Raw genomic sequence first — 57,671 nt, 5'->3', positions numbered from 1 at the left:
TTGGCGCTGGGCCAGAACATGACCGTGGCGTTCATGCCATGGAATGGTCTGAACTTCGAAGATTCGATCCTGATCTCGGAAAACGTCGTCAAGGACGACCGCTACACCTCGATTCACATCGAAGAGTTGTCGGTGGTGGCGCGTGACACGAAACTGGGCGCGGAAGAAATTACGCGCGACATCTCGAACCTGGCTGAAAACCAGCTGGCTCGTCTGGATGAATCCGGTATCGTCTACATCGGCGCGGAAGTACAAGCGGGCGACACCCTGGTCGGTAAAGTGACGCCAAAAGGCGAAACCCAGCTGACTCCGGAAGAGAAGCTGCTGCGCGCGATCTTCGGCGAAAAAGCCTCGGACGTGAAAGACACGTCGCTGCGCGTGCCTTCGGGCATGATCGGTACCGTGATCGACGTGCAAGTCTTCACCCGTGAAGGCATCGTGCGCGACAAGCGTGCCCAGCAAATTATCGATGACGAACTGAAACGCTTCCGTCTGGACTTGAACGACCAGATGCGTATCGTCGAAGGCGATGCCTTCCAGCGTCTGGAAAAAATGCTAATCGGCAAAGTTGTCAACGGCGGCCCTAAAAAGCTGGCCAAAGGCGCCAAGATCACCAAGGAATACCTGGCCGATCTGGACAAATACCACTGGTTCGACATCCGCCCTGCGGACGACGATGCGGCGGTAGCGCTGGAAGCGATCAAGGAATCGATCAACGAGAAGCGTCACCAGTTCGATCTGGCCTTCGAAGAGAAGCGCAAGAAACTGACGCAAGGCGATGAGCTGCAACCAGGCGTGCAAAAAATGGTCAAGGTCTACCTGGCCGTGAAACGCCGCCTGCAGTCGGGCGACAAGATGGCAGGCCGCCACGGTAACAAGGGTGTGGTTTCCCGTATTGTTCCTGTGGAAGACATGCCATACATGGCCGACGGCACGCCAGCCGACGTTGTGCTGAACCCGTTGGGCGTTCCTTCGCGGATGAACGTTGGTCAGATTCTCGAGACGCACTTGGGCTGGGCTGCCAAGGGTCTGGGTATCCGCATCGGCGAAATGCTGAAGGCGCAAACCAAGGTCGAGCAAGTGCGCAAGTACCTGACGACGATCTACAACGACAACGGCCGTGCGGAAGAGCTGAACGACTTCGACGACGAAGAAATCATGAAGCTGGCGGAAAACCTGAAAAAAGGTGTTCCGTTCGCCACGCCAGTGTTCGATGGCGCGAATGAAGAAGAGATCCGCCGCATGCTGGACCTGGCGTATCCGGACGACATCGCCAAGAATCTGGGCATGACCGCGTCGAAGAACCAGGTGACCATGTATGACGGTCGCACCGGTGAAGCGTTCGAGCGCAAGGTCACTGTCGGCGTCATGCACATGCTGAAACTGCATCACTTGGTTGATGACAAGATGCATGCGCGTTCGACCGGTCCTTACTCGCTGGTGACGCAACAGCCTCTGGGCGGTAAAGCCCAGTTCGGTGGTCAGCGTTTCGGTGAGATGGAAGTCTGGGCACTGGAAGCGTATGGCGCGTCGTATGTCTTGCAAGAGATGTTGACCGTCAAGTCCGATGACGTGAATGGCCGTACCAAAGTGTACGAGAACCTCGTCAAGGGCGACCACGTGATCGACGCCGGCATGCCGGAATCGTTCAACGTGCTGGTCAAGGAAATCCGTTCGCTGGGTATCGATATCGACCTCGAACGCAACTAAACGACAGGCTTATTGACCCAATAAGCGTCATTTGGTTTGGGAAACACAAAGCCCGGCTGGGAAACCACGCCGGGCAATGTAGTCTCAGGAATATAGAAATTTAATCACCTCTGGAGTGATACATGAAAGCACTGCTCGATCTATTCAAGCAAGTACAGACCAACGAGACCTTCGATGCAATCAAGATCGGTCTCGCTTCGCCTGAGAAAATCCGTTCGTGGTCCTACGGCGAAGTCAAAAAGCCGGAAACCATCAACTACCGTACCTTCAAGCCTGAGCGCGATGGCCTGTTCTGCGCCAAGATCTTTGGCCCGATCAAGGATTACGAATGCCTGTGCGGCAAGTACAAGCGCCTGAAGCACCGCGGCGTGATCTGCGAAAAGTGCGGCGTCGAAGTCACCCTGGCCAAAGTGCGCCGCGAGCGCATGGGCCACATCGAGCTGGCCTCGCCGACCGCGCACATCTGGTTCCTGAAGTCGCTGCCGTCGCGTCTGGGCATGGTCCTGGACATGACGTTGCGGGACATCGAACGCGTGCTGTACTTTGAAGCATACGTGGTGACCGATCCAGGCATGACCCCGCTGAAAAAATGCCAGATCATGTCGGAAGACGACTACGCCGCCAAGTACGAAGAGTACGGCGACGACTTCACCGCCTTCATGGGCGCCGAAGGTATCCGTGAACTGCTGCGCTCGATCGACATCCACCGCGATGCCGAAACCCTGCGCGTGGAACTGAAGGAATCGAAATCCGAAGCCAAGATCAAGAAATACGCCAAACGTCTTAAAGTTTTAGAGGCGTTCCAGCGTTCGGGCATCAAGCCTGACTGGATGATCATGGAAGTGCTGCCAGTGCTGCCGCCGGAACTGCGTCCGCTGGTACCGCTGGACGGTGGCCGTTTCGCGACCTCGGATCTGAACGATCTGTATCGCCGCGTCATCAACCGTAACAACCGTCTGAAACGCCTGATGGAGCTGCGCGCTCCAGAGATCATCACGCGCAACGAAAAGCGCATGCTGCAAGAAGCGGTCGACTCGCTGCTGGACAACGGCCGTCGCGGCAAAGCGATGACCGGCGCCAACAAGCGTCCGCTGAAGTCGCTGGCAGAGATGATCAAGGGCAAGGGCGGCCGTTTCCGTCAAAACTTGCTGGGCAAACGCGTCGATTACTCCGGTCGTTCGGTCATCGTCGTGGGCCCGCAATTGAAACTGCATCAGTGCGGCCTGCCGAAACTGATGGCGCTGGAACTGTTCAAGCCATTCATTTTCAATAAACTGGAACTGATGGGTCTGGCGACCACGATCAAGGCCGCGAAAAAGCTGGTCGAGATTCAAGAGCCGGTCGTGTGGGACATCCTGGAAGACGTGATCCGCGAACATCCGATCATGCTGAACCGCGCACCGACCTTGCACCGTCTGGGTATCCAGGCGTTCGAGCCAGTGCTGATTGAAGGCAAGGCCATCCAGCTGCACCCGCTCGTCTGCGCCGCATTCAACGCCGACTTTGACGGTGACCAAATGGCGGTCCACGTTCCTCTGTCGATCGAAGCGCAGATGGAAGCACGCACCCTGATGCTGGCATCGAACAACATCCTGTTCCCATCGAACGGCGAACCGTCGATCGTGCCGTCGCAGGATATCGTGCTGGGTCTGTACTACGCGACCCGCGAAGCGATCAATGCGAAGAACGAAGGGATGATGTTCCCTGACGTGTCGGAAGTGATCCGCGCCTACGACAACAAGGAAGTCGAACTGACGACCCGCGTCACCGTGCGTATTACCGAGTACCCGAAAAACGCCGAAACGGGCGAATTCGAGAAAACGGTCACGCGTTACGAAACGACGATCGGCCGTGCCATCCTGTCGGAAATTCTGCCAAAAGGCCTGCCGTTCTCCGTCCTGAACCGCGCGCTGAAAAAGAAAGAAATTTCCAAGCTGATCAACACGTCGTTCCGCAAGTGCGGCCTGCGCGCCACCGTGGTGTTCGCAGACAAACTGATGCAATCGGGTTTCCGCCTGGCGACACGCGCCGGTATCTCGATCTGCGTCGACGACATGCTGGTACCGCCTCAAAAAGTCACCCTGATCGCGACGGCCGAATCGGAAGTCAAGCAGATCGAACAGCAATACGCCTCGGGTCTCGTGACCGCCGGCGAGCGTTACAACAAGGTCGTCGATATCTGGGGCAAGACCTCCGATGAAGTCGGCAAGGCCATGATGGACCAGCTCAAAGTCGAAGACGTGATCCGCCGCGACGGCACCCAGTCGACGCAAGAATCGTTCAACGCCATTTACATGATGGCCGACTCCGGCGCGCGCGGTTCCGCAGCCCAGATTCGCCAGTTGGCCGGTATGCGTGGTCTGATGGCCAAACCGGATGGTTCGATTATCGAAACGCCGATTACCGCGAACTTCCGCGAAGGCCTGAACGTGTTGCAGTACTTCATTTCGACCCACGGCGCTCGTAAAGGTCTGGCCGATACGGCGCTGAAAACGGCTAACTCCGGTTACCTGACGCGCCGTCTGGTCGACGTGACGCAGGATCTGGTGGTGATCGAGGACGATTGCGGCACCATGAACGGTACAGTCATGAAGGCCCTGGTTGAAGGCGGTGAAGTCATCGAACCGTTGCGTGACCGTATTCTCGGCCGCGTGGTGGTGCATGACGTCGTCAATCCTGAAACTCAGGAAACCCTGTATGACGCCGGCACCCTGATGGACGAAGACATGGTCGAAGAGATCGAGCGTCTGTCCATCGATGAAGTCAAGGTGCGTACGCCACTGACTTGCGACACGCGCTTCGGCCTGTGCGCCAAGTGCTATGGCCGCGACCTGGGCCGCGGCATGCTGGTCAACGCCGGCGAAGCCGTCGGTGTGGTGGCAGCGCAGTCGATTGGTGAACCTGGTACCCAGCTGACCATGCGTACCTTCCACATTGGTGGTGCGGCATCGCGTGCGGCAGTGGCATCGTCGGTGGAAGCCAAATCGAACGGTACCATCCGCTTCACGGCAACCATGCGTTACGTGACGAACGGCAAGGGCGCGCAAATCGTCATTTCCCGTTCCGGCGAAGTGCTGATCACCGACGACCATGGCCGTGAGCGTGAGCGTCATAAAGTACCGTACGGCGCGACCCTGATCGTCAAGGACGGCATGGTCATCAAGGCCGGTACGGCCCTGGCAACGTGGGATCCGCTGACCCGTCCGATCATTACCGAATACGCCGGTCAAGTGCGTTTCGAGAACGTCGAAGAAGGCGTCACCGTGGCCCGTCAGGTCGACGAAGTGACCGGTCTGTCCACCCTGGTGGCGATCGATGCAAAACGTCGCGGCTCGCTGACGAAAACGTTGCGTCCGCAAGTCAAGCTGATCAACGACGCGAACGAAGAAGTCAAGATCGCCGGCACCGAACACTCGGTGGCGATCGGCTTCCAGGTCGGCGCGCTGATCATGGTCAAGGACGGTCAACAGGTATCGGTGGGTGAAGTGCTGGCACGTATCCCGACCGAATCGCAAAAAACGCGCGATATTACCGGTGGTCTGCCACGCGTTGCGGAACTGTTCGAAGCGCGCTCGCCGAAAGATGCCGGTATGCTGGCGGAAGTCACGGGTACGGTTGCGTTCGGTAAAGAAACCAAGGGCAAGCAGCGTCTGGAAATCACGGACATGGACGGCAACAAGCACGAGTTCCTGATTACCAAGGACAAGCAAGTGCTGGTGCATGACGGCCAGGTCGTGAACAAGGGCGAGATGATCGTGGACGGCCCGGCCGATCCGCAAGACATCCTGCGCCTGCTGGGTATCGAAGCGCTGGCTCGCTACATCGTTGACGAAGTTCAGGACGTGTACCGTCTGCAAGGCGTGAAGATCAATGACAAGCACATCGAAGTGATCGTGCGTCAGATGTTGCGCCGCGTGCAGATCGTCAATGCCGGCGACACCAACTACATCGTTGGCGAGCAGGTGGAGCGTTCGGAACTGCTGGACGAGAACGATCGCGTAACGTCGGAGAACAAGATTCCTGCGACCTACGAGAACGTCTTGCTGGGTATTACCAAGGCATCGCTGTCGACCGATTCGTTCATCTCGGCCGCATCGTTCCAGGAAACCACCCGCGTGCTGACCGAAGCGGCGATCATGGGCAAACGCGATGGTCTGCGTGGCCTGAAAGAGAACGTCATCGTCGGCCGCCTGATTCCTGGCGGTACGGGCCTGGCCTTCCACCGCGCACGCAAAGAGAAAGAAGCGTGGGAAGTGGAAGAGCGTCAAGCGCTGCTGCTGGCCGAGAAAGCCTCGATGGCTGGCGAAGCTGCCGAAGCGTTGCAAGATATCGAGACCCAGCAACACCACGGCGACGAAGCGTAATCTGCGCTGCTAGCTGACAAGAACGGCACCTTCGGGTGCCGTTTTTTTATGCCTGTTGCGCGGCCTTCCGCTGCGCCCGAAAAGAAGCGTGGGAAGTGGAAGAGCGTCAAGCGCTGTTGCTGGCCGATAAAACCACGCTGTCCGGTGTAGCCACCGAAGATCTGCTGGAAAATCGAGACTCAGCAACACCACGGCGACGAAGCGTCATCTGCGCTGATAGCTGACAAGAACGGCATCTGCGGGTGCCGTTTTTTTATGCCATTTCCTCTCGTCTGCGAGGCAGGTAGCGAGGGAGGCGGAAGAACGGCAAGCGCTGCTGCTGGCCGATACAAGCACGCTGTCCGGTGTAGCCACCGAAGATCTGCCCGCTTATCGAAACCCGGCAACACCACGGCGACGAAGCGTCATCTGCGCTGATAGCTGACAAGAACGGCACCTTCGGATGCCGTTTTTTATTACCGGTCGCTTATTCAATACATGTTGACGCATAGTCCGGAATACGAAAAATCATGGTGCTGCTTTATATCCAATATTATCGGCACGCCAAAGCGCGATTTAACTGGCGCCTTGAAGTTTTGGATGTCTGCGTAAAGTGACGTGGGCCAGGTATTGAAGCTCCTGCTGAGCCATGCCCTTATTAATGGCTGAGATAAGGAATAAAGTCTCTGTATCTGATTCACCTGTTTGCTTGGCGTATCAATATCGCTGCGTGACTATCAAGCTTGGCATACTTGAATTGATGGGTTAAATATCGGCGGTGCGCCTGGCGCCAGGCTGGCCGATGCGGTGGTGCGGAGTCTCCGGCCGGCGTGTCGGCAAATCTGAAGTGAGCACTCACAAGAATGGCGGATTGCCGCCTGCGCGCCGTTGGGCCTCCCCGCTTTGCTGAGCATGGGCTCGCGCGACTGCTTCTGGCGGCGCATCACGCGTTGTTGCAGCGTCGCGTCCTATTGTTGTTGCCACGCCAGTTTTCAGTTCATTCATGCTAAGATTTGGCGCATGATTGCCCAAGCCCTGTTTACTCCCGCCCAGCAGAAATTGCTGGGATTGCTGTTTGTCCGCGTGAATGAAGGCTTTCACTTGAACGAGATCATGCGCTTGACGGGCATGGGGAGCGCGTCGGCGCAGCGCGAACTGCGCCGGCTGCATGAGGCCGGCCTGATCATATCGGAGCGGATCGGCAATGTGCGGCGCTTCTGGCCCAACAAGGAAAGCCTCGTGTATCCGGAGTTGAGCGGACTGGTGCAAAAAACCTTCGGCATCGTCGGCGTGCTCAGCATGACCCTGGCGCCCTTGCGTGCCCAGCTGCACCTGGCATTTGTGTCGGGCGCCACGGCGAAGGGACAGGACATGCCTGGCAGCGCCATCGATTTGCTGCTGGTGGGCGAAGAAGCCAATTATGGCGATCTGTTGACGCGATTGGCTCCGGCCGAGCGAACCTTAAGGCGTAAAATCAATCCCAACCTATATACGCTGTCTGATTATCGGCGCCGCTTGCGAGAGGGGCAGCCATTTCTGCTGCAAGTATTACAGCAGCCGAAGCTGTTTGTGATTGGCGATGAATCGGCTTTGCAGGCGCTGGAATTACCGGATCAGCCATGGCAGTCGAATGGCTTGCCATCTGTTTTTTAACGGTCGGAGTTGATAATCAATTTCTGATATAAGCTGAAGTTGTTTGCTGAAATAATATCTGAGGCGGATTGATCGTATGATGAACAAATTACAGGCTTTCGGTTTAATTGTTTCCCAAGCGGTGCGCGGGGAATTAACGTTCCCCACGAGTGTTAATTCAGCACTGCAATTACAATTGGCCCTGGCTGAACCGGACTGCCATATCGACCATGCGATCAAGCTGGTACTGGCCGAGCCCCTGCTGGCGGCGCGCACGGTCGCGCTGGCCAATTCGGCCGTCTATAGCCGCGGCGACGCGGCGCCCGTGACCAGCGTGCGCGCCGCCGTCATGCGCATGGGATACCGCAATTTGTATGCGCTGGTGGCGGCCATGGTGGTGCGCCAGTTCGGCAGCAAGATCATCGATCCCATCCTGCGCCAGAAGGCGACCCAGCTGTGGGAGCACACGGCGCACGTGGCGGCGTTGGCGCATGTGCTTGCCCGCCGCGTGACGCACGTCGATGCCGACACGGCGCTGTTCGCCGGCATCGTGCATGAGGTGGGCGGTTTTTACCTGTTGTCGCGTGCCGATGAATTTCCCGGCCTGCTCGACGACGATGCCGATCACTGGATGGAGTCCGCCGAAGAGATCATTTCGCGCGAAGTCATGAAAAAGCTGCTGATCCCGCTGGCCGTGAGCGAAGCCATCGAAGGCTTGCGCGATGGCTTGCTGTCCATTCCGCCTGACTCCCTGCTCGATACCCTGTTGTTGGCCAAACAACTATCGCCTGTGCCCTCGCCCTTGCAGGCGACCTATGTGGAAATGCTTACACCTTCCGATTCCGTCATCGATTTTATTATCGACAATGAAACCCTGCAAAGCATCCTGGCTGAATCGGCCGAGGAAGTGCGTTCGATGAGTGCGGCGCTGCTCGTCTGACCTGGTGGTGTCGCCTGCCGACGCCGCTCAATGGCCGGGATGCAGCACGACCTTGATGCATTGCTCCTGTTTCTTCTGGAAGATCTCGTAGCCGTGCGGCGCTTCGTCCAGGCTCAAGTGGTGGGAAATGATGGCGCCGGGATCGAGCTCGCCCCGTTGTATCCGTTCCAGCAGCGGCTGCATATAGCGCTGCACGTGCGTTTGCCCCGTCTTGATGGTCAATGAACGGTTCATGATGGAGCCAAACGGAATCTTGTCGCTGAAGCCGCCATAGACCCCCGGCACCGAGACGACGCCGCCGTTGCGGCATGCCATCAAGGCTTCGCGCAGGGCCGTGGGACGGTCCGATTCCAGTTTCATCGTCTGCTTGAGGCGGTCGTAGATATAGCTGATGCCGGAACCGTGCGCTTCCATGCCGACGGCATCGATGCACGCATCAGGGCCCCGTCCTCCCGTCATTTCCCGTAGCGCATCGGGGACGTCCACCGCATCGAAATGCAGGGTTTCGGCGCCGGACAGCTCGCGCGCCATGCGCAGGCGTTCCGGGTAATGGTCGATGGCGATGACGCGCTCGGCGCCGAGCAGGAAGGCGCTCTGGATGGCGAACTGCCCCACGGGGCCGCAACCCCACACGGCCACCACCTGGCCCGGCGCGATGGCGCACGCTTCGGCCGCCATGTAGCCGGTCGGCAGTATGTCAGAGAGAAACAGCACTTGTTCATCCTTGAGCTCGTCTGGTACCTGGATGGGGCCGACGTCGGCAAACGGCACGCGCACATATTCCGCCTGGCCGCCCGCGTAGCCGCCTGTCAGGTGGGAATAGCCAAAGATGCCCGCGCCCGAGTGGCCCCACATCTTTTCCGCCATGTAGGCGTTGGGATTGGAGTTTTCGCACACCGAGTACAGCTGTTGTTCGCAAAAGAAGCAGCGTCCGCAGGCGATGGGAAACGGCACGACCACCCGTTCTCCCACCTTGAGCTTGCGCACCGCGGCACCCACCTCCACCACTTCGCCCATGAATTCATGGCCGAGGATGTCGCCTTGTTCCATGCTGGGCACGACGCCATTGTAGAGGTGCAAATCGGAACCGCAGATGGCCGTGGAACTGACCTTGATGATGGCGTCTCCGGGATTGAGGATGGCGGGATCGGGTACTTGTTCGATCCGCACGTCGCGCTTGCCGTGCCAGCAATTGGCTTTCATGACACACCTCCGTTTGCTTGCGGTCGAGGGGCAGCGGCTGTGTTGTTAGCCTTGTGCAGCAAGCGCGTCTTGAAGCTGCGCTTGCCAGACGGCTGGCCCTCGGTGGTGCTGACCTCGCCCGTTTCCATCCACTGCTTGAAGCGGCGCAAGGTGGTTTCGATCTGGTAGGCGGGCGCCTGGCTGAACAGGCCCGCCACGGCCGCGCCCACCTTGCCGGCTGGCGGCTGCATGTGCAGTTGCATGGTGACCACGGTGCCGCGCCCATCGGGGGCGGGCGACAGTTCCAGCGCGCCCGTCTCGGCATGGTGCTCCGCCGCGCGCCAGCGCAAGCCCTGGCCCGGACGCTCTTGCGTCAGTTCGCCTATCCACTCGCCTTCGACGCTTTGCCAGCGCGAGCGGCGCGCATCGATCAGCTGCACCGACTGCAGGCCCGGCATGAAGCGGGGCAGGTTTTCCAGGTCGCGCCAGGCGCGGTAGCAATCGTCGGCGGAGCGGTTGACGATCACGCTCTTTTGCAGCGCCAGTCCCTGTTCGCCGGGCGCCGGCAATTCGCTCAGCTTGCGCGGCGCCAGTTGGGCGCCGGCGATATAGTCGATGGCCGTCACGCCTGCCACCACGGCCGCCGTCGCCGCCAGGCGCTTGCGCGCATGGCGCCGGCTGGCCATGGCCACGCCCAGCAGCGACAGGTCCATGGCGTCGCCGGCGATGCGCGACCAGCGCCATGCCGGAGCGGTTTCGCCGCGCAGCAAGGCCACGCCGCACGCCATTTCGCGCAGGCCGATGGCGCGTATCCAGAAAGACGAGACGCCGCGCAAGCCGCTGGCCCGCGCCAGACCGCGCGGTGCCACCAGCTGGGCCAGGCCCAGGCCGATGCTGAGCCAGCCAAGCGCCGTGAGCAAGGCATGGCTGGCGTGCGCGGTATCGTCGGGAATGTGGCGCTGCAGCCGCCTATTGGCCTGGCCGCGCGCACTCGTGTAGTGCAGAATGGCGTCATGCCCATGCCCTGGTATCTTCGCTGACGCTGGCCAGGCGGATGGGCTGGCCGTGGCAGCGTCGTTCCTGTCTTCGTTTTGCATGCTCATGCTGCCTCCCTTCCGTGTATGGGAATTAGGCAGCATTGCCTGATACGCGTTCCGGCAGGCGTGGGCGAGATGCGCTGGATCTGTGCCAGATCAAGCATCGGGGCGAAAAAAAACGGCAGCCCCGACGGGAGCTGCCGCTGTTGCGGGGGCTAGCTTACTTCTGCTGCGCGATCCACCGGTCGACCTTGGCTTCCAGCAGTTTCAGGGGCAGGGTGCCGTCACTGAGCACCACTTCGTGGAACTTTGGCAGGCTGAACTTGTCGCCCAACGCCTGCTGGGCGCGCTGGCGCAGTTCGACGATTTTCAGCGAACCGATCTTGTATCCCAGCGCCTGGCCAGGCCAGGCCATGTAGCGTTCCGTTTCGCTCCTCGCCACGGCGTCGTAGCCAAGGGTATCGCGCATGTACTTGATCGTCTGCTCGCGCGTCCAGCCCTTGGTGTGCAAGCCTGTGTCGACCACCAGGCGCACGGCGCGCAGCATCTCGTCGTTCAAATGGCCGAAGTACTGGGCCGGATCGTCGAACAGACCCATTTCCTTGCCCAGGGTTTCCGCGTACAGGGCCCAGCCTTCCGTGAAGGCATTATTGCCGCCGAAACGGCGGAAATTCGGCAAGTCCATCTCTTGCACCAGCGCCAGGTGGAAATGGTGGCCAGGTTTACCTTCGTGCAGGAACAGGGTGGTCATGCCCGTGTCGCCATACAGTTTCGGATCGGTGACGACGGACCAGAACACGCCCGGGCGCGAACCGTCGGCGGCCGGCGCCGTGTAATGATCGGCGGCCGTGTCGCGGCTCAGTTCAGGTTCCAGGCGCAAGTCCAGCGGCGCTTTCGGCACCAGGGTGAACAGGGCGGGTAATTTGCTGTCGAGCAGCACGTTCAGCTTGCGGTAGACGTCGAGCACTTCCTGCTCCGTCTTGAACGGGCGGTATTTCGCCTGTTCCGAGACCCACACGGGCAAGCCGGCGGCCGGGCCGTTGTAGCCCATCTTCGGGCCGACGATCGCATATTGTTCCTGGATGCGCGCCACTTCGCGCAAGCCGATGGCGTGGATTTGCTCCGGTTTCAAATCCGTCGTGGTGCTGCTGGCCACGCGCGCCTGGTACCAGGCGGCGCCATCGGGCAGGGCGCTCCAGCCGCTGCTCGTGCGGCCGGCCGGCAGGTAATCGCGTTCCATGAAGGTGGCCAGGCGCTGCAGCGCCGGCATCAGCTTGGCCTCGATGATGACGGTGTAGGTTTGCGTCAGGCGCGCCTTGTCGGCGGCGGAAAAGCTGGCCGGCAAGTTCTTGATGGGCGTGTAATAGACGCTGTCCTGCGGCGTGGCGCTGACGAGCTTCTTGAATTGCGGCAGGGCCGATTCCGTCAGCGCCTTCGGCAGCACGATGCCCTTTTGCATGCCGACTTTCATGTTGGCGATGGCCTGGTCTATCCAGCCTGGCAACTGGCCGATACGGCTCAGGTAAGCGTCATACTCCTTGACCGTGGTCAAAGGCTGCGATGCCTCGCCGCCCGCATAATTGGCCAGGGTGACGGGCATGCTGTCCATCTGGTTGAGCGGCAGCAGGTATTCGGGGAAGCGCTCGAAGCTCAGGGCCGTCGCCAGCTCATAGTCGAGGATATCGTAGTTGATCTGGTCCTGGTGCGACAGCTGCGCGCGGGCAATGCCGCGCAGGGTTTTCTGGTACTGGCGGTACAGGGCAAACTGTTTGGCGCGCACGGCGGGCACGATGGCTGAACCGATCTGGTCGTCAAAACGGTTGTCGCCGCTCTCGGTGGCATTGATCGGCTCGAAACGGGCCAGCGCATCATAGTACTGGTCGGCCAGCACTTGCAGCTGCTGCCTGGCTTTTGGCGCGCTGACGGCCGGCGCGACGGCTGCTTTGGCCGCGGGCTGGGCCGCTTGCGTCATGGGCGCGTAGGCGAGCAGCAGGGAGATGGCCAGGGTGCCGAGGGTGCCGGCGGCAAAACGATGCTTCATGCGCGATGTCCTTTGTAAGGAGGGGAATGAATGGAGGCGTTGCGGGTCGGGGTGGCCGGTCGCGTGGGAGCAGCCGGGGCGTAAGCATACGCCATTGCCCAGTGCGTTTGGATAAATTATGCGGAAGGAATGTTGCTATTTTGCCGTAGGCGGCAGGGCCGCTTTCATGGCTGGCCAATGGCTGCTGCTCAAGGGAAGGCAGGCAGGGCAGGGCGTGGCGGCGATCAGGCTTTTGATCTGCCGCGCGCGCGCCGCCGTTTGCGGATGCGAGGAAATCCAGCCCGGGACCTTGGCCTGGTCCTTCTCATCGAGCTTCTGGAAAAAGCGCAGTATGCCGTCGGGGCGGATGCGCGCGCGCTGCAAGGCCAGCAAGCCGAGCCGGTCCGCCTCTTCCTCCATGTCGCGGCTGAAATACAGGGTGCCGGCCTGGTGCGCCAGCATGGCGGCCACGGCGCTGATGTCGCCGATGGTCAGCCCCACCAGGGCGCCCCAGCCGAGGCTGCTGATCATTTGCCGCAGCGAATGGCGCTGTTCCACATGCTGCACTTCATGCGCGAGCACGCCGGCCAGCTCGCCCGGGTCCCCCGCCTGGCGCAGCAAGCCCGTATGCACGACGACGATGCCGCCGGGCATGGCAAGCGCGTTGACCGTATCGTCCTGCTTGACCAGCCAGCGGTACTCGTAGCGCGACCCGGCCGTCAGCTTGCGGCCGATGTCCTGCACCGTCTGCTGCGCCACGCCGCTGTCAACGATGCCGCCCTGCGCACGCACTTGCGCCAGGGCCAGTTCGCCCAGCTGCTTTTCCGTCGACAAGGGGATCCATCCCGACAGCGCGCCGACGGCATGGCCGCCTTGCCACCACAGCAGGGCAGCAGCGACGACGGCCGCGCCCGTCAAACCGGCCAGCCAGCCCGACACTTGCCGCCGGTTGCGCTGGCGCTCGCCCCACAGCCGCTGCAATTGCGGCTGCAGCGCGGCCGGCGCTTCGCGCAAGACGATGGCGATGTCGTCCGCTGTCAGCGGCTTGAGCGACGCTTGCCGGCCTTGTGCATCGAGCCAGTTCAGGAACAGTTCAGGGTGCTCCATGCCGCCCACGCTGACGACCAGCTGCGCGATATCGACAGGGGAGCCGGGCGCATCGATGGCCAGCTGCGCGCCGAAGAAGTGCGCGCTGACGGGCGTGCCGGCGGCACCGCCATCGGGACCGGTCAGCCGTGCCTGGAATGGCGTCATGCCACAGCCTCGGCAAAGCGGCTTTCATATAACGCCGCCATCAGGTCGGACTGGCTGATGATGCCGGCCAGGCGTTCTTCGTCATCCACGATGGGAATATGGTGGTAGCCGGCGTCGGCCATCAAGGGCACGAGGTCGATGATGGGCGTGCCCAGGCGGGCCGTGTGCGGCGACGGCGTCATCAGCTGGCCCACCGCTTCCGGCTTGTCGCTGTGGGACAGGCCGCTGCGCTGCAGCAGGCCGCGCAGCCGCTGGCGCATGCCCTGATAATCGTCGAGCCCGCCATGGCGCAGGAAATCCGTCTGCGTGATGATGCCGATGACGCGGCGCGCCCGGTTCACGACGGGGAGCGCACCCACATCGTGCTCGCGCATGGTGCGCCAGGCAACATCGAGAGGCGTGCCGAATTCCACGCTGAGCACGTCTTTCGACATGATGTCGGCGCAGGTGACGACGCCGAAGCGGCGCTGGTAGGCGCGCATTTCCGTTTGCAGGAAAATCGCTTGCAGATCGTCGCGGCTGATGTCGAGCACCTCGCTGTGCTGGCGCAAGACGGCGTCGAGATCATCCGGTGAAAAGCCCAGGCGGTTGCTGGGCACCTCATCCTTGGTGGCGTGCGGATGCGGCGCCACCAGTTGCTGGATGTGCGGGTAGCGGCGCCCCGTCAGGTTGTTGTACAGCACGGCGCAGGCGACCAGCACGGCGGAATTGAACAGCACGGTGATGAAGACGAATTCAAAGCCGGCCGCATGCACGCTGGCGCCGCCGACGACGGTGGTGAGCGCCACGGCGCCGCCCGGCGGATGCAAACAGCGCAGCGCAAACATGGCGCCGATGGCCAGGCAGGCGGCCAGCGCCGCCACGCCCACGCTCGATCCCAGCCATTTGACGCAGGCCATGCCGACCAGGCCGGAGACGACGTTGCCGCCCACCACGGACCATGGTTGCGCCAGCGGGCTGGCCGGCAGGCAGAACAGCAGCACGGCCGAGGCGCCCATGGGCGCGATCAGGTAGACGCTGGCGCTGTCCGGGGCCAGCAGGAAATGGCAGATCAGGCCCGTCAGCAGCAGGCCGCAGATGGCGCCCGCGCAGGCGCGCAATTGTTCGCGGCGGCTGCCGTTGTTCGGTTGCGGCAGCCAGCGTGCCAGGAAAGAAGTCGTCATGGGGAGGGCGCGTTCGGGCCGCGTTGCTCAGTGTCAGTGTGAGCCCGATATTATCCCATGCGTTGCATTTCGCTGCCTGTGGGCATTAATCCTCGGCGCAGACGGCTTGCAAGCCGTGCCGCGTCAGCAGCGTCCTGGTGGCTGCGATGGCGGGCGCCGCCGGCTTGCTGCTGACGCAGGCATAGATGTCATTGAGGACGATTGCCGCATCTTTGCCCGTGACGGCGGCCATCAGTTCGGCCAGGTTGCGGTCGGAAAAGTGTTCGTACAGCAGGGCCAGCACGGCGAAATACGCTGTATCGGGCATGCCGCCGGGATAGGCGCTACGCAACATGCGCGCGGCGCCGGACAGCGTAGGGGGTAAGGCATTTGGCATGTTCAAGCGGCTACTCCTTGCTGGTGCGGATACGCGCTTATACGTTTTCCGCATAAGCACAGTGCAATTAAATGGTGGATATTTCCCACAAGCAGGCATATTCTAGACAATCACGCCCGCTGGCGCCTGTCCAGCCGGCTTCACGATTTTCTTTCAGGAGCCCCCGCATGCGCTTTTCCATCTTGCTCGCCAGTCTGCTGCTTGCCGGCACCGCCGTTGCCGCCGCCCCCACACCGGCCAACCCGGTCGCCACGCCGCATCTGCCGTACAACGCGGCGGCCGATGCCAAGGCCGACGTGGCCCGCGCGCTGGCCGAGGCCAAGGCGGCGCACGTGCCCGTGCTGCTGATCTTTGGCGCCAACTGGTGCGAGGATTGCCGCGCACTCGACAAGGCCTTGAAGGAAGGCAAGAACGCAGAGTTGATGCAACAGCAGTTCAAGGTCGTCAAGGTCGACGTGGGTAACTTCGACCATAACCTGGACGTGGCGCAAGCCTATGGCAATCCGCTCAAGAAAGGCATCCCGGCTGCCGTCCTCGTATCGAGCGACAACAAGCAGGTGCTGTACGCCACCAAGGGCGGCGAACTGGCGAATGCCCGCCGCATGAGCGAGAGCGGCATTTACGATTTCTTCAAGCAAGCCGCCAGCGTGAAAGCGCCAGCGATTTAAGCGTTTTCCAACATTCCTTAAAACTCTTCCCACGCATCGCTGGCCGGCGCTTTCGGGCGCGATGGCGTGGGCAGCATGGGCTTGTGCGCCGGCTGCCGAGGCTGCTGCTGCGCCGCATGCCCCGTTTCTTCCAGCTTGAAGACGCTGACCACCTGCGCCAAGCGTCCCGCCTGGTCCTGCAAGGATTGGGCTGCCGCCGCTGCTTCTTCCACCAGCGCCGCATTTTGCTGGGTCGCGTCATCCATCTGCGTGACCGTGGCATTGACTTGCGCGATGCCCTGGCTTTGTTCCTGGCTGGCCGAAGCGATCTCGCCCATCAGGTCGGCCACCCTCTGCACGGAGACGACGATGTCCTGCATGGTGGCGCCGGCCGAGTCGACCAGCTTGCTGCCCGCTTCGACCTTGCTGCCGGAGTCGACGATCAAGTCCTTGATTTCCCTGGCTGCAGCCGCTGAGCGTTGCGCCAGGTTGCGCACCTCGGTTGCCACGACGGCAAAGCCGCGGCCCTGTTCGCCCGCGCGGGCCGCCTCGACGGCCGCGTTCAGGGCGAGGATATTGGTTTGAAAGGCAATGCCGTCGATCACGCCGATAATGTCCGCGATCTTGCGCGAACTTTCCGTAATCGCACCCATCGTCTGCACCACCTGGTCGACCACTTCGCCGCCCTTGACGGCGTGGCCCGAGGCCGACACCACCAGCTGGTTCGCCTGGCGCGCGTTGTCCGCATTCTGTTTCACGGTCGACGTCAGCTCTTCCATGGCCGCGGCCGTTTCTTCCAGGCTCGATGCCTGGGCTTCCGTGCGGGCCGACAGATCCAGGTTGCCCGACGCGATCTGGCTCGATGCGCTGGCAATGGCCCCGGTACTGTCGCGAACTTCGCGTATCGTCACGTTCAGCGACGCGACGAAGCGGTTGAAGGCAGCGGCCAGCGCGCCGACCTCGTCTTCCGATTCCACGGGCATGCGGCGGCTCAGGTCGCCATTCCCACTGGCGATTTCGCTGAGCATGTCCGCTGCCCGCGCGACGGGCGCGGCGATGGCGCGGCTGATGACATAAATGATGCACAGGGCGATACCGCCACCGACCAGGCCGGCGATCAGGGCGGCGATCAGGGCCGAGCGCGTGACGTTGCCCAGCACTTCCGCTTCCGGCACTTCGGCCATCACATATAGATTGAGTTCCGGCACGAAGGAAGCGGCGACGAACTGGCGTCCCGCAGGCGCGTCGTAGACGGCGTACGCGTATTTGTTGCCGGTCAGCAGGCTCTTGCTCAGGCTATCGCTAAAGCCGGGCAGATCCTTGAGTGCATGCTTGCCGTCGGACAGGGCCGTGTCGCGATGCACCAGCAGCACGCCATTGGCGCGCGCTAGGTAGACATGGCCCGTCTGGCCGATCTTGTAGCTGCGGATGGTGTCGGCCAGCGCATTGATGGACAAGCCCAGGCCGGCCGCGATCTGCTTGCCGCCGGCCGTCTGGCCGCGCGCATTCAGGTACAGCATCAGGTCGCTGGAGTTTTCCGCCTTGTCGATATCGAGCGTGTAGGCCTTGTCTCCGGCCAGCAAGCCATAAAACCACTGGTCTGCCGCCTGGTTCTTGTCCAGGGTGCGCAGCAAGCCTTCGGTGGTGAAATATTTGCCCGTGCTGGCCGAGGCCCAGTTGATTGAGGCGGCCTTGTTCTTTTCCTTGACCACGGCAGCGTAGCGCTGGAAGGTGGCGATGCCGCTGTCGGGCAAGCCGGCGTCTTCCCAGTCTTGCAGATAAACATCGTTGGCCATGGTTTGCACCACGGACAGGGGTTGGCTGATCTGGCGCAGCACGTCGTTGCGGATCTCGCCCACTTGCGCCGGCAATTCCTGGCTGACGACGCGCTCGCGCACGTAATCGCTGCTCATGCGCACGCTGAGGAAAGACGAGATCGCCATGAAGAGCAGCAGGCACAAGCCCATGCTGAACAGGAGTTTTTTCTGGATGGAGAGGCGGCGGAGCAGAGACATGGAAGACCTTGGAAGATGGCCTGCACTACGGGCAGACAGGCCAACAGTATACCGGCCGCACTGTACGTTCCATCGCACCATTGCTGCTTTTCATTTACTTATGTTGCATTGCAGCAACGTCTTCTCGCCTCAGGCAGGCAAGCCGTGGGCGATCAATTCCAGCGGCAATTCCGTGCTGCACTTGATTTGTTCCATGGAAAAGGCGGATGACACCCCCGTCAGCTGCGCGGTCTTGATCAGCTTTTTGTAGAAGGTGTCGTAGCCCTTGATGTCGGTGGTGACGACTTTCAGCAGGTAGTCGATGTCGCCGCTCATGCGGTGAAATTCCTGTACTTCGGGCAAGACGATGACGGCGGCGGCGAAGCGGCGCAGCCATTTTTCATCGTGCTGGCCCGTGCGCACGCTGACGAACACGGTCACGGGCAAGCCCACTTTTTGCCGGTTCACGATGGCCACGCGGCTCTCGATATAGCCGTCTTCCTCCAGGCGCTTGACCCGCTTCCAGCATGGCGTGCTGGATAGGCCGATCTTCTCGCTGAGGGCGGCAATCGACAGAGTGCCGTCCTGCTGCAGGGCTGCCAAGATGGCGCAGTCGAATTTGTCGAGCGGGGTGTTTGGTGAATTCATTTTAGTATTCCGGTTTTTATAGCATGAACATGCTGCATAGTACCGTAGTTGCAGTGTCTTTTGGCATATCTTCACGGAGGCGTGCCGCTAGACTGTTCATATGTTCCAGCCGCCTGCGCTGTGCCTTTTTATAGAATACTCAGACTGCCATCATGAAAGAAATCTACCTCGACAGCAATGCCACCACTTGCGTGCTGCCCGCCGCCGTTGCCGCCGCCAAGCAGGCAATGGAGCAGGGCTATGGCAATCCCAGCAGCACCCACGCCACGGGCTTGCAGGCCAAGGCCATGCTGGATGGCGTGCGCCAGCGCGCCAGCGGCTTGCTGGGCGTGGGCGACGGCCGATTGATGTTCAACAGCGGCGCCACCGAAGGCATCCAGACGGCCGTGCTGTCGGCCCTGTGTGCGCTGCGCGAACGGCGCGACGCGGGCAAGCGCATCGGCAGCCTGCTGCTATATGGCGCGACCGAGCACAAGGCCGTGCCGGAAAGCCTGGCGCACTGGAACCGTTTACTGGGCCTGAACCTCGAAGTACGCAAGCTGCCCGTCGATGCGCAAGGGCGCCACGATCTGCAGGCGCTCGATGCGCTGATCGGCGAGGCGGCCATGCTGTGCACGATGGCGGCGAATAATGAAACCGGTGTCGTCAGCGATTTGTCCGCCATCGCCCAACTGCTGCAGGAACGCGGTGCCGACGCCTACTGGATGGTCGATTGCGTACAGGCGCTGGGCAAGCTGAAACTGAGCCTGGCCGCCACGCGCATCGATTACGCGCCGTTTTCCGGCCACAAGCTGTATGCGCCCAAGGGCATCGGCATGCTGTATGTGCGCGCCGGCGCTCCCTTTACGCCCTTGATGATGGGCGGCGGCCAAGAGGCGGGCCTGCGCTCGGGCACGGAAAACATGGCCGGTATCGCCGCGCTGGGCGCCGTGCTCGCCGCGCTGGACGATGGCAAGACCTTCCGCAGCCACGCCGACCTGGCCGCGTTCCGCGAGCAGCTGGTGGCCAGCCTGGAACGCGCTTTCCCCGGCATCGTGTTCAATATGCCGAGCGATTTGTCCTTGCCGACGACGCTTAATTTTTCCGTGCCTGGCCTGTCCTCGAAAGAGCTGCTGGACCTGTTCGACGCGGCGCGCGTGCGCGTCAGCTCGGGTAGCGCTTGTTCCGCCGCCAAGGCGCTGCCCAGCTATGTATTGGAAGCGATGCACGTGCCGCAATGGCGCGCCAGTTCCGCCATCCGTTTGTCGTTCGGTCCCCTGATCGACGCGGCGACGGTCGCTGCCGCCTGCGCGCGCATCGAGCGCTGCGGTGAAGCGCTGCGCAGCAGCTGTCTGCTGCCGTCGGCGCTGGCGCCATCGCCGCAGGACGGCGCGCAGGACGGCGTAGTCCAGCTGAGCGTGGACGGCCAGTGCACCTGGCTGCTCAGCGACGCCGCCAGCGCCAGTTGCGTCGTCATCGATCCCGCCGCCGCGCTCGTGCCGCGCCTGGCCGCCTTCATCCGCTGCCAGCACCTGGCCTTGCGCGCCATCGTGCACACGACGGCGCCCGCCGACCATGGCGCCGCGCGTCTCGCGCTGCTGCAGGAACTGGAGATCGAACAGGTCGGCCGCGTCGATATCGACGGCGAGCTGGCGCTGGGCCGGCAGCGGCTGCGCCGCATCGAGTGCGGCGAAACCCATGTGTATCTGCTGGAGCAGCGCTTCGCCTTCATCGGCTCCCTGGCGCCCGAAGCGCTGACCCCCTTGCTGGATGCGGCGCTGCTGACGCAAGACACGGTGCTGTGCGCGTCCGGCGACGACGGCAGCATCTGCGGCACCGTGCGCACGGTGCAGAACGGTAGCGTGCCGGCCGCCGAACTGCAGCTCGACGCGGCCGCCTTGCCCGCCTTCCTGCGGCAGCATCCCGACGCCATCCTGATCGACGTGCGCGAAGCGTATGAACACGCGGCGTGCGCCGGCACGGTATTCGAAGGCTGCGAGGTGCGCAGCGTACCGCTGAGCCGTCTGGCGGGGCAGGTGGCCGCCTGGCTGCAAGAACCTCGGCGCTCGCTGGTGTTTTTCTGCCGCAGCGGCAACCGCAGCGCACGCGCTAGCGCCTGCCTGCGCCGCCTAGGTCATGGCGCGGCATGGCAACTCAACGGCGGCATGGCGATGGCGGAGGCGAAGCGCCATCCGCTGGCGATTGCGGCCTGAGTTGCTTGAACTTTCTTCCATGAAATATTGCACCGTGTCATCATCGGCACGGTGCATGTCGCGCCTTTTCTCCCGTTCATTTCCCACCGGCATTTTTCTGCCGTTCAACACGCTGATTTCTTTGTTGAAACGTCCCTAAAACACTGAGTATGTACGCTAGCGCACGGTCTTGCCTGCGCCGCCCTCCTACGATGAAGTTCAGAAAATCTCCCTATACCCTGAGATTCGTCGCAACGCTCCGGCGCTTCGCTTTCCGTCTTCGCCAGTGTCCGATCGTGTTCTTTCAGACTGGGCCCGCATGACGGTGGCCGCTGGCTGCCTGCGTGCACCTAGCGAGGCCCAAGTTGAAAGAGTACACAGCAGTAGTCGCAGAACAGATCAAGGAACAGATTTCCAAAGTCAAAGAAATCTTCCGCGACCATTCCCTTGCAGCGGACACTTTCGACGCCGCGCGCGACGATGCCTTGCCCCTGCGTTCGGAGTTATTCAGCGCCATGCAGATGGCCGCCCACGGCAAGCACGTGGCCGCCGGCCATGCGGTGGGCAAGCATCATGGCCGCGACCGCCTGTTGGCGCGCCTGGCCGACAATGCGGCCCTGATCACGGCCACCGTCAATGAACTGACGGCGACTGTCAAAAGCGGGCGCCAGGTCACGCCCGCTTCGGAGTGGCTGCTCGATAATTTTTACCTGATCGAAGAGCAGATCCGCACCACGCGGCGCCACTTGCCGAAGAATTACAGCAAGGAGTTGCCACGGCTGAGTTCCGGCGTGGATGCGGGTTGCCCGCGCGTGTATAAAATCGCGCTGGAAATCATCTCGCACGGCGATGGCAGGGTCGACCTGGAAAACCTGTGTCACTTCGTCGAGGCTTACCAGGACGTGGCCACCTTGACCTTGGGCGAACTGTGGGCCGTGCCCATCATGCTGCGCCTGGCGCTGATCGAAAACCTGCGCCGCGTTGCCGCGCGCGTGGCCGACGACCGCATGCAGCGCGACCTGGCCAACACCTGGGCCGACCAGATGACGGAGATCGCCGAGCGCAATCCCAGCGGCTTGATCCTGCTCGTGGCGGACATGGCCCGTTCGAATCCGCCGATGACCAGCGCCTTCGTGGCCGAATTGTCGCGCCGGCTGCAGGGACAGAGTTCCTCGCTGACCCTGGCGCTGTCGTGGCTGACGCACAAGCTGGCCGAGTCGGGCCTCACCATCGAGCAACAGATCCAGTCCGAGATCGGGCAGCAGGCGGCCGACCAGGTCTCGATCGCCAACAGCATCGGCAGCCTGCGTTTTCTCGGCACCATGGATTGGCAGGAATTCGTCGAGACCATGAGCGTGGTCGAGCAAACCTTGCGCCTGGACCCGGCAGGTACGTATGGCTTGATGGATTTCGCCACGCGCGACAGCTACCGCCACGCCATCGAACGCATCGCCAGGCGCAGCGCGCGCAGCGAAGTGGAAGTGGCCGAGATGGTGGTGCAGTTGGCGCACACGCACGGCAATGGCAATGACGCGCGCCGCGGCCATATCGGCTTTTACCTGGTCGGGCGCGGCGTGCTGGTATTGGAAAAGCAGGCTGGCGCCAAGCTGCCGTTCATCGAGGCGCTGCAGCATACGGCGCGCGCCGCGCCGCTGGCCGTCTATCTGGGGGCGATCTCGTTCCTGACCCTGGCGACGAGCGCCTTGCTGCTCGAGCGCGCCGTGCGCCATGGCGTGCAGGGCTGGCCCCTGGCGGCGCTGGGCGCGCTGGCGCTGCTGGGCAGCAGCCAGCTGGCCGTGGCCGTGGTGAACTGGTTGGCAACCCTGATGACGTCGCCGCATCCGCTGCCGCGCATGGATTACCAGTCCGGCATTCCGTCCGATGCGCGCGGCATCGTCGTGGTGCCGACCCTGATCTACAGCCCGGAAAACGTGGCGGCCCTGTGCGAGGCGCTGGAAGTGCGTTATCTCGCCAACCGCGACCCGAACCTGCGTTTCTGCCTGCTGACGGATTTTGTCGACGCGCAGGCGCAAACCCTGCCCGGCGACGAAGCCCTGCTGAACCAGGCGCAGGAAACCATCCGTGGCCTGAACGAGAAATACCGCGTGGAGGGTGCCGCGTTCAAGGACAACGGCGACCCGGCCGACCCGGAAGAGCTGGGCCATGTGGGGCCGTTCCTGCTGCTGCATCGTCCGCGCCTGTGGAATTCGCAGCAGAATGCGTGGATGGGACAGGAGCGCAAGCGCGGCAAATTGTCTGACCTGCACGCCTTTTTGCGCGGCGGCGCGCGCGACAAATTCTCGCTGGTGGAAGGCGAGTTGCGTGGCCTGCGCACGATCAAATACGTGATCACGCTCGACACCGATACGCAGCTGCCGCGCGACGCGGCGCGCGAATTCATCGCCACCATGATGCACCCGCTGAACCGTCCCGTGCTCGACGCGGCCGGCACGCGCGTGGTGGCCGGCTACGGCATCCTGCAGCCGCGCGTGGCCGTGGCGCTGCCCAGCGCGAACGCGTCGCGCTACGAGCTGCTGTGCGGCGGCGAACCGGGCATCGACCCGTACACGCGCACCGTGTCCGACCTGTACCAGGACGTCTTTTATGAAGGCTCGTTCATCGGCAAGGGCATCTATGACCTCGACATGTTCGAGCGCGTGCTGGGCCAGCGCCTGCCCGACAATAAAATCCTCAGCCACGATTTGCTCGAAGGCTGCTACCTGCGCGCGGGGCTCTTGAGCGACTCGCAGCTGTACGAGGAATATCCGGCCCGCTACGACGCCGACGTCAGCCGCCGCCAGCGCTGGATACGCGGCGACTGGCAGCTGATTGGCTGGCTGCTGGGCCGGGTGCCTGGCCGCGCCGGCAAGCGCGAACGCAATCCTTTGTCGATGCTGTCGCGCTGGAAGCTGTTCGACAATCTGCGCCGCAGCATCGTGGCGCCCGCCACGACGTTGTCGCTGCTGCTGGTGTGGGGCTTTTTGCCGCACGTGGCCTTCTGGAGCGCGGCCGTGCTGGCCATCATCTTCCTGCCGCCCGTGTTTTCGGCCCTGTACGATCTGCTGCGCAAGCCGCGCGACACCCTGTGGCGCCAGCACCTGGCCGCGTTCGAGCGGCGCTGCGGCGTGCAGTTTTCGCACGCCATGCTGACCCTCGTCTTCCTGCCGTATGAAGCGTGGATCAGCCTGGACGCCATCGCGCGCACCTTGTGGCGCCTGGGCGTGTCGCACAAACATTTGCTCGACTGGCGCGCCTCCAACCTGCACAGCTCTTCCGGCAGCCAGGCCGACAGCTGGCGCGCCATGTGGTGCTCGCCCGCGCTGGCGCTGGCCACCTTCGGCGCCTTGCTCTACTGGCGCCCGGCCGCCTTGCCGGCCGCCGCCGTGGTGCTGCTGCTCTGGCTGGCCGCACCCGCCATCGCCTGGTGGATCAGCCGCCCCATCGAGCGGGCCGTGGCGCGCCTGTCTGCCGAACAGGGACGTTTCCTGCATGGCGTGGCGCGCAAGACCTGGGCGTATTTCGATACCTTCGTCGGGCCGGACGACCACTGGCTGCCGCCCGATAACATGCAGGAACACCCGAACCTCGTGGTGGCGCACCGCACTTCGCCGACGAATATTGGCCTGGCGTTGCTGGCCAACCTGACGGCCTACGATTTCGGCTATCTCACCTTGGGCCAACTGATCGAGCGCAGCCGCGCCACCCTGCACAGCATGGGCGAGCTGGAACGCTTCCAGGGTCACTTCTATAACTGGTACGACACGCAAACGCTCAAGGCACTGCAGCCGATGTACATCTCGACGGTCGACAGCGGCAACCTGGCCGGCCATCTGCTGACCTTGCAGCCGGGACTGGTGGAACTGTACGACGCTCCCATCATCGGCGCGCAAGTGGTGCAGGGCATCCGTACGACGGCGCAGGTGCTGCAGGAATTCATCGCCGCAGAAGGCGAGGGCAAGGCCATGCGCGAGAGCATGAGCCTGTTGCAGGCGCAGGCCGCTCCCGCCACCCTGGCCGAATGGCATGCTTATCTTGCCGCCGCGAATGGCGCGGCCGATGCGCTGCTGTCGCTGACCCTGCAAAGCGAGGATGGCGAGCTGTCGATGTGGACGGGCGCGCTGGCGCGCCAGTGCCGCGCGGCGCTGGCCGAGTTGCTGCAACTGGCGCCGTGGGCGGCGCAGGCGGGCATCGATGCGGCATGGCTGCGCATGCCGACCCTGCGCGAACTGGCCAACCTGGAAGTGCCCGAAGGCACGCCATCTGAGCTTGCGGCCCTGCTGGCGCAAGGCCGCGAGCAGGCGGGCCGCCACATGCGCGACATCGCCCACGCGGCGGGCCAGGCGCGCGACTTCGCGCAGATCGAATACGGCTTCCTGTACAACCCGTCGACCAAGCTGCTGGCCATCGGCTACAACGTCAGCGAACGCCGGCTGGACCCCAGCTACTACGATTTGCTCGCCTCCGAAGTGCGCCTGGCCAGCTTCATCGCCATCGCCCAGGGCCAGCTGCCGCAGGAGCACTGGTTCGCGCTGGGCCGCCAGCTGTGCATGGTGGCCGGCCAGCCCGTGCTGCTGTCGTGGAGCGGTTCGATGTTCGAGTACCTGATGCCGCTGCTGGTGATGCCGAACTACCCGAACACCCTGCTCGACCAGACCTACCACTCCGTCATCGAGGCGCAGATCGACTATGGCCGCCAGCGCGACGTGCCGTGGGGGATTTCCGAGTCCGGCTACAACACGGTCGACGCCAGCCTGAATTACCAGTACCGCGCCTTTGGCGTGCCGGGCTTGGGCCTGAAGCGTGGCCTGGCCGACGACCTGGTGGTGGCGCCGTACGCCAGCATGATGGGCCTGATGGTGCAGCCGGAAGCGTCGTGCCAAAACCTGCAGCGCATGCAGGCGGCCGGCTACATGGGCCGCTATGGCTTTTTTGAAGCGATCGATTTCACCACGGCGCGCCTGCCGCGCGGGCAGGGTAGCGCCATCATCCGCTCCTTCATGGTGCACCATCAGGGCATGGGCTTTTTGGCCCTCAGCTACCTGCTGCACGACCGCCCGATGCAGCGCCGTTTCGAGTCCGATCCGCTGCTGCAATCGGCCTTGCTGGTGCTGCAGGAACGCACGCCGCAGGCCGGCGCGTTTTACTCGAACACGGCCGAACTGGCGGTGCTGCGCAGCGGCGCGCCCGAGCAAGCCATGCCGATGCGCATCCTCACGCAGGCCAACAGCGCCGTGCCCGAAACGCAGCTGCTGTCGAATGGCCGCTACCACGTCATGGTGAGCAATGCGGGCGGCAGCTACAGCCGCTGGAAAGACCTGTCCGTGACGCGCTGGCGCGAGGACAGCACGCGCGATAACTGGGGCAATTTCTGCTACCTGCGCGACCTCGACGACGGCGCCGTCTGGTCCACCATGTACCAGCCGACCCTGGCCGAACCGAAGAAGTACGAGGTGATCTTTTCGGAAGGGCGGGCCGAGTTCCGCCGCGCCGACCATGGCCTCGACCTGTACACGGAAATCGTCGTCTCGCCCGAGGACGACATCGAAATCCGCCGCACGCGCATCAGCAACAATTCGAACCGCCAGCGGCGCATCGAGATCACCAGCTTTGCCGAAGTGGTGATGGCGCCGGCGGCCGCCGACGCGGCCCATCCCGCGTTCAGCAAGCTGTTCGTGCAGACGGAAATCCTCGCGCATGAAAAGGCGATCCTGTGCACGCGCCGGCCCCGCTCGAAAGACGAGCAGATGCCGTGGCTGCTGCATGTGATGACCGTGCACGATATCGAGCGCTACGAAGTGTCGTTCGAGACGGACCGCGCGCGCTTCATCGGCCGCGGCAACACGGCGCAGCTGCCGCAGGCGCTGCAGGACGACGGGCCGCTCAGCGGCGGCCACGGCTCCGTGCTCGACCCCGTCGTGGCCATCCGCTACGTCATCACGCTCGAACCTGACCAGGCCGTCACCGTCGACAGCGTCACCGGCATGGTGGAGCAGCGCGAGGCGGCGCTGCACCTGATCGACAAATACCAGGACCGCCATCTGGCCGACCGCGTGTTTGAGCTGGCCTGGACGCACAGCCAGGTGGTGCTGCGCCAGTTGAACGCCAGCGAAGCGGACGCGCAGCTGTATGCGCGCCTGGCCAACGCCGTCATCTATCCGAATGCGGCCCTGCGCGCCGAAGCGAGCATCCTGATCAAGAACCAGCGCGGCCAGTCCGGCCTGTGGGCGTATGCCATTTCCGGCGACCTGCCCATCGTGCTGCTGCAGATACGCGACGCGGCCAATATCGAGCTGGCGCGCCAGATGGTGCAGGCGCATGCCTATTGGCGCCTGAAAGGATTGATCGTCGACCTGGTGATCTGGTACGAGGAGCAGTCGGGCTACCGCCAGCTGCTGCACGACCAGATCATGGGCTTGATCGCCTCGGGCATCGATGCGCAGGCGATCGACCGCCCGGGCGGCATCTTCGTGCGCCTGGCCGAGCAGATCGCCAACGAAGACCGCATCTTGCTGCAATCGGTGGCGCGCGCCATCATCAGCGATTTGCGCGGCACCCTGGCCGAGCAGGTCAAGCGTCCGCCGAGTCCCGTGCTGCGCATGCCGCCGCTATTGCAGGACCCGGTGCGCGAGCATGGCGGCGTGCCGCACCGGGCGCCGCAGCGCGAGCTGATTCTGGAAAATGGCCTGGGCGGTTTTACGCCCGACGGGCGCGAATACGTGATCACCACCGCAGAAGGCAAGCAGACACCGGCGCCGTGGTCGAACGTGCTGGCCAATGCGCAATTCGGCACGGTGGTGTCGGAAGCCGGGCAGGCGTACACGTGGAGCGAGAACGCGCATGAATTCCGCCTCACGCCATGGCAGAACGACCCCGTGTCCGACCTGTCGGGCGAAGCGTTTTATGTGCGCGACGAGCAGACCGGCCAGTTCTGGTCGCCCTCGTCCCTGCCCGCGCGCGGCAGCGGCGACTACGTGACGCGCCACGGTTTCGGCTACAGCATTTTTGAGCACAGCGAGGGCGGCATCGCCACCGAGTTGTGCACCTATGTGGCGCTCGATGCGGCCGTCAAATACTCGGTCATCAAGGTGCGCAACGACAGCGGCGTGCCGCGCCGCCTGTCCGTCACCGGTTACGTGGAATGGGTGATGGCCGACCTGCGCGCCAAGTCCGGCATGCATGTGGCCACCGAGGTCGATACGATCAGCGGCGCGCTGTTTGCGCGCAATAACTACAACACGGAGTTTTCGGGCCGCGTCGGCTTTTTCAATACGGACGCCAGCATCCGTTCCATCACCTGCGACCGCAATGAATTCATCGGCCGCAACGGCAGCCTGGCGCAGCCGGCGGCGCTGCGCCGCGTGCGCCTGTCCGGCAAGGCGGGCACGGGGCTGGACCAGTGTGCCGCCATCCAGGTGCCGTTCGAACTGCAGCCGGGACAGGAGCGCGAAATCGTCTTCCTGCTCGGCGTGGGCGGGCGCCGCAATGCCGACGCCAGCACCATGGTGCAGCGTCATGCGGGCAAGGAAGCGGCCCGCATGGCGCTCGACGCGGTACGCGCGCACTGGGAAAGCACCCTGGGCGCCGTGCGCATCGAGACGCCCGAGCCGTCGCTCGACGTGATCGCCAATGGCTGGCTGATGTACCAGACCATCGCCTGCCGTTTGTGGGCGCGCAGCGGCTATTACCAGTCGGGCGGCGCCTACGGTTTCCGCGACCAGCTGCAAGACGCGATGGCGATGATCCATACGGCGCCGCAATTGCTGCGCAAGCATTTGCTGCTGTGCGCGGCGCACCAGTTTGTCGAAGGCGATGTGCAGCATTGGTGGCATCCGCCGTCGGACCGGGGCGTGCGCACGCACTGCTCCGACGATTACCTGTGGCTGCCGCTGGCCGCCTGCCGCTATGTGATCGCCACGGGCGACGTCAACGTGCTGTCGGAGGTAGCACCCTTCATCGAGGGACGGGCCGTCAAGCCGGAAGAGGATTCCTACTATGACTTGCCCGTGCGTTCGGGCGAGTCGGCGGACCTGTACGAGCATTGCGTGCGCGCCATCCGCCATGGCTTGCGCATGGGCGTGCACGGCTTGCCGCTGATCGGTTCCTGCGACTGGAACGACGGCATGGACAAGGTGGGCGAACATGGCAAGGGAGAGAGCGTCTGGCTGGCCTTCTTCCTGTACGAAGTGCTGCAGCGTTTCGCCGAAGTGGCCATGCTGCGCGGCGACGCCGCGTTCGCCCAGTTCTGCCGCGACGAAGCCGTGAAACTGGCGGCCAACGTCGAGGAACATGCATGGGATGGCGAGTGGTACCGGCGCGCGTATTTCGACGACGGCACGCCACTGGGCTCGCACACGAACGAGGAATGCCAGATCGATTCGATTTCGCAAAGCTGGGGCGTGCTGTCGGGCGCCGCCAACAAGGAGCGGGTCGCCGGCGCCATGCGCCAGGTCGATGCGCGCCTCGTGCGCCGCGATTCCGGCGTGATCCAGCTGCTCGATCCGCCGTTCGACAAGGCCGACCTCAACCCCGGCTACATCCGCGGCTATGTGCCGGGCGTGCGCGAGAACGGCGGCCAGTACACGCATGCCGCCATCTGGACGGCGATGGCGTTTGCCCGCATGGGCGACGGCGAAAAGGCATGGGAGCTGCTGCGCATGATCAATCCCGTGCGCCATGGCGTCGACGCGCAGGCGGTGGCGCGCTACAAGGTGGAACCGTACGTGGTGACGGCCGACGTGTATGCCGTGGCGCCGCACGTGGGGCGCGGCGGCTGGAGCTGGTACACGGGATCGTCGGGCTGGCTGTACCGCCTGATCGTCGAATCCCTGCTGGGTCTGACGCGCGAAGCCAACGTGCTGCGTCTGGCGCCGGCCATGCCGGCCGAATGGGACAGCTTCAAGCTGCATTACCGTTTCGGCGCCAGCAGCTATGCCATCACGGTGGAGCAGGCGCAGGGACGCGCAGCGGGATTGTCAGTCGATGGCGTGGCGCAGGGCGGCAACAGCATCGCCCTGCGCGACGAGGGCCGCGACTATGCGGTGCTACTGCTGCTCTAGTTTTGCCACTTCTCGTGTTCGGGACGGCGCCGGCCAGCCAGCAGGATCAAGCCGGCGCCAAGTAGCAGCAGGTCGCGCGTGCGCACTTCGGGCGCGGATGGCGTCGCCGTCTGGTGGTGACGCAGGGGTGCCGCCATGGCGGCGGCAGGCTGGCTGGCGCAAGCGGCCAGGCACAGCGCCGCCACGTGTCTATTCAACTGCATATATTCCTCAAGAAAGCGCGCTGACCGTTCCGGATCGGCGCGCCGGTATTCATGTCGACGATATTGTAATTATGAGTATGAATGTTGTAAATGGGAAATTATGCGGGGTTATCTCAAAATCCCAGGGCCGCGCCCGCACCCAGCAGGGTGGCTAGGCCCAGCACGGCAAAGATCAGCGCCGCAATGCCATGCACGAGGCGCAGCGGGACGCGGTTGGCGATCCTGTCGCCCAGGTAGACGGCCGGCACGTTGGCCAGCATCATGCCGAAGGTGGTGCCCAGCACGACGGAAACGATATCGTGGTAGCGCGCCGCCAGCGCCACCGTCGCCACTTGCGTCTTGTCGCCCATTTCCGCCATGAAGAAAGCGATCAGGGTGGTCAGGAAGACGCCGTACCTGGCCAGCTTCGTCTCGTCTTCATCGAGCTTGTCGGGGATCAGGGTCCAGGCGGCCATGGCCAAAAAGGAGACGCCCAGCACCCAGCGCAGCGCGTCGGGCCCCAGCATGCCGGTGATCCAGGCGCCGACGGCGGCGGCGAACGCGTGGTTGGCGATGGTGGCGACGAAAATGGCCAGCACGATGGGCAGGGGTTTGCGGAATTTGGCAGCCAGCAGAAAGGCCAGGAGCTGGGTCTTGTCGCCGATTTCAGCGAGACCGACGATGCCGGTGGAGATGAGGAATGCTTCCATGAGATTGCAAGAGGTACGCGGGCCGGACGAATTAACCAATGATCCACGGGCGACTCCGGCCCATGCGGCCGCCCTGGATCAATGGTCTCGTCAAGTTCTGCAACCACCTGCACCATGGCCTGCGGGCCAATCATGTTGATACAGGTTCCCGCGGCAGGACCGCGGGACGACTACTCCCCAATGTTCGAGGCGCATCATACGCCTATGCCCGTCCCGGCGCCAGTAGCGGCCTGGTGTGTGGGGCTTCGACAACAATGATCGATTTGTAAACAGACTCGACTTAGAATGCAGTTCTGTCCACGATTCCCAGATGGAATGCGCCATGCCGGTTCTTGTCCGCTTGCTTGCCTTGTGTTTGATGGCTCCCTTGCCCGCCCTGTGCGCCGCCGCGCCCTTCGACGACAAGTTCCGCCAGCTGGAAGAACTGCTGCCCACGCCGAACAGCTACCGCACGGCCTCCGGCGCGCCGGGCCACGCCTACTGGCAGCAGCGCGCCGATTACGTGATCCGCGCCACGCTCGACGAAGCGCGCCGCGCCATCACGGCCAGCGAGCAGATCACCTATCACAACCGCTCGCCCGACAGCCTCGCGTATCTGTGGCTGCAGCTGGACCAGAACGGCTTGCGCCAGGATGCGGACCAGCGCCGCGTATTGAGCGCCCCGTCGCGCCAGGCCTGGCTGAGCGGCAACGAAGACGAAGCGCTGAAATTCGAGGACTTGCGCGCCATCCATGCGGGCCGCGAATTTGACGGCGGCTTCAAGCTCAGCGCCGTGAAAGCGGCCGATGGCAAGCCGCTGCCGTATGTGGTCAACCAGACCATGCTGCGCATCGATCTGCCGGTGGCGCTGGCGCCCGGCCAGAGCATTACGTTCAACATCGACTGGTCGTATCGGATCAATGACCAGAAGGTGCTCGTCGAGCGCTCCGGCTACGAGTATTTTGAAGACGACAAGAACACGATTTTTCAGATCGCGCAGTGGTTCCCCCGCATGGCCGCGTATTACGACGCCGTCGGCTGGCAGCACAAGCAGTTCCTCGGTTCCGGCGAATTCACGCTGGAGTTTGGCGACTACGAGTTGTACCTGACGGTGCCGTCCGACCACGTGGTGGCCGCCACGGGCGAACTGCAAAATCCTGCGGCCGTCCTGAGCGCGGCGCAGCGCGAGCGCCTGGCGAAGGCAAAAAACAGCGCTACGCCGCTGCTGGTGATCACCCCCGCCGAGGCGCTGGCGGCGGAAAAGGGCCGCGCGGCGGGCATGAAAACCTGGCACTTCAAGGCGGCCAACGTGCGCGACGTGGCGTGGGCCTCGAGCCGCAAGTTCATCTGGGATGCGCAGGGTTTGAATAGCGGCGGCAAGCGCGTGATGGCCATGTCGTATTATCCGAACGAGGGCAATCCGCTGTGGCAGCAGTACAGCACGCGCGCCGTGGTGCACGCGATCGAGCAGTACAACAAATACAGTTTCGACTATCCGTATCCGAATGCGATTTCCGTCAATGGCGCCGTGGGCGGCATGGAGTATCCGATGATTGCGTTCAATGGCGGACGCCCCGTGAAGGACAAGAAGACGGGGGAACTCACGTATTCGAAGACGACGAAATACGACCTGATCGGCGTGATCATCCATGAAGTGGGGCACAATTATTTCCCCATGATCGTCAACTCGGACGAGCGCCAGTGGACGTGGATGGACGAGGGCCTCAATTCCTTCCTGCAGTACCTGGCCGAGCAGGCGTGGGAAGAGCATTTCCCCTCCTGGAATGGCGAGCCGCGCAAGATCGTCGATTACATGCGCAGCCAGAACCAGGTGCCCATCATGACCAATTCCGAGTCCTTGCTGCAGTTCACGGCGAACGCCTACGACAAGCCGGCCACGGCTCTGAACATCCTGCGCGAAACCATCCTCGGGCGCGAACTGTTCGACTTCGCCTTCAAGCAGTACGCCGTGCGCTGGAAGTTCAAGCGCCCGACGCCGGCCGATTTTTTTCGCACTATGGAAGACGCTTCCGGCACGGACCTGGACTGGTTCTGGCGCGGCTGGTTCTATACCACCGATGCGGTCGACATCAGCATCGACGGCATCAGCGAATATGGCGTGAGCACGAAGAATCCCGAAGTCGAGAAAGCGTGGAAGAAGGCGCAGAAGGAGGCGCAGCCCATCTCGATCTCGGACCAGCGCAACCAGGTGCTGCCGAAGAAGGTCGATACCGATCCCGCGCTGAAGGATTTCTATAACCGGCACGATGAATTCACGGTCACCAACAAGGACCGCAACAGCTATGCGGAAGAGCAGGAAACGCTGGAGCCGTGGGAGCGGAAGCTGCTGGAACAGCGCAACATGGGCAAGCATCTGTACCTGGTCGACTTTTCGAATCTCGGCGGCCTGGTGATGCCGCTGATCCTGGAAATCGAACTGCAAAGCGGCAAGAAGCTCATCGAGCGCGTGCCGGCCGAAGTGTGGCGCTACGCGCCGCACAAAATCAGCAAGGTGATCATCACGGACGAACCGATGGTGGGCCTGGTGCAAGACCCGTACTGGGAGACGGCCGATATCGACACCAGCAATAACGCCTGGCCGAGAAAAATCACGCCGTCGCGTCTGGAGTTGTTCAAGCAGGACCGCGACAAGCATAACCTGATGAAGGATTTCAATACGCCGCTGAAGGCGCCCGAGGTCCAGCCGCAAGCCAAGGCAGAAGCAAAATAGGCAAACGGCGCCGGCCAGTCCGGCGCTTTTTTCTACCGGCCTGCGCCGGAAGTGCTATTCTGCGCGACGCCCCGGCGTACACGGACCGGGGCTTTCGCAAATCATTCAAAAGACGACCATGCAAACTTTGACCTTCCTGCGCGCGCTGGGCTGTGCGCTCCTTTGCCAGGTGACTCTGGCCGCGCACGCCGATCCCCTCAGCTACGCGCGCTACGACCAGGTGCGCACGCGCGACCTGCAGCTGGACCTGAAAGCCGACTTCAAGCAAAAGACGCTGTCCGGCTATGCCGAGCTGTCCTTGAACTGGATCGACCCGCAAGCGCGCACGCTGGTGCTCGATACGCGCGACCTGTCGATCGCCAAGGTGCAGGTACAGGACAAGCGTGGCGCCTGGCAGATGGCGCCGTACCAGCTGGACAAGGCCGACCCGGAAAAGGGCCAGGCGCTGCGCATCACCACCACGGGCCAGCCGGGCAAGGTGCGCGTCTACTATCACACGGCGCCGAACGCCATCGCGCTGCAGTGGCTCACGCCGCAGCAGACCATGTCGGGCAAGCTGCCGTTCATGTTCAGCCAGTCGCAAAGCATCAACGCCCGCTCGTGGGTGCCGTCGCAGGATACGCCGGCCGTGCGCTTTACCTACAGCGCGCGCATCGAGGCGCCGGCGGGCATGCGCGTCGTGATGAGCGCCGAGAACGACGAAAAGGCGACGGGCAAGGGCGGCTGGAAATTCCGCATGCCGCAGCCGATTCCATCGTACCTGCTGGCCATCGCCATCGGCGAACTGGAAGTACGCAAACTCGGTCCCCGCTCGGCCGTGTACGCCGAGCCGCCGCGCATCAAGGCGGCCGAATACGAGCTGGCCGATACGGAAAAAATGATCCAGGCGGCCGAAGCGCTGTATGGACCGTATGGCTGGGGGCGCTATGACATGATCGTGCTGCCGCCATCGTTCCCCTACGGCGGCATGGAAAATCCGCGCCTGACCTTCCTCACGCCGACCATGATCGCGGGCGACCGCAGCCTGGTCGACCTGATCGCGCATGAACTGGCCCACTCGTGGTCGGGCAACCTGGTCACCAACGCCTCGTGGAAGCACATGTGGCTCAACGAAGGCTTCACCACCTACGTCACGACGCGCATCGTCGAGCAGCTGTATGGCAGCGACGTGGCGCAGATGGGCGTGCAGGTCGACCAGGAAGAACTGGCCGCGTCGATCCGTGAATTGCCAGCCGCGAAAACGGCGCTGATCACGCGTGATGCGGACGCCAATCCCGCTGAAACCTATACGGACGACGGCATCATCTACCCGAAAGGCGCCTGGTTCCTGGCCACCATGGAGCGCCGTGCCGGCCGCGCCGTGTTCGACCCCTTCCTGCGCGGCTGGTTCGACCAGCATGCGTTCCAGAGCGTGACGACGGAGCAGTTCGTCGCCTACCTGCGCAAGAACCTGCTGGCGCAGCATCCGGACGTGATGCCGGAAGCGGAGCTCGAGGAATGGCTGTATGGCACGGGCGTGCCGGCCAGCGCGCAGCGCGTCGTCTCGCCGCGCCTGGCGCTGCTGGACCAGCACCGCGACGCCTGGCTGAAAGGCGAGCTGGCCACCAAGGACCTGGGCATGGACAAGTGGATCGCCATCGAATCGATGCACTTCCTGAACGACATCAACAACAAGGCCAGCGCGGCGCAATTGCGTGAGCTGGACCAGGTCTACGGCGTGGGCAAGAGCGGCAACAATGAAGTGGCCTACCGCTTCTATCTGGCCTCCGTGAACGCCGGCTACGACGTGCGTCAGCCCTTGCAGGCATTCCTGCTGAGCGTGGGCCGCCAGAAGTTCGTCGTGCCCCTGTACAGCGCCCTGATGAAGACGCCGCAAGGCCATGCCTGGGCCAAGGACGTGTATGCGCAGGCGCGCGAACGCTACCACCCGGTGACGCAGGAAAGCGTCGATAAACTGATGGCCGCGCAAGCGCATTGAACCTTTCTTTGGACATCCTGACCATGCCTACCATGAACCGCCTCGCCGCCGCCATCGTGCTGGCGTTTTCCGTCATTGCCGTGCCGGCGCTGGCCTTTGATGCCGCGCCCGCCGCCGCCGCAGCTACGGCGGCACCCGCGCCCGCCTTCGACCTGGACCGCGACGTCGCCATGGCCCTGAAGGTGTTCGACGTGCCGGGCATGGCGATTGCCATCGTCAAGGATGGCAAGGTCGTCACCGCCCAGGGTTTTGGCGTGCGTAAACTCGGCGAACCGGCCGCCGTCGATGCGCGGACCGTATTCGAAGTGGCATCGAACTCGAAGGGTTTTACGGCCGCCGCGCTGGCCATGCTGGTCGACGAGGGCAAGCTGGCCTGGGACGATCCCGTCACCAAGCATTTGCCCGGCTTCCAGATGCACGACTCCTACGTCACGGGCGCCATGACCATCCGCGATTTGCTGACGCACCGCAGCGGCCTGGGACTGGGCGCCGGCGACTTGCTGTGGTGGCCCACCACCACTTTTACCACCGACGAGATCATCGAGAAGCTGCGCTACATCCGTCCGGCCACGAGTTTTCGCAACAGCTATGCCTACGATAACCTGCTGTACATCGTGGCCGGCAAGATCATCGCCGACAAGGCGGGAAAAAGCTGGGGCGAGGCCATGCATGAGCGCATCCTGGCGCCGCTGGGCATGACGGGCACCACCACCAGCCTGGCTGAAAACGCGGGCAATCCCGACGTCGCCAATGCGCACAGCAAGATCGATGGCAAGATCACCGCCGTCAAATCGATGCCCGTGCCGAACGCCGTGGGCGCCGTCGGCATCAACACGAATGCGGAAGATATCGCCAAGTGGATGATGGTGTTGCTGGACGGCGGCAAGATCGCCGGCGTGCAGGGCAAGGACGGCAAGGAGGCGCGCCTGTTCAGCGAAAAACAGGGCCGCGAGATGTGGACGGCGCAAACGCCGATCAAGATCCCCGAGCCGAAACCGGCGCTGGCCGCGACCAAGCCGAACTTCAGTGCGTATGGCCTGGGCTTCCAGCTGCGCGACTACAAGGGCATGAAAGTGGCCATGCACGGCGGCGCGCTGCAGGGCTTTTATTCGCGCGTGGTGATGGTGCCGGAAGCGAAGCTGGGCGTGGCCATTCTGACCAATGCGGAAAATGGCGGTTCGATGACGGCGCTGCAATGGCGCATCCTCGACCACTACCTGCAGGCGGCGCCGTCGGACTGGCTGGCGCTGGTGGCCAAGGTGGAGCAGGAGCAGCACGCGGAAGAAGTGAAAAAGCAGGGCAAGGCGTCGGGTGCGCGCGCGGCGAAATCGCAGCCTTCGCTGCCGCTGGCGGCGTACGACGGCGAGTATGAAGACGCCTGGTACGGCAAGGTCGTGATCAAGCCGGAAGGGAAAAAACATATCCTCAGTTTTACGCGTACGCCGGACCTGACGGGCGAACTCGAACACTGGCAGCACGACACCTTCATCGTGCGCTGGAAGGAGCGCAACTTCAACGCGGACGCCTACGTGACGTTCTCGCTCAATCCCGATGGCAGCATCGACCGGGTGAAGATGGCGCCCGTGTCGGCCGAGACGGATTTCAGCTACGACTTCCAGGACCTGAGCCTGGTGCCGGTGAAGCCGAAGGACGCGAAGAAATAAAGGGTCGATACCAAAACCGCAGCCTGGGCTGCGGTTTTTTTTCGCCTGTTTCCATGCAAATGCGCGGCAGGAGGGCGGCGGGCCGGTTTTTATTTCATGAAAAGGGATGAAAAAGAAACGTTATCTTGATTTCTTGTTTGCGTATTTATTAACTTTTCAGGGTGATACTATTTCTATGCGCCATATGCCTGGAGGCCGATGAATGCGGGCGGCTGGCGCTTGTGCCATGTTTTTTATAACGACTCAACTCTTGGGAATGGGATAAAAATGATCAATGTGAAAAAAGCCGTCTTTGTCTTTTGCGCCGCCGTCGGTTTTGCCGGCGCCATCAGTTCTTCCGCATATGCCTTGCCATCGCGCGAAACCTGCGAGGAAGCCTACACCGCGTGCGTGGTGGACGGCGATGCCAGCTCCTGCACTCTGGTCAAGCGCCTGTGCGGCGTGTACGGCATCCACCTGTAAGCCGGCAGCCGCATCCCGGATCGGGCGGCGCGCCGCAGTGGCGCGCCGCCATTTGCCTGATTATGGCTTGACGAACTTCAAGGTCATGCGGTCGCTCTCGCCGATGGCCGTGTATTTGGCCCGCTCCACATCCTTGTTGGCGTAAGTGGGCGGCAGCGCCCAGACGCCGCCCTGGTGGTCCGCCGTATCTTTCGGATTGGCGTTGATCTCCGACTTGGCCGCCAGCTTGAAGCCCGCGCCTTCGGCCAGCTTGATCACATACGCTTCGTGCATGTAGCCGCTGCTGGCGGTGGCATCCTGCGCCTTGTTCGCCGGCAGGCGGTGCTCGACGACGCCGAACACGCCGCCCGGTTTCAGGCTGTCATACACTTCCTTGAACAGGGTCTGCATGCCTGCTTCGCCGATCGGTATCCAGTTGTGGATATTGCGGAAGGTGAGCACCATGTCGGCCGTGCCTTTCGGCGCGATGCGGTAGGTGGCGGGCGGCGCGAAGGCGCCGATTTCCACCTTACCGAAGGCGGCCGGATTGGCGTCGAGCTTTTGCTGGAAGCGCGCCGCGCCACGGCGCGCGCCTTCGCTGGCGGATTGCGGGTCGTTGCCGGCGGCGATCAGCTTGCCATTGTCGCGCAGGTAGGGCGCCAGGATCTCCGTGTACCAGCCGCCGCCGGGCGCCAGTTCCACCACCGTCATGGTCGGCTTGATGCCGAAGAAGGTCAGCGTTTCATACGGGTGGCGGGCGCTGTCGCGCAGCGCATTGGCCGGCGTGCGCGCACTGCCGGCGATGGCCGCCTTCAGGGCCGCGTCGCCCGTGTCTGCGGCCAGCGCCGCGCCGCTGCCGCCACAGGCCAGCATGACCGTCAGGGCCGCGGCCAGGGATACTCGCTTCATCATCATCTGCTCCATGCGTGATTGGATCGGTTGGTAACTTGGTGGCGATCGCCATCAATGCCGATCATCGGTCAAGCACGCCGGCCGGTCAAGCGGATTCCGTACCCCATGCGGCGGCATACGCGGGCATGTCGCTGGTGTTGAGCGCATCGGCGATGGCCGCGCCACGGCCGTGCGTAAACGGCAGTTCGCCCGTCCAGACGGCATGCGCCATGTCGTCCGCGTCGTCGAGCGGGCCGCCCTGGCGCCGCTTGACGGCATATTCGTCGAGCGCGATGCGCAGCACGCTGGTGGCCGCGTATTCCTTGGCGCTGCCGCCGCGCACGTGCGCCAGGCGTCCCGGCGCCAGCTTGTTCATCAGCGCATCCATGGCCGCATGCTGCTGGCCGATATCGCTTACTTTTTCAAACTGCCCGTAAACCATCGCCGAACGGTAGTTCATCGTGTGGTTGAAGGCGGAGCGTGCCAGCACCAGGCCGTCGAGATGGGTGACGGTCACGCAGACGTCGCTGTCTTGCAAGCGCTTGAGCATGCGGCTGCCGTTCGAGCCATGGATGTACAGGTGGCCATCGATGCGCCAGCAGGCGGTCGGGATGCAATGGCTGCCCTTGTCGTCGTGGAAGGCGATATGGCACAGGTAGGCGGCATCGAGGATGGCGTACAGGGCGGCTTGCTCGTAGCTGGCCAGTTCGGCGACGCGGCGCACGCGGGTACGGGGGCTGGGAGGCAGGGCGGGTGTGGTCATGGCGGGAATCCGGTTGGTTGAAGAAGCAGGCCGCACTATAATCGGCATCTGGCCCTGAAAAAAGATCCAGAACTGACAAATAATATAGAGCCACGATGAAAGGGGCGCATGGATTTCGCTTTGCTGCTGGGCGCGTTCGAGCGCACACACCGCGAGCGGGGCTGGCCGCGCCAGCGCCTGCTGCATGAATGCCTGCGCGCGGCGATCCGCGGCGGTCAGCTGGCGCCCGGCACGCGCCTGGCCGCCACGCGCGTGCTGGCGGCCGAACTGGGAGTGGCGCGCAATACCGTGCTGTACGCCTACGAGCAATTGGCCAGCGAAGGGTTTGTCTTGCCGGACCGGAGCGGCACTGTCGTCGCCGGCGGCGCCGGCGTGCCGGCAGCATCGCCGGTGAGCGGTGGCCAGGATGGCTTGTCGCGCCGCGCCCGGCATTTGCGCGGCGTGTCAGGACAGGATGCCGGCGCTGCGCTGGTGTTTCCCGCCGACGCCATGGGCGCCTTCGCGCCTGGCGTGCCGGCGCTCGACGAATTTCCGCTGGCGCAGTGGCGGCGCATGCTGGAGCGCGCGTGGCGCGCGCTGACGCCGCGCCAGCTCAATTACGGCGACCCTGCCGGCGAGCCGCAGCTGCGCATGGCCATCGCCGACCACTTGCGCGCCGCGCGCGGCGTCGTCTGCGATGCGGGCCAGGTGTTCATCACGGACGGCACGCAGAGCAGTCTCGATGTCTGCCTGCGCGCCTTTGCCGACCAGGGCGACACCCTGTGGATCGAACATCCCGGCTACGGCGGCGCGCTGGCGGCGGGTCGTGGCGCCGGCCTGCAGGTGACGGGCATCGCCGTCGACATGGATGGCATCGCGCCGACGGATGAAGACTGGCGCGCCACGCCGCCACGGCTGATCTACACGACGCCGTCGCACCAGTATCCGACGGGCAGCGTGCTCAGTCCCGCGCGCCGCATGGCGCTGCTCGAACGCGCGCGCGGGGCCGGAGCGCTGATCATCGAAGACGATTACGACAGCGAGTTTCGGCATGGCGGACCGCCCCTGGCGGCCATGCAGGGACTGGTGGCCGACGCGCCCGTCGTGTATCTGGGCACCTTCAGCAAGACCATGTTTCCCGCCTTGCGCATCGCCTTTATCGTCGTGCCGGCCGCGCTGGCCGGGGCCTTCGCGCAGATGCAGGCGCAGGGCGCCGCGCGTGGCCGCGTGGCGGAACAGCTGGCGCTGGCCGAGTTCCTGCGCAGCGGCCTGTTTGCGCGCCATGTGCGACGCATGCGCAGGCTGTACCGCCAGCGCCGCGACGCCCTGGGCGAGGCCTTGCAGCGCCATGCGTGCGCGGGCGCGGCCATCCATGGCGGCACGGCCGGCATGCACCTGGCGCTGCGTTTTCACGATAGCGCATGGGATGACCTGGCGCTGAGCCGCCGCGCCGCACAGGACGGCATCGTGGCGCTGGCGCTGTCCGCGCACGGCACGGGAGACGGGGCGGGCTGGAACGGTTTCCTGCTCGGTTATGCGCAGGTGCCGGCCGAACACATGGATGGCCTGGCGCGCCGCTTGGGCGCGCTGCTGCCGGCGTGATGCGGCGCTACTGCTGGTCCAGCATCCACTGCTTCAAGCCGTTGACCCAGTTCTTGGCGGGCAGGTTGAACTGCTTCTTGATGGTGGCGGCGCGTTCATATAGCTCGCTGAAGTCGAGCGATGGCGATTTTTTGAAGGCCAGCACGACGATGTTTTCGTCTTCCATTTCCGGCACCCAGACGACGGCGTCGAAGACCAGTTCCATCGCCTGCAGGTTCTTGTCGTAGTTGGGGAAGTCGCCGAAGACATTCGTGCACATGATGCCGTCGTCCGTCAGGCAGTCGAAGCAGGCCTGGTAGAACTCGGGCGTGTCGAGCACGGGGCCGCGCGCGTCTTCGTCGTACAGGTCCACCTGCAGCGCGTCGACCGTGCCATGGTTGGCCGGGTCGAGCACGAAATCGAGCGCATTCATTTCGCGCACGTCGAGGCGTGCGTCGTTCGGCGGCAGCGCGAACTGGGCGCCGCAGATGGCGATCACGTTCGGATTGAGTTCGATGGCCGTGACCGTGGCGTCGGGAAAGCGGCGGTAGCTGAACTTGGTCAGCGCGGCGCTGCCCAGGCCCAGCTGCACGATGCGTTTGGGCTGCGTCTTGAACAGCATCCACATCATCATCATCTGCACGTATTCGAGCTCGATGGCGTCCGGTTTGTCCAGGCGCATGGCGCCCTGCACCCACTTGGTGCCCAGGTGCAGGTAGCGGATGCCGCGGTGTTCGGTGGTGGTGGCGGGCGGGTGGCCCGGGTGGCTGAAAGCGGTGTTGCTGGTGGAGATAAAATCGGTCGTCATGCGTCAGTGTAGCAGCCGCCAAAGAAAAAGACGCCGTGGCGTCTTTTGGGTGGTGCGTTCAAGACTGCTTGCGGCGTCGCGCCAGGAAGCCGAGTATGCCCAGGCCGGCCAGCAGCATGCCATAGGTTTCCGGTTCAGGAACGGGCGCCAGGTTCAGGTTGAAGACGCCGCCATAGCTGCCGCCCTTGGTGTTGCCGATCACGGTGAGGACCAGCGGACCATTGAACAGGATGCTCGTCGGCGCCAATACTTCGCCCTGGGCATAGCCAAACACGGTAGGGCCGCCAAAGCCGCTTAGCGAAATGCCGTTCAGATTGGCGCTGGTGAAGCTGATGGAGGAACTGTCCGAACCCGTGACAGACAGGTTGGCCAGGAAGGCTTGCGCAGTGGAACCGAAGGTCGCGTTGGGAGTGAACGTAAAGGTATCGGTAAAGTCGCCGAGGGGACTGGGCACGGCGTTGAAGCCGCTGGTCCACAGATTGCCCGTGGTGTTGACGAGGTTGACGATGTAGTCGGCGGCGCTGGCGCTGCCGATGGAGGCAGCGCTGAGGACTGCCGCTGCGATGAGTGATTTTAATTTCATGTTGATCCCCGCGAAAAGACGATTGATGTTTCAAAAAAACCGTACCGCGCTGATAAATTATCGCCAAGACAATTCGTTGTCAATGAGCTATTTTTATATCATTATGCAAACTTAAATAGCTTATTTCTAACACACGGGCATGGCGCTCGTGAAGTTGCAATATTGGACATTGTAATTGTTAATATCGCACTGAAAATAAATCACGGATAATGTGATTTAAAAATCGTTATACAAGGAACTAATTTCTGTCCAGCAAAGGAAGAATCAGGGTCACGGCCAGGCCGCCGTCCTCGCGGTTGGCCAGGGTGATGCGTCCGCCGTGGGCTTCGGCGATTTCGCGCGCCAGGGCCAGGCCCAGTCCCGTGCCGCTGCGCTTGGTGGAGTAAAACGGCACCAGCGCGTTTTCCAGCACGGCGCCGCTCATGCCCGGCCCGCGGTCGCGCACTTCGATGCGCAGCTGCCCTTGCGCCTGACTGACGTGCAGGCCGATATGCTGGAGCTTGGAGCCGGATTCCAGCGCATTCTTGAGCAGGTTCAGCAGCGCCTGCTGCATTTGCGCCGCATCGAACACGGCAGCCTGCGCTGGCGGCGGACCGTCGAGCGTGAAGGCCGCTTGCGAGGCCAGGCTGTCGAGGAAGGGTTGCCATTCGCACGGCGCCAGGCGCGGCGCGGGCAGCTTGGCAAAGCGCGCATAACCGAGGATGAAGGTTTCCAGGTGGCGCGTGCGCTCCTCGATGGTGGCGAGGATTTGCGGCAGGCGCTCCGTCTGGCCGCGGCGCACCAGCTCGGCGCCGGAATGGGCCAGCGAGGCCAGTGGCGCCAGCGAGTTGTTGAGCTCATGGCTGATGACGCGGATGACCTTTTTCCAGGTTTGCACTTCCTGGCGCCGCAGCTCCAGCGTCAGCTGGCGCAGCAGCAGCAGTTCGTGCTTGCGTCCGTTCAGGCTGAAGCTGCGCCGCGCCAGGTGGTACACCTCTTCCTGTTCCCCTTCTCCGCTGGTAAACAGGCCGTCGTGGCGGCGCGCCAGCGCTTCGGCCAGGGCCGGCGCCGCCTCGCGCACGATGTCGGCCAGGTGCTGCCCTTCGAGCCGGCGGCCGTGGTGCAGCAGCTGGCGCGCGGCCAGGTTGGCGTAGACGATGGCGCTGCCCTCGGCCACCAGCAGCATGGCCACCGGCGTGTTTTGCACCATGGTGTCGAGCAGCAGTTCGCGCTGCACCAGGTCCAGGCGCTGCTTGCGCAGCACGTCGCCCAGCGCATTGTGCGCTGCCACCAGGTCGGCCAGTTCATCGTTCTGCGGCCAGCGCAGGCTGAAGCCGAAGTCGCCGTCCTGGTAGCTGGCGACCGTGCCGCTCAAGGCGCGAAACAGCGACAGCATCGCCTGCAGTTGCGCGCGGATGGTAATGACGGCCACCGGCAGCACGCACAGCAGGGTACCGGCCAGCACCAGCAGCGGCTGGCCTGGCAAAAAATGCGCGAGCAGCAGGGCGATGACGATGCCCAGTACCAGCAAGGTGACGATCAGCGCCGTCCAGCGCGTGAGCAGGGAGAGGCGCATGGGGTGGCAGGCCATCAGCCGCGCGCGATGCCCAGGCGCTCCATGCGCCGGTACAGCGCCTGGCGCGACAGCCCCAGCTCCTGCGCCGCCTGCGCCACCACGCCATGCGCGCGCGCGAGCGCCGCGCTGACGCTGTCGCGGTCCGGTTCCGTCGCGGCATCCTGCGTCACGCTTGGCGATGCCGCACCGGCCAGCGGCAAGCCCGTGTCCTGCGCGCCGATCACCGGGCCGGGCGTCAGCAGGCTGGCGCGCTGCATGACGTTTTTCAGTTCCCGCACATTGCCCGGCCAGCCGTGTGCCAGCAGGGTGGCCTGCGCCTGCGCGTCCAGGGCTTTTGCGCTGCCCAGGAAATGCCGCGCCAGTACCAGGATGTCGAGCGGGCGCTGGGCCAGCGGCGGCAGGCGCAGTTCGATCACGTTCAGACGGTAGAACAGGTCTTCGCGAAACGTGCCGGCCTTGATCATCGCCGGCAGGTCGGCGTTGCTGGCGCTGATGACGCGCACTTTCACTTGCCGTTCGCGGTTCGATCCGAGGCGCTCGAAGCGTCCCGTTTCCAGCACGCGCAGCAGTTTCATTTGTCCGGCCAGCGGCAGGTTGCCGATCTCGTCGAGGAACAGGGTGCCGCCGTCGGCCGCGTCGAACTTGCCGTCGCGCGCGCGCGTGATGCCGGTATAGGCGCCCGCTTCGGCGCCGAACAGTTCGGCCTCGATCAGTTCCACCGGCACGGCGCCGCAATTGAGCACGACGAAGGGGCCGCCGGCGACCTGCGAATTGGCTTGCACGATGGCGGCGATGCGTTCCTTGCCGCTGCCGTTCGGCCCCGAAATGAGCACGGGCACGTCGGCGCGCGCCACCTGGCACGCCAGGTGCACCACTCTTTCGGTGGCCGGGTCTTGCCACACCATGCCGCGCAAGTCGAAGTCGTGTTCCAGGGCGTGGCGCTGGCGCTGCTCGGCCACCACGCGCTGGCGCAGCGCGCGGTTGGCCTGCCCCAATTCCAGCAGATTCTGCACGCTGGCGATCAGGCGCCGGTCATCCCAGGGCTTGGCCAGGTAGTCGGCCGCGCCGGACTTGATCAGCTCGACGGCCGCGTCGAGCTGGGTCCATGCCGTCAGCAGGATCACGGGCAGGTCGGGGTAGCGCGCGCGGATGGCGTGAAACAGCGCGCCGCCTTCCTCGCCCGACGTGGTGTCGGCCGTGAAGTTCATGTCCTGCACCACCAGGTCGATGGCGTGGCGCTCGAGCAGGTGCAGACCTTCCTCGGGCGAAGCGGCGCGCATGGCGTCGATCTCGTGCAGGGAGAACAGCACGTCGAGGGCGATGGCCACGGCGGCATTGTCGTCAATAATCAATACGGTAGGCATGCGCGCAGCATATCACTGAGGTGCGAGCTCAGGTACTGCGCGTGGCGGTGGCCGGCGAAATGCTGGCCGCGCGCCATGCCGGGCCGTACACGGCGCCCACGCCCAGCAGCCAGAACACGAGGGCACCGGCCAGCAGATAACCGGGCGGCAGGCGCGCCATTTCCAGCTGGCTCACCAGCAACTGGTTCAAGCCCAGTGCCAGCAGCACGCCGCACGCCACGCCGACGCTGGTGATCATGAAATTCTCCGTCAAAAAATAGCGCAGGATGTCGATGCGGCGCGCACCCAGCGCGCGCCGCACGCCGATCTGCTTCCTGCGCTGCGTCACCCACAGGCTGGCAATGCCGACGATGCCGCTGGCGGTGACCAGCAGCAGCAGGGTCGAGACGGCGATCAGCATCCAGGACAGGCCGCGGTCGGCCCGGTAGCGCAGCTGGCGGTGCCGCTCCAGGGTGTCGATACGCACCAGCAGGCGGTCGCTGCTGGCGCTGCGGATGGCCTGTTCCGCCTCCTGCATCAGGCGGTCGCGCTGGCCCGGCTCTGCGCGCACCGCATACAGCAGCGAATCGCGTCCGCCCGTCAGGCGCGCCGGCATCAGGATCGAGTATTCTCCTTCGGGCCTGAGCTGGCCGACCTGCGTCTGCAGCCGTTCGACAATGCCGACCACGCGCAGCTCGGGATCATCGGCGCCGGTGCCCTTGTACAGCGTCTTGCCGACAAAGCTGGTTTCGCCGGGCCAGATTTTTTGTGCGGCCGCCAGCGTCACGATGGCCACCTTGGGATAGCTGTCGTCGACATCTTCGTCGATCTCGGACACTTCGTCGGGGAGAAAATCGCGTCCTTCCACCAGCTTCAAGCCATAGGTCTTGACGAGGGCATCCGGGGTGACATAGGTCGAAATGTTGGCGCTGGGCGTGACCTGGCTGCGCTTGGCCGACACGCTGGTGGAGTTTCCGGAGCGCGACAGCACCGCCTGCGACGTCTGCGCCACCGACAGTACGCCCGGCAGTGCGCGCAGCAGGGCCGCCTGGCGCTTTTGTTCGGACAGCTGGCGCTGGTGGCTGCCGCGCTCCATGTTCTGGATATGGACATAGAAAATGTCGTTTTCAGCGGCCACGCCGGTGGGCCGCGCGGCCACGGCCTGGCGCAGGTTGACGATGTACAGGGCGTTGGCCAGGATGGCCAGGCTGATCGCGATCTGCACGGCCACCAGGACGGCGCCGGTTTTGCTGCGCATCAGCGCCGACAGGATGGGACGGATTTCCATGCTGGACCTCATAGTGAAGAAGTGGGTGTCATTGGGACTTGAGCTGGATCGCCGGCGTCACCTGGCAGGCGCGCCAGGTGGGCAGCAGGCCGGCCAGCAGGGCGGCCAATACCGACATGGCAAACGTCAGCAGCAGCATCGGCACATCCATGTGCGCCACGGTGCCCAGTTCCTCCGACTGCTGGCTGACCACGGCCAGCGCGCCAAACGCCAGCAGCAGGCCGATCACGCCGCCGGCCAGGCCGATCACCCCGCTTTCGATCAGGAACTGGCGGAAGATATCGCGCCGCGTGGCGCCCAGTGCGCGGCGGATGCCGACTTCGCTGGCGCGCACGGAAAACTTCGCCAGCAGCAGGCCGATGGTGTTGACCAGGCACAGCAACAGAAAGCCGAAGGCCAGCCAGGCCGCCAGCCTGTTGTCGTTGTCGACCACCTGCAAGTGGCGCATCCATTCGTTCAGGTCGTACAGCCGGTTGGGGGCGTTGCGCGGCATGCGTCCCAGCTTGCGCTGCTCGCCCGCATAGGCATCGAGGTATTGCTGCAGCTGGCCACGCTCGCCGCTGCTGGCCATTTCGAACCAGAACTGCAGCCAGGTGCAGCCCGAGGCGAGCCGGCCCTGGTAGCCGGGTGCGTTATTGTCGCCATTGCAGCTCATGCCGCCATCGTGGTCGGTTTCGTGGCGGATCGCGCTGGCAAACGGAATGAAGAATTCGTCTTCCGCGCCGAAGGCGCCCTTGCTGCCGATAATGTGATGGGCACGCGGCACCACGTCCCAGGTTGCCAGCACCCCCGTCACCAGATAGGGACGGCCCAGCACCGTGACGCGCTGGCCGACCGGGTTGCTTGTGCCCACCAGTTTTTCGGCCAGCGCGCGGCTCAGCACGATGACGTCGGCACCGCTGGCATCATCGGCATCGCTCCAGGGCTGACCGTACAGGAAGGGGGCTTCGAACATGCTGAAGAAGTCGCGCGTGGGCGCCATGCCCTGGGAGTTGAAGGAGCCGAGATCCTTGCGCGCCGGTTCGACCGGACCGGCCACGCCGTACATGACGGTGCGGCGCACTCCCACCTTGCTGTCCATGAAATTGCGCGCATCGATATAGCTCATCTGGGCTTGCGAAAAACCCGGTTTTTCTCCGGGCACGTAGCCTTTGACGGGCAGGATGTCGATCATCGGCACGAACATGCGGTCGCTCTTGTGCGGCAGCGGATCGCCCGACATGGCGTGCAGGATGGTGACGGTGGACACGCTGGCGGCCACGCCGACGGCCAGGGTCAGCACCATCAGCGCGGTCAGGGCGCGGTTGCGGCGCAGGCTGCGCAGGCCCAGCGTGAAATAGTAGCGGAACATGTGCTCTCCTTACGCGGTCACGGGGTGCTGCGGCTTGGCCGACAGCGAGGCGCGGTGCTGCACCAGGTCCGACACCTGGCCGTCGATGATGTGCACGTTGCGCTGGCTGCGCAGCGCCAGTTCCGGATCGTGCGTGACCATCAGGATGGTGGTGCCTTGCGCATTGATTTCTTCCAGCAGCTCCATCACGCCGCGCGCCATCTGCGTATCGAGGTTGCCCGTCGGTTCATCGGCCAGCAGCAGCTTGGGCGAGCCGGCCAGCGCGCGCGCGATCGCCACGCGCTGCTGCTGGCCGCCCGACAGTTCGGCCGGATAGTGTTTCATGCGCGATGCCAGGCCGACCTTGGCCAGCGCTTCCTCGATGCGCTCCTTGCGCTCGGCGCGGTTGAAGCCCCGATAGCGCAGCGGCACATCGACGTTGTCGAACAGCGACAGGTCGGGGATCAGATTAAACCCCTGGAAGATGAAGCCGAGCTTTTCATTGCGCAGGCGCGAGCGGGCATTGTCGTCCATGCCCCTGACGTTGACGCCGTCGAGGATGTATTCGCCGTCGGTGAATTCCTCGAGCAGGCCGGCGATGTTCAGAAAGCTCGTCTTGCCCGAGCCGGACGGGCCCGTGACGGTGACGAATTCACCTTGTTGCACGTGAATGTCGAAGCCGCGCAGCGCGTGGGTTTCGATCATGTGGGTGCGGTAGACTTTGCTCAGGTTTTGCATGCGCAGCATGGAGGGCCTCTTGTGGGAGTGAGATGAATGAGATTGCGTTGAATTCAGTTGAGCGAAACGCGGGCGGCGTTCGCGAAGTTTTCCGTGCCGGCGACGACCACCTTGTCGCCCAGTTTCAATCCAGCGAGGATTTCCACGGCCGTCACGCTGGTCGCACCCAGCCTGATCGGCGTACGGATGGCCACGCCGTCGCGCACGACGTAGGCGAAGCGGCCGCCTTCGGCTTCGACGAAGGAGCCGCGCGCCAGCATCAGCACATTCGGTTTTTCATCGATCAGCAGGCGCGCCGCCACGCGCTGGTTCTGGCGCAGGCCGGCCGGCTGCTCGCCGTCGAAACGCACGCGCGCCAGCACCTGGTTTTTCACCACTTCGGGCGACAGCGCCGACAGCTTGCCCGTCGCGCGGATGGCGCCCGTTTCGATCTCGGCGCGCATGCCCAGGCCCATGTCGGCCACATAGGTTTCCGGCACCTCGAGTTCGACTTCCAGCTGCGACAGGTCGACCAGGGTCATCAGCGCTGTATTGGCTTGCACCACGCTGCGGTTGGCCACCGACAACGTGCCGATGAAGCCGTTGACGGGCGCGCGCACGGTCAGCTCGTCGACCCTGCGCTGGGCGTTGTCGCGGCTCAGACGCTGGCGTTCGAGTTCATTGCTTTTCGTTTTCAGGGCCAGGCTCACGTCTTCGCTTTCCAGTCCGGCCGCCTGCGAGGCGTGCCGGCTGCGGATATCGGCCGAATTCAAGGCATCCTTGGCCTTCTGGTAGTCGATCTTGGCGATGATGCCCACCTGCGCCACGCTTTCATAGCGTTCCAAGGTGCGCTGCGCCGACAGGCGTTCTATTTCCGCCGTATCGGCTTCTCGGCGCGCCAGCAGTTTCTGCTTTTTGGCCAGGATCTGCTGGCGCGCCACTTCCGCCTCCAGCTGCTGCACGCTCGACTGCTCGCGCTTGAGGGCGTCGGACAGGTCCGGCGACTCCAGCACGGCCAGGATATCGCCCTTTTTCACCGTGTCGCCCGCCTTCGCCTTCAGCGTGACGGTGGCCACCGTGGTCGAATACAGGGTGGGGCTGATCGAGGCGACCACGCGGCCCGTGACGGCGGCGTCGCGGATCAGGGTGCCGCGCGTGACGTCGGCGATGCGCAGGCGGCTGCTGTTGACGGAATGCTCGCTGTTGCGCCAGCCGGCAACGGCAGCGACGGCAGCGCCGATGACGATGACGGCGCCGGCCAGCAGCAGGGCGCGTTTCTTGTGGCGCTGGCCCGGCGGGGCGGACAATACGGCGTCTTGAGAGGAAGTGTCGCGGATCATGGTCATGTCTCGTGAAGGATCACTTTTCCAAAGCACGATCCATGCCAATGATTAAGTCGTTGATTTGCATGGGAAAAAATTCAGGCGTCCGGCTGTCCGCCGTGTCCGCGCCGTCCGCCACGTGTCCGCGCGCGCCGTCCGGGCAAGGCAGTGATCGATATATCTTGATAATCTGTCAATCGACCTGATCTGTTGCTCGCAGTGATGGCGCGCCGCGCCATGCTGGCTACCTTTCTGGAGCATGATGCCTGCCTCGCCCCTCAAACAGCCCCCGTTTGCCACGCTAAAACACTGGCTGCGCCAGTTCGCCAGCCTGCCCGAGCCGCTTGAATACGATTATCCCTTTGCCGCCAGCGACATTGCCATGTTGCACAGCATCGACGGTGGCTTGCCCCAGCTCGACAGGCAGACATGGGATGAAATGCTGCTCGACGACTACCATGCGCAACTGGCTACGCAGACCAGCATTCTTGGCCAGCAGCGATTGCATCAGCACCTGGCCAGCGGCACGGAAAACACTGCGTCGCGCGCGCGCATCGCCGCACTGCTGGCGGCCCCCGCACAGCAGGCCGAGCTCGAACACGCCATGCTGCCGCTGCGCACGGCCGATATGGAAGTCGCGGCGCTGCTGTGCGGCCCGCCGCCGCCAGCGCCGCCGTGGTGGAGCCGCTGGCTGCTGCTGCCGACCCTGGCACTGCTGGTGTCGCTGCTGGCCGCATGGCTGGTGGCGCCCCTGGCGTGGGCCGTCGCGGTGCCCGTCTGGTTGTTGCTGATGGCCTTGCAGATGCGCTTGCATGACCGCTGCAAGCCGTGGGAGCGCAGCGTCTACACCTTGCAGCAGATACTGCTGGTGCATGGCCGCCTGGCGGCGCTGGCGTCGCCATTCACGGCGGCGCTGCGCGAAGGCGGGCGGGCCGCCGGCGTGATCAGCCGCCAGATCACGCCAATGCGCTGGATCAAGATGATTCCTCTGCTGAGCGAGTATGACGACTGGCTGATGCTGGGCAATATTCGCCGCTATTTTCACAGCCTGCGCGTGGTGCGGCGCGAACGCGCCTTTTTGCGCCAGAGTTTCCTGCTGCTGGCGGACCTGGACGCGGACCTGGCCCTGGCGCGCCACTTGCGCGGCCGCCCGCAGTTCTGCTGGGCGCAGGCAGCAAACGCGCGGCGCCTGTCGTTCGATGCCATGGTGCATCCGCTGCTGGACGGCGCCGTGCCGCTATCGCTGCGCCTCGATGGCCGCGGCGCCTTCATCTCGGGACAGAATGCCGTCGGCAAGAGCACCTTGCTGCGCGGCGTGGGCCTCAATCTGATCAGCGCGCGGGCCTTCGGCTTTTGTTATGCGCAGGCGGCCAGCGTGCCGATGGCGCCCCTGTATTCGAGCATGCAGAACGAAGATTCGCTCGATGGCGGCGAAAGTCTCTATATCGCCGAACTGCGGCGCGCGCGCGAACTGCTGGCGCTGGCCGAGGGCGGCGCGCCGGCGCTGTTCCTGATCGACGAGATTTTCCGCGGCACCAACCACCTCGAATCGGTGGCGGCGGCCGCCGCCGTGCTGCATACGCTGGCCGCGCAGCACCTGGTGATCGTCTCGTCGCACAACCTGGTGCTGGGGCCGCTGCTGGAAGACTGCCTGGCGCCCTGGTGCGTGCAGCGCGACGTCCATGGCGCCTTGCGGCTGGCGCCCGGCGTGCTGCAGGCCACGAACGGCATCGCCCTGCTGGCGCAGCGCGGCTTTGGCCCCGCCATCGAAGACAAGGCGGGACGCGTCTTCGACTGGCTCAGCACGCACATGGCGCAACCGGCCGATTGCCGCGGCGTGCTCGAACGGGCCTGATGGCCGGCCTTATTTATCCTGCTTTTCCGGCGTGCTCTTGTCGATCACTTCGCGGCAATCGCCGCGGATGATGGCGTTGTCGTAGTTGGTCCAGCCGTAGCTGTCGACGTAGCGCTTGTGCTGCTTGAAGCGGGGGCTGACGATGCTCCATTCGGGCTGTTCGCCGGCAAAGCGGATGTCGCCCAGGTCGAGCAGGGTGTGGAACATGTTTTCCGTCGACAGGCGCGCCTTCTGATGGCGCCGCAGCTGCGTCACCTTGTCCGGGTAGTGCTGCTGGAATTGCGGCGAATACCAGACGAAGGCGGGCACGTGGAATTCGAACTGCGTGTTGTGCCCGTGGAAGGCCAGGCGGCAGCTGCCGTCGTACAGCGTCTGGCCGTGGTCGGCCACGTAGACGAGCGAGCTGCGCAGGGCAGTGCGCTGGCCATCGTCCTTCAGCATGCCGATCACGTTCGACAGGAACCAGTCCGTGTACAGGATGGAGCTGTCGTAGCTGTTGTTGAGCTGCGGCTTGATGGCCGTGTCCGTGTAGACGGGCTTGTCGACGCCGAACAGCGACGGCTGCCACTTGTCGAACGATTTCGGATAGCGCTGGCTGTAGTTCCAGTGGCTGCCCAGCGTGTGCAGCACGATGAGTTTTTTCGGCGCCGGGTCGGCCAGCGCATTTTTGAACGGATCGAACAGGATCTGGTCGAAGTTCGAACTGTGGGTAAAGCCGCCCAGGTTCAGGAATTGCACCACGTCCGCTTCCTTGGCAAAGACGGACACGGGCGTATCGAACTGGCCGAACGAGATCTGGTTCGACAGCCAGTAGGTCTTGAAGCCCGCTTCCTTGTAGGCGGTGAGGAAGGATTTTTCCGAGAAGCCATCCTTGAGGCTTTGCGTGGCCGGCTTGCGCGAGATGATGACAGGCACGGACAGGCGCGTGGCGGAAACGGCCGTGATGACGTCGGCCAGCGGCACCAGGTTGCTTTCCTGTTTCAGCAGGGGATTGGTGTCGCGTTCGTAGCCGTTCAGGCTCCAGCGGTCGTAGCGCGACGATTCGCCGATCACCATGACCACCACTTCCGGATGGGGATCGGGCTGTTGCTGGAGCGCGCCGAAACGGAAGGTGCTGCTTTTCCGTCCCAGTTCGGCCAGATACCGACGCTCCTTGTAGAAATCGAAGCCGCGCGCGGCCAGGCCGAAGGGCCAGGAATTGCTGACGGTGTCGAAGGCGTAGGGCAGGCGCGCCCAGTGGGGCAGGCTGGGCCAGCCCAGGCCCGTTTCATCGGCGCCGGCGATGCTGGCGTTTTCCGGCTTGCTGCTTTCCTCTTCTTCCTCGGCCGTCTCGTCGTCGGCCGAGCTGGCGTCGCCGAAGCCGGAGGCGCCCGCCTTGCCGCTGGCCGACGGCGCGCTGGCCTTGGCGGACGCGCTGGCGCTGTGCACGGCCTTGGCCTCGAAGCCGAATTCGTAGCCATACCACCAGAAGCCGCCCAGCAGGAGCAGCAGCACGAAGGCGGCCGGGCGCGTCTTGCCGCGCCAGTCCAGGCCGCGCGTGCGCGTGGCCGCATACCAACTCAGGGCGCACCAGGCGATCACGCCGAGCATGACGGCACCCATCAGCCACACTTTTTGCCCGAGAAATTCCATCGCTTCCTTGGGACTGGTTTCGAAGATGATGCCCAGGTGGTGCGTGGAAATACCCTGGCCATAGAAGATGAACAGGTAGATTTCCGTCGGCAGGGCCAGGAAGGCGGGCACCAGCAGCCAGTGGAACCAGGCGGGGCGCTGGAACACGCTCCAGACGGCCAGCCAGGCCAGCAGCTCGAACGTGAGCATCTGCCAGGGATGCTCGAGCGCGCGCCCCAGCAGCGCGGGGATGAAGGGCACGGCCGTCAGCAAGGCATACGTCAGGAGCAGGAACAGATTGGCGGGGCGAAGCAAGGAGCGCATAAAGGGAGGCGGGGAGGCAGCGAAAAATGTCCGCTATTATCAATCCTTTTGTTGTCTCGCGTTCATACAAGAATGCGACCGTGCATTCCGTGGTCGCAAGGAAAGAGTGCCAAATCATCAATCGTTTTCGAATGTCGGCGTCCGTGCGTCGTCGCCAGAAATTAGTCAAAATGCCACAAACACCCCCTTTCTTTGCCTTTTTTTATAGCAAAAAGCGGTAAACTGATTGACCCCCTGTAACACAAGGTCTAAACTAGCGAGTTCTCGATTTTATTCTGCTCATCGTTTACGCATTACTTGGCATTTCATGGCCGCTCCTTATCGAGTGGCTGCGGGCGCCTCCGGTGCGCAGTAGATGAAAGCGGGACGAGGTTTTAGTCGCCGGGCATCTTGCCCGGGTTATTAATCGTAGTTTTTTGTTGGATTTATAACGATGCCAACCATCAATCAATTGATTCGCAATCCACGCGTCGCCTTGACCGTGAAGAGCAAATCGCCGGCGCTGGAAAACAGCCCGCAAAAACGTGGCGTCTGCACACGTGTTTACACCACGACTCCAAAGAAGCCTAACTCGGCTCTGCGTAAAGTCGCTAAAGTTCGCCTGACCAATGGTTTCGAAGTCATTTCGTACATTGGCGGTGAAGGCCATAACCTGCAAGAGCATAGTGTTGTGCTGTTGCGCGGCGGCCGCGTCAAGGATTTGCCGGGTGTGCGTTACCACATGGTGCGCGGTGCCCTCGATACCCAAGGCGTGAAAGACCGTAAGCAATCGCGTTCGAAGTACGGTACCAAGCGCGCTAAAGCTGGCAAGAAGTAATAAGTTGTACGCAGCAAACCCAAGTTTCGCTCAGTGGCAACTAGCTAAGTGAATGTAGTCGACCGCATCTGGTCGAGTAAGTGGAAGACTATGATGGTCGTCCGCGAGTGTGCGAAGAACGCGCGCTCAACTGAAGATTGAAAGGAATTGATATGCCACGTCGTCGTGAAGTACCCAAGCGCGAAATTTTGCCAGATCCAAAATTCGGCAACACTGATGTCGCTAAATTTGTAAACGTGCTGATGCTGTCCGGTAAGAAATCGGTTGCAGAAAACATCATCTACGGTGCTTTCGAGCACATCGCAGCAAAATCGGGCAAAGATCCGCTCGAAGTTTTTGCTACCGCAATCAACAACGCCAAGCCGCTGGTTGAGGTGAAATCCCGTCGCGTCGGTGGTGCAAACTACCAGGTGCCGGTCGAAGTTCGCCCAGTCCGTCGTATGGCCCTGTCCATGCGCTGGTTGCGTGAAGCTGCTAACAAGCGCAGCGAAAAATCGATGCCACAACGCCTCGGCGGTGAGCTGATGGAAGCGGCTGAAAGCCGCGGCGGCGCGATGAAAAAACGCGACGAAGTCCATCGTATGGCTGAAGCGAACAAAGCGTTCTCGCATTTCCGCTTCTAATATAAAGCCAGCTACCGCAAGGCGGCTGTCAAGCATCTGTTGTTCGAGGCCGGGCTCATTTTTGCAAAAAAATGCTGCTCGGTTTTGTCCATTCATTTAGGATTAATTATGGCCCGCAAGACCCCCATTGAGCGCTACCGCAATATCGGTATTTCCGCTCACATCGATGCAGGTAAGACGACCACGACCGAGCGCGTCCTGTTCTACACAGGCGTGAACCACAAGCTGGGCGAAGTCCATGATGGCGCAGCCACCACCGACTGGATGGCACAGGAGCAAGAGCGCGGTATCACGATTACCTCGGCTGCTGTTACGTGCTTCTGGAAAGGCATGGCTAACAACTTCCCAGCGCACCACATCAACATCATCGACACCCCAGGCCACGTTGACTTCACCATTGAAGTGGAACGTTCGATGCGCGTGTTGGATGGCGCCTGCATGGTTTACTGTGCAGTCGGCGGCGTGCAGCCACAATCGGAAACGGTATGGCGTCAGGCTAACAAGTACAAAGTGCCACGTCTGGCCTTCGTGAACAAGATGGACCGTACCGGCGCCAACTTCTTCAAGGTCTACGATCAGATGCGTTCGCGTCTGAAAGCGAACCCAGTACCTATTCAGATGCCTATCGGCGCTGAAGACGTCTTCACCGGCGTGATCGATCTGGTCAAGATGAAAGCGGTTATCTGGGACGACGCTTCGCAAGGCATGAAGTTCGAATACGGCGACATTCCTGCACACCTGGCCGCCGATGCTGCCAAGTGGCGCGAGAACATGGTTGAAGCCGCTGCTGAAGCGTCCGAAGACCTGATGAACAAGTACCTGGAAGAAGGCGACCTGTCGGAAGCCGAGATCAAGGCTGCTCTGCGTCAGCGTACCATCGCCAGCGAAATCGTTCCAATGTTGTGCGGTACCGCCTTTAAAAACAAGGGCGTACAAGCCATGCTGGACGCGGTCATCGAGTACCTGCCATCGCCTATCGACATTCCACCTGTCCCAGGTCTGGATGACGACGAGCAGCCAGTCGAGCGCGCAGCTGACGACAACGAGAAATTCTCGGCATTGGCGTTCAAGATCGCAACCGATCCGTTCGTCGGTCAGTTGTGCTTCATCCGTTGCTACTCGGGTACCCTGAATTCGGGCGACTCGGTGTTGAACTCCGTGAAGCAGAAGAAAGAGCGTATCGGCCGTATCGTGCAGATGCAAGCGAACGAACGCGAAGAAATCAAAGAAATGCGCGCTGGCGACATCGCCGCCGTTGTGGGTCTGAAAGACACCACCACGGGCGATACGCTTTGCGACGAAAAAGCCAGCGTAGTTCTGGAGCGCATGGTCTTCCCTGAGCCGGTGATTTCGCAGGCAGTCGAGCCAAAAACCAAGGCCGACCAGGAAAAAATGGGCCTGGCGCTGAACCGCCTGGCTGCGGAAGATCCATCGTTCCGCGTGCGTACCGATGAAGAATCGGGCCAGACCATCATCGCCGGTATGGGCGAGTTGCATCTGGACATCATCGTTGACCGCATGAAGCGCGAATTCAACGTTGAAGCGACCGTCGGCAAGCCACAAGTGGCTTACCGCGAAACGATCCGTAAAGTGTGCGAAGAGTCGGAAGGCAAATTCGTCAAGCAATCGGGTGGTCGTGGTCAATACGGTCACGTGGTTCTGAAGATCGAACCGCAAGAACCGGGCAAGGGCTTCGAATTCGTTGACGCGATCAAGGGCGGTACCGTTCCTCGCGAATACATCCCTGCAGTTGAAAAAGGTGTGCGCGACACGCTGACTTCGGGCGTGATGGCTGGCTACCCAGTCGTTGACGTCAAAGTCACGCTGTTCTTCGGTTCGTACCATGATGTTGACTCGAACGAAAATGCATTCCGCATGGCCGCTTCGATGGCATTCAAAGATGGCTGCCGCAAAGCATCGCCAGTCATCCTGGAGCCGATGATGGCCGTGGAAGTGGAAACGCCGGAAGACTACGCCGGTACCGTGATGGGCGACCTGTCGTCGCGTCGCGGCATGGTGCAAGGCATGGATGAAATTGCTGGCGGTGGCGGCAAGATCATCAAGGCCGAAGTACCACTGTCGGAAATGTTCGGTTACGCTACGTCGTTGCGTTCGTCGACCCAAGGTCGTGCGACTTACACGATGGAATTCAAGCACTATGCTGAAGCACCTAAGCATGTGACTGAAGCAATCGTAAGCTCGAAAGCTAAGTAATAGAAGTTCCGGGCCGGCTTTCACGAGAATGCCGGTCCCTACATTTAAATCATTGTTCTAAGGAAGAATAAAATGGCAAAAGGTAAATTCGAACGGACCAAGCCGCACGTCAACGTCGGCACCATCGGCCACGTCGACCACGGTAAAACCACGCTGACCGCTGCAATCGCAACGGTTCTGTCGAAGAAATTCGGCGGCGAAGCCAAAGC

38 protein-coding genes and 1 riboswitch (1 of these 39 running past the window's edge) are annotated in these 57,671 nt (G+C 63.1%); of the genes, 17 read left to right on the top strand and 21 right to left on the bottom strand.

The annotated features are described in order from the left end of the window. From rpoB to CBW66_RS11870, 4 genes are all read left to right on the top strand, one after another. A protein-coding gene (rpoB, locus tag CBW66_RS11885; RefSeq protein ID WP_086140054.1) for a DNA-directed RNA polymerase subunit beta crosses the window boundary here: on the top strand, positions 1-1,710 show its 3' portion. The gene continues 2,397 nt to the left of window position 1, outside the view; 1,710 of the gene's 4,107 nt are visible here — the last part of the coding sequence; the start codon falls outside the window, past its left edge; it ends in the stop codon at positions 1,708-1,710. Positions 1,711-1,832: 122 nt separating this feature from the next. Then, the gene (rpoC, locus tag CBW66_RS11880; protein ID WP_086140053.1) at positions 1,833-6,074 is read left to right on the top strand and encodes a DNA-directed RNA polymerase subunit beta'; all 4,242 of its coding nucleotides are present in this window, start codon (positions 1,833-1,835) and stop codon (positions 6,072-6,074) included. Between the two features lie 891 nt (positions 6,075-6,965). Further along, entirely contained in the window at positions 6,966-7,706 is a 741-nt protein-coding gene (locus CBW66_RS11875) for an ArsR family transcriptional regulator (protein WP_230492375.1), read from the top strand. A 79-nt stretch (positions 7,707-7,785) separates the two neighbouring features. Beyond that, positions 7,786-8,625, top strand: a complete 840-nt coding sequence (locus CBW66_RS11870) for an HDOD domain-containing protein (protein WP_086140064.1) — start codon at positions 7,786-7,788, stop codon at positions 8,623-8,625. Between the two features lie 27 nt (positions 8,626-8,652). Here the strand turns inward: CBW66_RS11870 and CBW66_RS11865 are convergent, their stop codons facing one another. From CBW66_RS11865 to CBW66_RS11840, 6 genes are all read right to left on the bottom strand, one after another. After that, a complete protein-coding gene (locus tag CBW66_RS11865; protein ID WP_086140051.1) occupies positions 8,653-9,828 on the bottom strand; it encodes a zinc-dependent alcohol dehydrogenase in 1,176 nt (391 codons plus the stop codon). Further along, on the bottom strand, positions 9,825-10,910 hold the full coding sequence (locus CBW66_RS11860; protein ID WP_230492374.1) for an SRPBCC family protein: 1,086 nt from the start codon (positions 10,908-10,910) through the stop codon (positions 9,825-9,827). Before CBW66_RS11860 ends, CBW66_RS11865 begins: the two co-directional genes overlap by 4 nt. 154 nt (positions 10,911-11,064) lie before the next feature. Beyond that, positions 11,065-12,885 (bottom strand): DUF885 family protein, encoded by a 1,821-nt coding sequence (locus tag CBW66_RS11855; RefSeq protein WP_086140050.1) that lies wholly within the window; start codon positions 12,883-12,885, stop codon positions 11,065-11,067. Between the two features lie 135 nt (positions 12,886-13,020). Continuing rightward, a complete protein-coding gene (locus CBW66_RS11850) occupies positions 13,021-14,118 on the bottom strand; it encodes a M48 family metallopeptidase (protein WP_086140049.1) in 1,098 nt (365 codons plus the stop codon). After that, complete coding sequence (locus tag CBW66_RS11845) at positions 14,115-15,281, bottom strand: HPP family protein (RefSeq protein ID WP_086140048.1); 1,167 nt, start codon at positions 15,279-15,281, stop codon at positions 14,115-14,117. Before CBW66_RS11845 ends, CBW66_RS11850 begins: the two co-directional genes overlap by 4 nt. Positions 15,282-15,366: 85 nt before the next feature. Next, a complete protein-coding gene (locus CBW66_RS11840; protein ID WP_230492377.1) occupies positions 15,367-15,657 on the bottom strand; it encodes a DUF3349 domain-containing protein in 291 nt (96 codons plus the stop codon). A gap of 167 nt (positions 15,658-15,824) precedes the next feature. On the opposite strand from CBW66_RS11840, the gene CBW66_RS11835 reads away from it, so the two are divergent. After that, entirely contained in the window at positions 15,825-16,325 is a 501-nt protein-coding gene (locus CBW66_RS11835) for a co-chaperone YbbN (protein WP_086140046.1), read from the top strand. 17 nt (positions 16,326-16,342) lie between these two features. On the opposite strand, the gene CBW66_RS11830 is transcribed toward CBW66_RS11835, so the two are convergent. Continuing rightward, positions 16,343-18,319 carry a methyl-accepting chemotaxis protein gene (locus tag CBW66_RS11830; RefSeq protein ID WP_086140045.1) on the bottom strand — a complete coding sequence of 659 codons (1,977 nt, stop codon included), beginning with the start codon at positions 18,317-18,319 and terminating at the stop codon, positions 16,343-16,345. A gap of 129 nt (positions 18,320-18,448) precedes the next feature. Further along, positions 18,449-18,946: an Lrp/AsnC family transcriptional regulator gene (locus CBW66_RS11825; RefSeq protein WP_086140044.1), complete on the bottom strand. Its 498-nt coding sequence runs from the start codon at positions 18,944-18,946 to the stop codon at positions 18,449-18,451. 152 nt (positions 18,947-19,098) lie between these two features. Between CBW66_RS11825 and CBW66_RS11820 the strand changes: the two genes are divergently transcribed. Both CBW66_RS11820 and CBW66_RS11815 read left to right on the top strand, forming a co-directional pair. Beyond that, on the top strand, positions 19,099-21,138 hold the full coding sequence (locus CBW66_RS11820) for an aminotransferase class V-fold PLP-dependent enzyme (protein ID WP_086140043.1): 2,040 nt from the start codon (positions 19,099-19,101) through the stop codon (positions 21,136-21,138). A 344-nt stretch (positions 21,139-21,482) separates the two neighbouring features. Beyond that, positions 21,483-30,173 (top strand): glucoamylase family protein, encoded by an 8,691-nt coding sequence (locus CBW66_RS11815; RefSeq protein WP_367301877.1) that lies wholly within the window; start codon positions 21,483-21,485, stop codon positions 30,171-30,173. Here CBW66_RS11815 and CBW66_RS11810 read toward each other — a convergent pair. Then, positions 30,170-30,376: a hypothetical protein gene (locus tag CBW66_RS11810; RefSeq protein ID WP_086142905.1), complete on the bottom strand. Its 207-nt coding sequence runs from the start codon at positions 30,374-30,376 to the stop codon at positions 30,170-30,172. The two genes, CBW66_RS11815 and CBW66_RS11810, sit on opposite strands and share 4 nt — an antisense overlap. A gap of 113 nt (positions 30,377-30,489) precedes the next feature. Beyond that, positions 30,490-31,065 (bottom strand): TMEM165/GDT1 family protein, encoded by a 576-nt coding sequence (locus CBW66_RS11805; RefSeq protein ID WP_086140041.1) that lies wholly within the window; start codon positions 31,063-31,065, stop codon positions 30,490-30,492. A gap of 9 nt (positions 31,066-31,074) precedes the next feature. After that, positions 31,075-31,256, bottom strand: a riboswitch (yybP-ykoY riboswitch). Positions 31,257-31,387: 131 nt separating this feature from the next. Here CBW66_RS11805 and CBW66_RS11800 point away from each other — a divergent pair. The 4 genes from CBW66_RS11800 (at position 31,388) to CBW66_RS11785 (ending at position 37,879) form a co-directional block, all read left to right on the top strand. Beyond that, positions 31,388-33,775 (top strand): M1 family metallopeptidase, encoded by a 2,388-nt coding sequence (locus tag CBW66_RS11800; protein ID WP_086140061.1) that lies wholly within the window; start codon positions 31,388-31,390, stop codon positions 33,773-33,775. A 118-nt stretch (positions 33,776-33,893) separates the two neighbouring features. Then, entirely contained in the window at positions 33,894-35,753 is a 1,860-nt protein-coding gene (locus CBW66_RS11795) for a M1 family metallopeptidase (RefSeq protein WP_086140040.1), read from the top strand. 23 nt (positions 35,754-35,776) lie between these two features. After that, positions 35,777-37,417, top strand: coding sequence for a serine hydrolase (locus tag CBW66_RS11790; protein WP_086140060.1), 1,641 nt, complete (start codon positions 35,777-35,779; stop codon positions 37,415-37,417). A gap of 267 nt (positions 37,418-37,684) precedes the next feature. Further along, positions 37,685-37,879 (top strand): hypothetical protein, encoded by a 195-nt coding sequence (locus CBW66_RS11785; protein WP_086140039.1) that lies wholly within the window; start codon positions 37,685-37,687, stop codon positions 37,877-37,879. A 60-nt stretch (positions 37,880-37,939) separates the two neighbouring features. Here CBW66_RS11785 and CBW66_RS11780 read toward each other — a convergent pair whose 3' ends face one another. Beyond that, positions 37,940-38,767: a class I SAM-dependent methyltransferase gene (locus tag CBW66_RS11780; protein WP_205701186.1), complete on the bottom strand. Its 828-nt coding sequence runs from the start codon at positions 38,765-38,767 to the stop codon at positions 37,940-37,942. An 88-nt stretch (positions 38,768-38,855) separates the two neighbouring features. After that, entirely contained in the window at positions 38,856-39,512 is a 657-nt protein-coding gene (locus CBW66_RS11775) for a pyridoxamine 5'-phosphate oxidase family protein (RefSeq protein ID WP_086140038.1), read from the bottom strand. Positions 39,513-39,620: 108 nt separating this feature from the next. Here CBW66_RS11775 and CBW66_RS11770 point away from each other — a divergent pair, with 108 nt between their 5' ends. Next, positions 39,621-41,093: a PLP-dependent aminotransferase family protein gene (locus CBW66_RS11770; RefSeq protein ID WP_086140037.1), complete on the top strand. Its 1,473-nt coding sequence runs from the start codon at positions 39,621-39,623 to the stop codon at positions 41,091-41,093. Between the two features lie 7 nt (positions 41,094-41,100). Here the strand turns inward: CBW66_RS11770 and CBW66_RS11765 are convergent, their stop codons facing one another. The 8 genes from CBW66_RS11765 to CBW66_RS11730 all read right to left on the bottom strand — a co-directional run bounded on the left by CBW66_RS11765 (position 41,101) and on the right by CBW66_RS11730 (position 50,036). Then, the gene (locus tag CBW66_RS11765; RefSeq protein WP_086140036.1) at positions 41,101-41,880 is read right to left on the bottom strand and encodes a spermidine synthase; all 780 of its coding nucleotides are present in this window, start codon (positions 41,878-41,880) and stop codon (positions 41,101-41,103) included. Between the two features lie 58 nt (positions 41,881-41,938). Next, positions 41,939-42,463 carry an FxDxF family PEP-CTERM protein gene (locus tag CBW66_RS11760; protein ID WP_086140035.1) on the bottom strand — a complete coding sequence of 175 codons (525 nt, stop codon included), beginning with the start codon at positions 42,461-42,463 and terminating at the stop codon, positions 41,939-41,941. 238 nt (positions 42,464-42,701) lie between these two features. Further along, on the bottom strand, positions 42,702-44,018 hold the full coding sequence (locus tag CBW66_RS11755) for a PAS domain-containing sensor histidine kinase (protein ID WP_230492373.1): 1,317 nt from the start codon (positions 44,016-44,018) through the stop codon (positions 42,702-42,704). A gap of 14 nt (positions 44,019-44,032) precedes the next feature. Continuing rightward, positions 44,033-45,382, bottom strand: coding sequence for a sigma-54 dependent transcriptional regulator (locus CBW66_RS11750; RefSeq protein WP_086140033.1), 1,350 nt, complete (start codon positions 45,380-45,382; stop codon positions 44,033-44,035). Between the two features lie 28 nt (positions 45,383-45,410). After that, on the bottom strand, positions 45,411-46,649 hold the full coding sequence (locus CBW66_RS11745) for an ABC transporter permease (RefSeq protein ID WP_086140032.1): 1,239 nt from the start codon (positions 46,647-46,649) through the stop codon (positions 45,411-45,413). A 28-nt stretch (positions 46,650-46,677) separates the two neighbouring features. After that, the gene (locus CBW66_RS11740; RefSeq protein WP_086140031.1) at positions 46,678-48,000 is read right to left on the bottom strand and encodes an ABC transporter permease; all 1,323 of its coding nucleotides are present in this window, start codon (positions 47,998-48,000) and stop codon (positions 46,678-46,680) included. A gap of 9 nt (positions 48,001-48,009) precedes the next feature. Beyond that, positions 48,010-48,726 (bottom strand): ABC transporter ATP-binding protein, encoded by a 717-nt coding sequence (locus CBW66_RS11735; protein ID WP_077398823.1) that lies wholly within the window; start codon positions 48,724-48,726, stop codon positions 48,010-48,012. A 44-nt stretch (positions 48,727-48,770) separates the two neighbouring features. After that, the gene (locus tag CBW66_RS11730) at positions 48,771-50,036 is read right to left on the bottom strand and encodes an efflux RND transporter periplasmic adaptor subunit (protein ID WP_086140058.1); all 1,266 of its coding nucleotides are present in this window, start codon (positions 50,034-50,036) and stop codon (positions 48,771-48,773) included. Positions 50,037-50,277: 241 nt separating this feature from the next. On the opposite strand from CBW66_RS11730, the gene CBW66_RS11725 reads away from it, so the two are divergent. After that, a complete protein-coding gene (locus CBW66_RS11725; protein WP_086140030.1) occupies positions 50,278-51,873 on the top strand; it encodes a DNA mismatch repair protein MutS in 1,596 nt (531 codons plus the stop codon). A gap of 9 nt (positions 51,874-51,882) precedes the next feature. On the opposite strand, the gene CBW66_RS11720 is transcribed toward CBW66_RS11725, so the two are convergent. Next, on the bottom strand, positions 51,883-53,808 hold the full coding sequence (locus CBW66_RS11720) for a phosphoethanolamine transferase (protein ID WP_139841749.1): 1,926 nt from the start codon (positions 53,806-53,808) through the stop codon (positions 51,883-51,885). Between the two features lie 433 nt (positions 53,809-54,241). Between CBW66_RS11720 and rpsL the strand changes: the two genes are divergently transcribed. The 4 genes from rpsL to CBW66_RS11700 all read left to right on the top strand — a co-directional run. Then, positions 54,242-54,625, top strand: a complete 384-nt coding sequence (rpsL, locus tag CBW66_RS11715) for a 30S ribosomal protein S12 (RefSeq protein ID WP_010394376.1) — start codon at positions 54,242-54,244, stop codon at positions 54,623-54,625. A gap of 152 nt (positions 54,626-54,777) precedes the next feature. Continuing rightward, positions 54,778-55,248, top strand: coding sequence for a 30S ribosomal protein S7 (gene rpsG / locus CBW66_RS11710; protein ID WP_010394377.1), 471 nt, complete (start codon positions 54,778-54,780; stop codon positions 55,246-55,248). 108 nt (positions 55,249-55,356) lie between these two features. Continuing rightward, positions 55,357-57,462 carry an elongation factor G gene (gene fusA / locus CBW66_RS11705; RefSeq protein WP_070223447.1) on the top strand — a complete coding sequence of 702 codons (2,106 nt, stop codon included), beginning with the start codon at positions 55,357-55,359 and terminating at the stop codon, positions 57,460-57,462. Between the two features lie 72 nt (positions 57,463-57,534). Further along, on the top strand, positions 57,535-57,671 hold a 137-nt coding region (locus CBW66_RS11700; protein WP_253251337.1), incomplete at its 3' end, for a GTP-binding protein.

The organism is Janthinobacterium sp. GW456P (assembly GCF_002127655.1).
In the GTDB taxonomy this organism is placed as follows: Bacteria; Pseudomonadota; Gammaproteobacteria; order Burkholderiales; family Burkholderiaceae_D; genus Janthinobacterium.
The sequence above is the reverse complement of the archived record's forward strand: the minus strand, read 5'-3'. Positions and strand labels throughout refer to the sequence as shown.

What these genes read in the sequence shown, in the direction of transcription:
- CBW66_RS11840 (WP_230492377.1), bottom strand. Translation starts at nt 15,657, where the DNA reads ATGCCAAATGCCTTACCCCCTACGCTGTCCGGCGCCGCGCGCATGTTG.
- CBW66_RS11875 (WP_230492375.1), top strand. Translation starts at nt 6,966, where the DNA reads ATGGGCTCGCGCGACTGCTTCTGGCGGCGCATCACGCGTTGTTGCAGC.
- CBW66_RS11755 (WP_230492373.1), bottom strand. Translation starts at nt 44,018, where the DNA reads ATGCGCCTCTCCCTGCTCACGCGCTGGACGGCGCTGATCGTCACCTTG.
- rpsG (WP_010394377.1), top strand. Translation starts at nt 54,778, where the DNA reads ATGCCACGTCGTCGTGAAGTACCCAAGCGCGAAATTTTGCCAGATCCA.
- CBW66_RS11775 (WP_086140038.1), bottom strand. Translation starts at nt 39,512, where the DNA reads ATGACCACACCCGCCCTGCCTCCCAGCCCCCGTACCCGCGTGCGCCGC.
- CBW66_RS11795 (WP_086140040.1), top strand. Translation starts at nt 33,894, where the DNA reads ATGCAAACTTTGACCTTCCTGCGCGCGCTGGGCTGTGCGCTCCTTTGC.
- CBW66_RS11765 (WP_086140036.1), bottom strand. Translation starts at nt 41,880, where the DNA reads ATGACGACCGATTTTATCTCCACCAGCAACACCGCTTTCAGCCACCCG.
- fusA (WP_070223447.1), top strand. Translation starts at nt 55,357, where the DNA reads ATGGCCCGCAAGACCCCCATTGAGCGCTACCGCAATATCGGTATTTCC.
- CBW66_RS11750 (WP_086140033.1), bottom strand. Translation starts at nt 45,382, where the DNA reads ATGCCTACCGTATTGATTATTGACGACAATGCCGCCGTGGCCATCGCC.
- CBW66_RS11735 (WP_077398823.1), bottom strand. Translation starts at nt 48,726, where the DNA reads ATGCTGCGCATGCAAAACCTGAGCAAAGTCTACCGCACCCACATGATC.
- CBW66_RS11845 (WP_086140048.1), bottom strand. Translation starts at nt 15,281, where the DNA reads ATGACGACTTCTTTCCTGGCACGCTGGCTGCCGCAACCGAACAACGGC.
- CBW66_RS11725 (WP_086140030.1), top strand. Translation starts at nt 50,278, where the DNA reads ATGATGCCTGCCTCGCCCCTCAAACAGCCCCCGTTTGCCACGCTAAAA.
- CBW66_RS11780 (WP_205701186.1), bottom strand. Translation starts at nt 38,767, where the DNA reads ATGAAGCGAGTATCCCTGGCCGCGGCCCTGACGGTCATGCTGGCCTGT.
- CBW66_RS11805 (WP_086140041.1), bottom strand. Translation starts at nt 31,065, where the DNA reads ATGGAAGCATTCCTCATCTCCACCGGCATCGTCGGTCTCGCTGAAATC.
- CBW66_RS11860 (WP_230492374.1), bottom strand. Translation starts at nt 10,910, where the DNA reads ATGAGCATGCAAAACGAAGACAGGAACGACGCTGCCACGGCCAGCCCA.
- CBW66_RS11820 (WP_086140043.1), top strand. Translation starts at nt 19,099, where the DNA reads ATGAAAGAAATCTACCTCGACAGCAATGCCACCACTTGCGTGCTGCCC.
- CBW66_RS11835 (WP_086140046.1), top strand. Translation starts at nt 15,825, where the DNA reads ATGCGCTTTTCCATCTTGCTCGCCAGTCTGCTGCTTGCCGGCACCGCC.
- CBW66_RS11830 (WP_086140045.1), bottom strand. Translation starts at nt 18,319, where the DNA reads ATGTCTCTGCTCCGCCGCCTCTCCATCCAGAAAAAACTCCTGTTCAGC.
- CBW66_RS11745 (WP_086140032.1), bottom strand. Translation starts at nt 46,649, where the DNA reads ATGGAAATCCGTCCCATCCTGTCGGCGCTGATGCGCAGCAAAACCGGC.
- CBW66_RS11850 (WP_086140049.1), bottom strand. Translation starts at nt 14,118, where the DNA reads ATGACGCCATTCCAGGCACGGCTGACCGGTCCCGATGGCGGTGCCGCC.
- CBW66_RS11800 (WP_086140061.1), top strand. Translation starts at nt 31,388, where the DNA reads ATGCCGGTTCTTGTCCGCTTGCTTGCCTTGTGTTTGATGGCTCCCTTG.
- CBW66_RS11810 (WP_086142905.1), bottom strand. Translation starts at nt 30,376, where the DNA reads ATGCAGTTGAATAGACACGTGGCGGCGCTGTGCCTGGCCGCTTGCGCC.
- CBW66_RS11825 (WP_086140044.1), bottom strand. Translation starts at nt 18,946, where the DNA reads ATGAATTCACCAAACACCCCGCTCGACAAATTCGACTGCGCCATCTTG.
- CBW66_RS11740 (WP_086140031.1), bottom strand. Translation starts at nt 48,000, where the DNA reads ATGTTCCGCTACTATTTCACGCTGGGCCTGCGCAGCCTGCGCCGCAAC.
- CBW66_RS11720 (WP_139841749.1), bottom strand. Translation starts at nt 53,808, where the DNA reads ATGCGCTCCTTGCTTCGCCCCGCCAATCTGTTCCTGCTCCTGACGTAT.
- CBW66_RS11760 (WP_086140035.1), bottom strand. Translation starts at nt 42,463, where the DNA reads ATGAAATTAAAATCACTCATCGCAGCGGCAGTCCTCAGCGCTGCCTCC.
- CBW66_RS11855 (WP_086140050.1), bottom strand. Translation starts at nt 12,885, where the DNA reads ATGAAGCATCGTTTTGCCGCCGGCACCCTCGGCACCCTGGCCATCTCC.
- rpsL (WP_010394376.1), top strand. Translation starts at nt 54,242, where the DNA reads ATGCCAACCATCAATCAATTGATTCGCAATCCACGCGTCGCCTTGACC.
- CBW66_RS11790 (WP_086140060.1), top strand. Translation starts at nt 35,777, where the DNA reads ATGCCTACCATGAACCGCCTCGCCGCCGCCATCGTGCTGGCGTTTTCC.
- rpoC (WP_086140053.1), top strand. Translation starts at nt 1,833, where the DNA reads ATGAAAGCACTGCTCGATCTATTCAAGCAAGTACAGACCAACGAGACC.
- CBW66_RS11730 (WP_086140058.1), bottom strand. Translation starts at nt 50,036, where the DNA reads ATGATCCGCGACACTTCCTCTCAAGACGCCGTATTGTCCGCCCCGCCG.
- CBW66_RS11785 (WP_086140039.1), top strand. Translation starts at nt 37,685, where the DNA reads ATGATCAATGTGAAAAAAGCCGTCTTTGTCTTTTGCGCCGCCGTCGGT.
- CBW66_RS11870 (WP_086140064.1), top strand. Translation starts at nt 7,786, where the DNA reads ATGAACAAATTACAGGCTTTCGGTTTAATTGTTTCCCAAGCGGTGCGC.
- CBW66_RS11770 (WP_086140037.1), top strand. Translation starts at nt 39,621, where the DNA reads ATGGATTTCGCTTTGCTGCTGGGCGCGTTCGAGCGCACACACCGCGAG.
- CBW66_RS11865 (WP_086140051.1), bottom strand. Translation starts at nt 9,828, where the DNA reads ATGAAAGCCAATTGCTGGCACGGCAAGCGCGACGTGCGGATCGAACAA.